The organism is Variovorax sp. 05T418 (genome assembly GCF_056396385.1).
Window position 1 is genome coordinate 55,138 of sequence record NZ_JBFTLJ010000001.1, and the last position, 52,031, is coordinate 107,168.

Annotated in this window: 61 protein-coding genes (2 of these 61 only partly in view); 25 read left to right on the top strand and 36 right to left on the bottom strand. The window is 69.1% G+C overall.

What is annotated here, in order from left to right; all coding sequences use genetic code 11:
* On the bottom strand, positions 1 to 152 hold the beginning of the coding sequence (locus AC1DMS_RS00265; RefSeq protein WP_015865831.1) for a glutathione S-transferase family protein. 502 nt of this gene lie to the left of the window's left edge; 152 of the gene's 654 nt are visible here — the first part of the coding sequence; its start codon is at positions 150 to 152; its stop codon lies off the left edge, out of view.
* 126 nt (positions 153 to 278) lie between these two features.
* Here AC1DMS_RS00265 and AC1DMS_RS00270 point away from each other — a divergent pair, with 126 nt between their 5' ends.
* Both AC1DMS_RS00270 and AC1DMS_RS00275 read left to right on the top strand, forming a co-directional pair.
* Positions 279 to 1,364, top strand: a complete 1,086-nt coding sequence (locus AC1DMS_RS00270) for an alpha/beta fold hydrolase (RefSeq protein ID WP_015865830.1) — start codon at positions 279 to 281, stop codon at positions 1,362 to 1,364.
* A gap of 101 nt (positions 1,365 to 1,465) precedes the next feature.
* Positions 1,466 to 2,278, top strand: a complete 813-nt coding sequence (locus tag AC1DMS_RS00275) for a class I SAM-dependent methyltransferase (protein WP_015865829.1) — start codon at positions 1,466 to 1,468, stop codon at positions 2,276 to 2,278.
* A 33-nt stretch (positions 2,279 to 2,311) separates the two neighbouring features.
* On the opposite strand, the gene AC1DMS_RS00280 is transcribed toward AC1DMS_RS00275, so the two are convergent.
* From AC1DMS_RS00280 to AC1DMS_RS00365, 18 genes are all read right to left on the bottom strand, one after another.
* Positions 2,312 to 3,142 (bottom strand): methyltransferase domain-containing protein, encoded by an 831-nt coding sequence (locus tag AC1DMS_RS00280; RefSeq protein WP_015865828.1) that lies wholly within the window; start codon positions 3,140 to 3,142, stop codon positions 2,312 to 2,314.
* A gap of 164 nt (positions 3,143 to 3,306) precedes the next feature.
* Positions 3,307 to 4,311, bottom strand: coding sequence for a Bug family tripartite tricarboxylate transporter substrate binding protein (locus tag AC1DMS_RS00285; protein WP_015865827.1), 1,005 nt, complete (start codon positions 4,309 to 4,311; stop codon positions 3,307 to 3,309).
* A 46-nt stretch (positions 4,312 to 4,357) separates the two neighbouring features.
* Entirely contained in the window at positions 4,358 to 5,539 is a 1,182-nt protein-coding gene (locus AC1DMS_RS00290; RefSeq protein ID WP_015865826.1) for a thiolase, read from the bottom strand.
* On the bottom strand, positions 5,536 to 5,925 hold the full coding sequence (locus AC1DMS_RS00295) for an OB-fold domain-containing protein (RefSeq protein ID WP_015865825.1): 390 nt from the start codon (positions 5,923 to 5,925) through the stop codon (positions 5,536 to 5,538). The genes AC1DMS_RS00290 and AC1DMS_RS00295 overlap by 4 nt, the downstream gene beginning before the upstream one ends.
* Complete coding sequence (locus AC1DMS_RS00300) at positions 5,922 to 6,725, bottom strand: enoyl-CoA hydratase/isomerase family protein (protein WP_015865824.1); 804 nt, start codon at positions 6,723 to 6,725, stop codon at positions 5,922 to 5,924. The genes AC1DMS_RS00295 and AC1DMS_RS00300 overlap by 4 nt, the downstream gene beginning before the upstream one ends.
* A complete protein-coding gene (locus tag AC1DMS_RS00305) occupies positions 6,722 to 8,413 on the bottom strand; it encodes a long-chain-fatty-acid--CoA ligase (protein ID WP_015865823.1) in 1,692 nt (563 codons plus the stop codon). The genes AC1DMS_RS00300 and AC1DMS_RS00305 overlap by 4 nt, the downstream gene beginning before the upstream one ends.
* A complete protein-coding gene (locus tag AC1DMS_RS00310; RefSeq protein WP_015865822.1) occupies positions 8,410 to 9,576 on the bottom strand; it encodes an acyl-CoA dehydrogenase family protein in 1,167 nt (388 codons plus the stop codon). Before AC1DMS_RS00310 ends, AC1DMS_RS00305 begins: the two co-directional genes overlap by 4 nt.
* Positions 9,573 to 10,412 carry an SDR family NAD(P)-dependent oxidoreductase gene (locus AC1DMS_RS00315; RefSeq protein WP_015865821.1) on the bottom strand — a complete coding sequence of 280 codons (840 nt, stop codon included), beginning with the start codon at positions 10,410 to 10,412 and terminating at the stop codon, positions 9,573 to 9,575. Before AC1DMS_RS00315 ends, AC1DMS_RS00310 begins: the two co-directional genes overlap by 4 nt.
* Positions 10,413 to 10,433: 21 nt before the next feature.
* Positions 10,434 to 10,862: a MaoC family dehydratase gene (locus AC1DMS_RS00320; RefSeq protein WP_041945786.1), complete on the bottom strand. Its 429-nt coding sequence runs from the start codon at positions 10,860 to 10,862 to the stop codon at positions 10,434 to 10,436.
* Between the two features lie 17 nt (positions 10,863 to 10,879).
* Positions 10,880 to 11,323, bottom strand: coding sequence for a MaoC family dehydratase N-terminal domain-containing protein (locus AC1DMS_RS00325; RefSeq protein WP_015865819.1), 444 nt, complete (start codon positions 11,321 to 11,323; stop codon positions 10,880 to 10,882).
* Positions 11,320 to 12,504: a lipid-transfer protein gene (locus AC1DMS_RS00330; protein ID WP_208856361.1), complete on the bottom strand. Its 1,185-nt coding sequence runs from the start codon at positions 12,502 to 12,504 to the stop codon at positions 11,320 to 11,322. Before AC1DMS_RS00330 ends, AC1DMS_RS00325 begins: the two co-directional genes overlap by 4 nt.
* Before the next feature lie 108 nt (positions 12,505 to 12,612).
* Positions 12,613 to 13,047, bottom strand: a complete 435-nt coding sequence (locus AC1DMS_RS00335; protein ID WP_015865817.1) for a PaaI family thioesterase — start codon at positions 13,045 to 13,047, stop codon at positions 12,613 to 12,615.
* Entirely contained in the window at positions 13,044 to 13,862 is an 819-nt protein-coding gene (locus tag AC1DMS_RS00340) for an SDR family oxidoreductase (RefSeq protein ID WP_041945785.1), read from the bottom strand. Before AC1DMS_RS00340 ends, AC1DMS_RS00335 begins: the two co-directional genes overlap by 4 nt.
* Before the next feature lie 17 nt (positions 13,863 to 13,879).
* Complete coding sequence (locus AC1DMS_RS00345; protein ID WP_015865815.1) at positions 13,880 to 14,860, bottom strand: tripartite tricarboxylate transporter substrate binding protein; 981 nt, start codon at positions 14,858 to 14,860, stop codon at positions 13,880 to 13,882.
* Between the two features lie 46 nt (positions 14,861 to 14,906).
* Positions 14,907 to 15,326, bottom strand: a complete 420-nt coding sequence (locus AC1DMS_RS00350) for a PaaI family thioesterase (protein WP_015865814.1) — start codon at positions 15,324 to 15,326, stop codon at positions 14,907 to 14,909.
* Positions 15,326 to 16,828, bottom strand: coding sequence for an AMP-binding protein (locus AC1DMS_RS00355; protein ID WP_015865813.1), 1,503 nt, complete (start codon positions 16,826 to 16,828; stop codon positions 15,326 to 15,328). The genes AC1DMS_RS00350 and AC1DMS_RS00355 overlap by 1 nt, the downstream gene beginning before the upstream one ends.
* 98 nt (positions 16,829 to 16,926) lie before the next feature.
* Positions 16,927 to 17,940 carry an AraC family transcriptional regulator gene (locus tag AC1DMS_RS00360; protein ID WP_015865812.1) on the bottom strand — a complete coding sequence of 338 codons (1,014 nt, stop codon included), beginning with the start codon at positions 17,938 to 17,940 and terminating at the stop codon, positions 16,927 to 16,929.
* 64 nt (positions 17,941 to 18,004) lie between these two features.
* A complete protein-coding gene (locus tag AC1DMS_RS00365) occupies positions 18,005 to 19,186 on the bottom strand; it encodes a CaiB/BaiF CoA transferase family protein (protein WP_015865811.1) in 1,182 nt (393 codons plus the stop codon).
* A gap of 141 nt (positions 19,187 to 19,327) precedes the next feature.
* Here AC1DMS_RS00365 and AC1DMS_RS00370 point away from each other — a divergent pair, with 141 nt between their 5' ends.
* The 3 genes from AC1DMS_RS00370 (at position 19,328) to AC1DMS_RS00380 (ending at position 22,189) form a co-directional block, all read left to right on the top strand.
* Positions 19,328 to 19,738 carry a hypothetical protein gene (locus AC1DMS_RS00370; protein WP_230537802.1) on the top strand — a complete coding sequence of 137 codons (411 nt, stop codon included), beginning with the start codon at positions 19,328 to 19,330 and terminating at the stop codon, positions 19,736 to 19,738.
* 139 nt (positions 19,739 to 19,877) lie between these two features.
* Entirely contained in the window at positions 19,878 to 21,251 is a 1,374-nt protein-coding gene (gene chrA, locus AC1DMS_RS00375) for a chromate efflux transporter (protein ID WP_015865809.1), read from the top strand.
* An 11-nt stretch (positions 21,252 to 21,262) separates the two neighbouring features.
* Positions 21,263 to 22,189, top strand: a complete 927-nt coding sequence (locus AC1DMS_RS00380) for a Fe-Mn family superoxide dismutase (RefSeq protein ID WP_015865808.1) — start codon at positions 21,263 to 21,265, stop codon at positions 22,187 to 22,189.
* 36 nt (positions 22,190 to 22,225) lie between these two features.
* On the opposite strand, the gene AC1DMS_RS00385 is transcribed toward AC1DMS_RS00380, so the two are convergent.
* Both AC1DMS_RS00385 and AC1DMS_RS00390 read right to left on the bottom strand, forming a co-directional pair.
* A complete protein-coding gene (locus AC1DMS_RS00385) occupies positions 22,226 to 23,281 on the bottom strand; it encodes a DMT family transporter (protein WP_015865807.1) in 1,056 nt (351 codons plus the stop codon).
* Complete coding sequence (locus AC1DMS_RS00390; protein ID WP_015865806.1) at positions 23,278 to 23,922, bottom strand: dihydrofolate reductase family protein; 645 nt, start codon at positions 23,920 to 23,922, stop codon at positions 23,278 to 23,280. Before AC1DMS_RS00390 ends, AC1DMS_RS00385 begins: the two co-directional genes overlap by 4 nt.
* A 191-nt stretch (positions 23,923 to 24,113) precedes the next feature.
* On the opposite strand from AC1DMS_RS00390, the gene AC1DMS_RS00395 reads away from it, so the two are divergent.
* Positions 24,114 to 24,368: a ParD-like family protein gene (locus AC1DMS_RS00395; protein WP_015865805.1), complete on the top strand. Its 255-nt coding sequence runs from the start codon at positions 24,114 to 24,116 to the stop codon at positions 24,366 to 24,368.
* Positions 24,368 to 25,180 (top strand): type I methionyl aminopeptidase, encoded by an 813-nt coding sequence (gene map, locus AC1DMS_RS00400; RefSeq protein ID WP_015865804.1) that lies wholly within the window; start codon positions 24,368 to 24,370, stop codon positions 25,178 to 25,180. The genes AC1DMS_RS00395 and map overlap by 1 nt, the downstream gene beginning before the upstream one ends.
* Here map and AC1DMS_RS00405 read toward each other — a convergent pair.
* The gene (locus AC1DMS_RS00405; RefSeq protein WP_015865803.1) at positions 25,144 to 26,298 is read right to left on the bottom strand and encodes a citrate/2-methylcitrate synthase; all 1,155 of its coding nucleotides are present in this window, start codon (positions 26,296 to 26,298) and stop codon (positions 25,144 to 25,146) included. The genes map and AC1DMS_RS00405 overlap by 37 nt on opposite strands.
* A 112-nt stretch (positions 26,299 to 26,410) precedes the next feature.
* On the opposite strand from AC1DMS_RS00405, the gene AC1DMS_RS00410 reads away from it, so the two are divergent.
* The 3 genes from AC1DMS_RS00410 (at position 26,411) to AC1DMS_RS00420 (ending at position 29,435) form a co-directional block, all read left to right on the top strand.
* Positions 26,411 to 27,364 (top strand): 2-hydroxyacid dehydrogenase, encoded by a 954-nt coding sequence (locus tag AC1DMS_RS00410; RefSeq protein ID WP_478081374.1) that lies wholly within the window; start codon positions 26,411 to 26,413, stop codon positions 27,362 to 27,364.
* A gap of 47 nt (positions 27,365 to 27,411) precedes the next feature.
* The gene (locus tag AC1DMS_RS00415) at positions 27,412 to 28,395 is read left to right on the top strand and encodes a Bug family tripartite tricarboxylate transporter substrate binding protein (RefSeq protein WP_478081373.1); all 984 of its coding nucleotides are present in this window, start codon (positions 27,412 to 27,414) and stop codon (positions 28,393 to 28,395) included.
* Positions 28,396 to 28,457: 62 nt separating this feature from the next.
* A complete protein-coding gene (locus AC1DMS_RS00420; protein ID WP_015865800.1) occupies positions 28,458 to 29,435 on the top strand; it encodes a tripartite tricarboxylate transporter substrate binding protein in 978 nt (325 codons plus the stop codon).
* 126 nt (positions 29,436 to 29,561) lie between these two features.
* On the opposite strand, the gene AC1DMS_RS00425 is transcribed toward AC1DMS_RS00420, so the two are convergent.
* The gene (locus AC1DMS_RS00425) at positions 29,562 to 30,227 is read right to left on the bottom strand and encodes a carboxymuconolactone decarboxylase family protein (protein WP_015865799.1); all 666 of its coding nucleotides are present in this window, start codon (positions 30,225 to 30,227) and stop codon (positions 29,562 to 29,564) included.
* 89 nt (positions 30,228 to 30,316) lie between these two features.
* Positions 30,317 to 30,808, bottom strand: coding sequence for a (R)-mandelonitrile lyase (locus tag AC1DMS_RS00430; RefSeq protein WP_015865798.1), 492 nt, complete (start codon positions 30,806 to 30,808; stop codon positions 30,317 to 30,319).
* A 135-nt stretch (positions 30,809 to 30,943) separates the two neighbouring features.
* On the opposite strand from AC1DMS_RS00430, the gene AC1DMS_RS00435 reads away from it, so the two are divergent.
* A complete protein-coding gene (locus AC1DMS_RS00435) occupies positions 30,944 to 31,858 on the top strand; it encodes a LysR family transcriptional regulator (RefSeq protein ID WP_015865797.1) in 915 nt (304 codons plus the stop codon).
* A 27-nt stretch (positions 31,859 to 31,885) separates the two neighbouring features.
* On the opposite strand, the gene AC1DMS_RS00440 is transcribed toward AC1DMS_RS00435, so the two are convergent.
* Complete coding sequence (locus AC1DMS_RS00440; RefSeq protein ID WP_478180602.1) at positions 31,886 to 32,872, bottom strand: serine hydrolase domain-containing protein; 987 nt, start codon at positions 32,870 to 32,872, stop codon at positions 31,886 to 31,888.
* A 388-nt stretch (positions 32,873 to 33,260) separates the two neighbouring features.
* On the opposite strand from AC1DMS_RS00440, the gene AC1DMS_RS00445 reads away from it, so the two are divergent.
* On the top strand, positions 33,261 to 34,115 hold the full coding sequence (locus tag AC1DMS_RS00445) for an NAD(P)-dependent oxidoreductase (protein ID WP_208856359.1): 855 nt from the start codon (positions 33,261 to 33,263) through the stop codon (positions 34,113 to 34,115).
* Between the two features lie 21 nt (positions 34,116 to 34,136).
* Here AC1DMS_RS00445 and AC1DMS_RS00450 read toward each other — a convergent pair whose 3' ends face one another.
* Positions 34,137 to 35,441, bottom strand: coding sequence for a LysR family transcriptional regulator (locus AC1DMS_RS00450; RefSeq protein WP_015865794.1), 1,305 nt, complete (start codon positions 35,439 to 35,441; stop codon positions 34,137 to 34,139).
* 163 nt (positions 35,442 to 35,604) lie between these two features.
* Between AC1DMS_RS00450 and AC1DMS_RS00455 the strand changes: the two genes are divergently transcribed.
* From AC1DMS_RS00455 to AC1DMS_RS00475, 5 genes are read left to right on the top strand one after another with little or no spacing between them, the layout of a single operon-like run.
* The gene (locus AC1DMS_RS00455) at positions 35,605 to 36,633 is read left to right on the top strand and encodes an amidohydrolase family protein (protein WP_478131834.1); all 1,029 of its coding nucleotides are present in this window, start codon (positions 35,605 to 35,607) and stop codon (positions 36,631 to 36,633) included.
* Between the two features lie 4 nt (positions 36,634 to 36,637).
* Positions 36,638 to 37,345, top strand: a complete 708-nt coding sequence (ligK, locus tag AC1DMS_RS00460; RefSeq protein WP_478131827.1) for a 4-carboxy-4-hydroxy-2-oxoadipate aldolase/oxaloacetate decarboxylase — start codon at positions 36,638 to 36,640, stop codon at positions 37,343 to 37,345.
* Positions 37,346 to 37,360: 15 nt separating this feature from the next.
* Positions 37,361 to 38,380: a Bug family tripartite tricarboxylate transporter substrate binding protein gene (locus tag AC1DMS_RS00465; RefSeq protein WP_478131828.1), complete on the top strand. Its 1,020-nt coding sequence runs from the start codon at positions 37,361 to 37,363 to the stop codon at positions 38,378 to 38,380.
* Between the two features lie 17 nt (positions 38,381 to 38,397).
* The gene (locus AC1DMS_RS00470) at positions 38,398 to 39,303 is read left to right on the top strand and encodes an NAD(P)-dependent oxidoreductase (protein ID WP_015865790.1); all 906 of its coding nucleotides are present in this window, start codon (positions 38,398 to 38,400) and stop codon (positions 39,301 to 39,303) included.
* Positions 39,300 to 39,992, top strand: a complete 693-nt coding sequence (locus AC1DMS_RS00475) for a substrate-binding domain-containing protein (protein WP_015865789.1) — start codon at positions 39,300 to 39,302, stop codon at positions 39,990 to 39,992. The genes AC1DMS_RS00470 and AC1DMS_RS00475 overlap by 4 nt, the downstream gene beginning before the upstream one ends.
* An 18-nt stretch (positions 39,993 to 40,010) precedes the next feature.
* Here the strand turns inward: AC1DMS_RS00475 and AC1DMS_RS00480 are convergent, their stop codons facing one another.
* A complete protein-coding gene (locus tag AC1DMS_RS00480; RefSeq protein WP_015865788.1) occupies positions 40,011 to 40,418 on the bottom strand; it encodes a VOC family protein in 408 nt (135 codons plus the stop codon).
* Positions 40,415 to 40,909, bottom strand: coding sequence for a helix-turn-helix domain-containing protein (locus tag AC1DMS_RS00485; protein WP_015865787.1), 495 nt, complete (start codon positions 40,907 to 40,909; stop codon positions 40,415 to 40,417). The genes AC1DMS_RS00480 and AC1DMS_RS00485 overlap by 4 nt, the downstream gene beginning before the upstream one ends.
* 97 nt (positions 40,910 to 41,006) lie before the next feature.
* Here AC1DMS_RS00485 and AC1DMS_RS00490 point away from each other — a divergent pair, with 97 nt between their 5' ends.
* A complete protein-coding gene (locus tag AC1DMS_RS00490; RefSeq protein WP_015865786.1) occupies positions 41,007 to 41,486 on the top strand; it encodes a VOC family protein in 480 nt (159 codons plus the stop codon).
* 40 nt (positions 41,487 to 41,526) lie between these two features.
* Positions 41,527 to 42,204, top strand: a complete 678-nt coding sequence (locus AC1DMS_RS00495) for a glutathione S-transferase family protein (protein WP_015865785.1) — start codon at positions 41,527 to 41,529, stop codon at positions 42,202 to 42,204.
* 23 nt (positions 42,205 to 42,227) lie between these two features.
* On the opposite strand, the gene AC1DMS_RS00500 is transcribed toward AC1DMS_RS00495, so the two are convergent.
* The 5 genes from AC1DMS_RS00500 to AC1DMS_RS00520 all read right to left on the bottom strand — a co-directional run bounded on the left by AC1DMS_RS00500 (position 42,228) and on the right by AC1DMS_RS00520 (position 45,022).
* Positions 42,228 to 42,659: a VOC family protein gene (locus AC1DMS_RS00500; protein WP_015865784.1), complete on the bottom strand. Its 432-nt coding sequence runs from the start codon at positions 42,657 to 42,659 to the stop codon at positions 42,228 to 42,230.
* A 29-nt stretch (positions 42,660 to 42,688) separates the two neighbouring features.
* Complete coding sequence (locus tag AC1DMS_RS00505) at positions 42,689 to 43,555, bottom strand: alpha/beta fold hydrolase (RefSeq protein ID WP_015865783.1); 867 nt, start codon at positions 43,553 to 43,555, stop codon at positions 42,689 to 42,691.
* 82 nt (positions 43,556 to 43,637) lie between these two features.
* Positions 43,638 to 44,150, bottom strand: coding sequence for a P-loop nucleotide/nucleoside kinase family protein (locus AC1DMS_RS00510; RefSeq protein WP_015865782.1), 513 nt, complete (start codon positions 44,148 to 44,150; stop codon positions 43,638 to 43,640).
* A gap of 29 nt (positions 44,151 to 44,179) precedes the next feature.
* Entirely contained in the window at positions 44,180 to 44,593 is a 414-nt protein-coding gene (locus AC1DMS_RS00515; protein ID WP_015865781.1) for a GNAT family N-acetyltransferase, read from the bottom strand.
* Positions 44,594 to 44,653: 60 nt separating this feature from the next.
* The gene (locus AC1DMS_RS00520) at positions 44,654 to 45,022 is read right to left on the bottom strand and encodes a hypothetical protein (RefSeq protein WP_015865780.1); all 369 of its coding nucleotides are present in this window, start codon (positions 45,020 to 45,022) and stop codon (positions 44,654 to 44,656) included.
* A 189-nt stretch (positions 45,023 to 45,211) separates the two neighbouring features.
* Between AC1DMS_RS00520 and AC1DMS_RS00525 the strand changes: the two genes are divergently transcribed.
* Complete coding sequence (locus AC1DMS_RS00525) at positions 45,212 to 45,961, top strand: TerC family protein (RefSeq protein ID WP_015865779.1); 750 nt, start codon at positions 45,212 to 45,214, stop codon at positions 45,959 to 45,961.
* Between the two features lie 13 nt (positions 45,962 to 45,974).
* Here AC1DMS_RS00525 and AC1DMS_RS00530 read toward each other — a convergent pair whose 3' ends face one another.
* Positions 45,975 to 46,424 carry an SRPBCC family protein gene (locus AC1DMS_RS00530; protein WP_015865778.1) on the bottom strand — a complete coding sequence of 150 codons (450 nt, stop codon included), beginning with the start codon at positions 46,422 to 46,424 and terminating at the stop codon, positions 45,975 to 45,977.
* A gap of 236 nt (positions 46,425 to 46,660) precedes the next feature.
* Here AC1DMS_RS00530 and AC1DMS_RS00535 point away from each other — a divergent pair, with 236 nt between their 5' ends.
* Both AC1DMS_RS00535 and AC1DMS_RS00540 read left to right on the top strand, forming a co-directional pair.
* Complete coding sequence (locus AC1DMS_RS00535) at positions 46,661 to 47,521, top strand: helix-turn-helix domain-containing protein (RefSeq protein ID WP_478131830.1); 861 nt, start codon at positions 46,661 to 46,663, stop codon at positions 47,519 to 47,521.
* Between the two features lie 39 nt (positions 47,522 to 47,560).
* Positions 47,561 to 48,265: a B3/B4 domain-containing protein gene (locus AC1DMS_RS00540; RefSeq protein WP_478131831.1), complete on the top strand. Its 705-nt coding sequence runs from the start codon at positions 47,561 to 47,563 to the stop codon at positions 48,263 to 48,265.
* 27 nt (positions 48,266 to 48,292) lie between these two features.
* On the opposite strand, the gene AC1DMS_RS00545 is transcribed toward AC1DMS_RS00540, so the two are convergent.
* Positions 48,293 to 49,075, bottom strand: a complete 783-nt coding sequence (locus AC1DMS_RS00545) for an IclR family transcriptional regulator (protein WP_015865774.1) — start codon at positions 49,073 to 49,075, stop codon at positions 48,293 to 48,295.
* A 121-nt stretch (positions 49,076 to 49,196) separates the two neighbouring features.
* Between AC1DMS_RS00545 and AC1DMS_RS00550 the strand changes: the two genes are divergently transcribed.
* Genes AC1DMS_RS00550 through AC1DMS_RS00560 form a run of 3 tightly spaced genes read left to right on the top strand, consistent with a single transcriptional unit; the run spans position 49,197 to position 51,718 of the window.
* Entirely contained in the window at positions 49,197 to 50,204 is a 1,008-nt protein-coding gene (locus AC1DMS_RS00550; RefSeq protein WP_015865773.1) for a TRAP transporter substrate-binding protein, read from the top strand.
* A 15-nt stretch (positions 50,205 to 50,219) separates the two neighbouring features.
* Entirely contained in the window at positions 50,220 to 50,669 is a 450-nt protein-coding gene (locus AC1DMS_RS00555; RefSeq protein ID WP_015865772.1) for a type II 3-dehydroquinate dehydratase, read from the top strand.
* A 35-nt stretch (positions 50,670 to 50,704) separates the two neighbouring features.
* The gene (locus AC1DMS_RS00560) at positions 50,705 to 51,718 is read left to right on the top strand and encodes a TRAP transporter substrate-binding protein (protein WP_478180603.1); all 1,014 of its coding nucleotides are present in this window, start codon (positions 50,705 to 50,707) and stop codon (positions 51,716 to 51,718) included.
* A gap of 16 nt (positions 51,719 to 51,734) precedes the next feature.
* On the opposite strand, the gene AC1DMS_RS00565 is transcribed toward AC1DMS_RS00560, so the two are convergent.
* A protein-coding gene (locus tag AC1DMS_RS00565) for an NADPH-dependent FMN reductase (RefSeq protein ID WP_015865770.1) crosses the window boundary here: on the bottom strand, positions 51,735 to 52,031 show its 3' portion. 297 nt of this gene lie beyond the right edge of the window; only the last 297 of its 594 coding nucleotides appear in the window; its start codon lies beyond the right edge, outside the window — the gene reads right to left on this strand; it ends in the stop codon at positions 51,735 to 51,737.

Here is a 52,031-nt window from a genome sequence, read left to right on the forward strand (position 1 = left end):
AGATGCGCGGCCTCCTTCATCGCGCGGAAGGACACCAGGCGCACCTGGTAGGGCAGGCCGGCTTCTTCCAGCGCCCAGCGCACGCGCGTGTCGCGCGCCAGGCCCTTGCCGCCATCGGGCGAGCGTTCGAAGGCGGTGATGGTGATGGTCATGGTGAGTGTCCTTTCGGCGTACGGCAGGAAGCGCCGGCGCCATTTTGAGCAAGGCCGGTCAGATAGTTCATGGCGCGGCAAACGTGGCTTTCACGGTAAATTGTGCTCAAAACCACAGGAGACCGCATGCCTGCCATTCCGCACTTCAACCGCTTCGCCTTGCGAGCCGCCTTGTACTCCTGCCTCGCGATGCTCGCCCTGTCGAGCCGGGCCGCCGACTACCCGGCGCCGAAGGAGGGCAGCTGGATCGCCAAGGACTTTCGCTTTCACACCGGCCAGGTCATGCCGGAACTGCGCCTGAACTACGTCACCATTGGCGCGCCCAGCGGCGAGCCGGTGCTGGTCCTGCATGGAACCGCCGGCTCGGCGGCAAGCATGCTGACGCCCGCATTTGCCGGCGAGCTGTTCGGCGTGGGCCAGCCGCTGGATGCCACCCGCTACTACATCATCATTCCCGATGGCCTGGGAACCGGCAAGTCGGCCCGCCCCTCGGATGGCCTGCGCGCCAACTTTCCCCGCTACAACTACGACGACATGGTGGATGCACAGTACCGGCTCGTCACCGAACACCTTGGCGTCAAGCACCTCCGGGCGATCATCGGCAATTCGATGGGGGGCATGCATGCCTGGATGTGGGGCGTGAAGCACCCTGACGCCATGGACGCGCTGGTGCCGATGGCGTGCCAGCCCACCGAGATGTCCAGCCGCAACTGGATGATGCGCCGGCTGCTGACCGAGTCCATCCGCAGGGATCCGGAGTGGAACAACGGCAACTACACCACCCAGCCTCGCAGCGCCCAGTTGGCCTCCGTGTTCTTCGCCACCGCCACCAGCGGCGGCAACCTGGCGATGTACAAGGCCGCGCCGACGCGTGCCCAGGCCGACAAGCTGCTGGAGACGCGCCTGGGTGCGCCCTTCACTGCGGATGCAAACGACATCCTCTACCAATGGGAGGCGTCCGCCGACTACAACCCGTCCCCCGGGCTGGAGCGCATCCAGGCGGCCGTGCTTGCCATCAACGCGGCCGATGATGAGCGCAACCCGCCTGAGACCGGCATCATGGAACGCGAAATGAAGCGCGTGAAGAATGGCCGCTACTACCTGATCCCGTCCAGCGACCGGACCACCGGCCACGGAACCACGGGCCAGGCAACATGGTGGAAGGCGCAGCTTGCGGAGCTGCTGCAAAAGGCGCCAAGGCAAGGGCTGTAGAAAACCGGCAGGCCCACCGGCGTTGACGCAGCCATCGGCCGAGGCATAGCATCGGCCTGCACGGCACTCTTGCATGCGCCCGGCCGTGCGGAGGGATTGCCATGAGCACCACGTCCTCGACCTTCGTCGCCACCGACGGCGATGGCTATGAACGGCTGATGGGCCGCTGGAGCCGCCTTCTTGCGCTGCCTTTCCTCGACTTTGTCGCCACCGCGGACGGCGACCGCATCCTCGACGTCGGATGCGGCACCGGCCACCTGACTTTCGCCGTGGCCCGCCGCACCGGCGCCGGCGAAATGCGGGGCGTGGACATCGCGCTGCCCTACATCGAGCATGCCAGGCGCCACAACGAGGATGCGCGCATCGTCTTCGAGGTGGGCGATGCCTGTTCGCTGCCGTATCCGGCGCAAAGCTTCGACCGCGTGCTCTCGCTGCTGGTGCTGCACTTCGTGCCGGAGCCGGGCAAGGCCATTGCCGAGATGCGCCGCGTCGCCCGGCCCGGCGCGGTGGTCGGTGCGGCGGTGTGGGACGCGCGCGGCGGCTGGGTCTCCAACCGCATGTTCTTCGACACCGCCGCCATGCTCGACCCCGAGGCCGGCGCCCGCCGCGCCCGCAACTACACGCGGCCCCTCACGCGGCCCGGTGAACTGGCCCGGGCCTGGCGCGACGCGGGGTTCAAGGGCGTGGAAGAAACGACGCTCGCCATCCGCATGGAGTTTGCCTCGTTCGCCGACTACTGGGCGCCCTTCGAGGGCAAGGACGGGCCCGGCGCGGAATACGTCGCGACGCTCGATGCGGATGCGCGCTCCAGGCTGCGCGAGGCGGTCGAGGCGGCCTACCTCGACGGCGAAGCCGATGGCGCGCGCTCCTATGCCGCGCTCGCGTGGGCCGTCAAGGGCACGGCGCCGGCGTAGCCGCAGCGGCCGCGCTCCATTGTTGGGCGCCGCCTATTTCCTTGCGACAACTTGTCCAAGAACTATCCGCCCTTCCTGGAGATTTCGCCCCTGATTTTGTGCCATCGCCTGAAAGTCGGCCCCGAGGAGCAGATGGAATCCAAGCGGCGGAAAGCCTTCCTTGCGGATCTTCTCGGCCAGGGACACAAACCACGTGCGCGCTGCCTCGGTCGTGTCCATCCAGTCGGAAATCGTGAATCCAGCGTTCTCGAGAAGCCTGCGCAACTCGTCCGGCTGCACGAGGAAGCTCGTATCCGGCGTGCGCGCCCACGGGACGGGAAACAGGACCGGTCCGGAAGGGCCGGCCAATACGTCGTAGATGGCGAGCGTGCCGCCCGGCTTCAGAACCCGGTGCATCTCCTTGTACAGCCGGAGTTTGTCTGGAATGTTCATGGCCACGTGCTCCGTCCAGACGACGTCGAACACGCCGTCATCAAACGGCAGGTGGGTGGCATCACCCTGGCGATAATCGACCAGGTCCGCCAGGCCGACCTTGGCAGAGAGCATTGCAGCGGCGCGGCAGTATTCGTCTGTGAGGTCAATGCCGGTGACGTGGCAACCGAACTCCCTTGCAAGGCAGCGCGAAGTTCCGCCAACACCGCTGCCGACATCGAGCACACGCTTGTTCGCATCGAGACCCGCGGCCCGGGCGAGCTCCAGCGTCGCAGCCCGGCCCCGGATATGAAACTCGTCGACAGGTGCCAAGTCTTCCGGCGTGAGGCGGTCCAGGTCTTTGCCCGCCTTTTCCAGGGCCGCCAGAATGACGCTTCCCACATCCGGGCGGCCGTAATGCGCCTGGATGGCTTGGTTGACTCGATTCGGCATAGAAAGCCTCCAGTACCTGTTGGCGTTGTCCAGCGAATGAAAGGGACCTTTGCGTCCCGAACCGCGTGGCGGCGAACGGCGACAAGGCTGCTGATCCCGAGCCTGCGTCGACGTTGCCATGCAGCATCTTGCGCCACCTCACGCCGCGCTGCAACGGCTCGCGCTCACTGCGCGAGGCGGATGTTCGCGTCCTTGATGATCTTCGCGTAGATGGCCGCATCGGCGCGCACCACCTTCTGGAACGCTTCGGGCTTGCCGCCGGCCACCTGCAGGCCCAGCGCCTCGATCTTGGCGCTCACGTCGGGCAGGTGCACGATGCGGTCGATCTCGTCGGACAGCTTCTGCACCACCGGCGCGGGCGTGGCGGCGGGCAGGAACACGCCGAACCAGCCGTAGGGGTCGAAGGAGTGAAAGCCCAGCTCGGCGAAGGTGGGCACGTCGGGCAGGCCGGGCATGCGCTGCGTGCCGGTCACGGCCAGCGGGCGCATCGACTTGAGGTGCGGCCGCGCGGTGGCGCTGTCGATGAAGGCCGAGGCGAGCTGGCCGCCCACCAGGTTGGTGACCAGTGGCGCGGCGCCCTGGAACGGCACGTGCACCAGGTCGATGCCGGCCTGCATGTTCAACAGCGCGCCCTGGATGTGCGACGAAGTGCCGGCGCCGTAGCTGCCGAAGTTGTACTTGCCGGGGCTCTGCTTCACCATCGCGATGAAGTCCTTGAGGTTCTTTGCGGGCGAATCGAGCGGCACGGCCAGCATGCTGGGGCTGCGCGCAATCATGGTGACGGGCGCGAAGTCCTTCAGTGGGTCGTAGGCGAGCTTGTCCATGAGCGGCGGCTGCTGGATCAGCGCGGTGATGGCGATGAGCAGCGTGTGGCCGTCGGCCGGCGCCTTGGCGACGAAGCCGTTGCCGATGGTGCCGCCGGCGCCGGGGCGGTTCTCCACCAGCACAGTCTGCCCCCAGGCTTCCTGCAGCTTCTGGCCGATGGTGCGCGCCAGCGCGTCGGTGGCGCCGCCGGCGGGGTAGGGCACGATCAGCTTGAGCGGCTGGCTCGGATAGGCGGAGTGCGCGGCCGTTTGCGTGGCTGTTTGTGCCAAGGCCGGCGCGCTGAGCAGAAGCGCCAGGCCTGCGGCCGCGCAGAGCCTTCGTACCAGCATCGATGTCGTCTTCATGGGCTTGTCTCCTCTTCGGGGGTGGAATAACTCGGCTCGATTCGGCTCAACGCAGCGCTTCGGCCGTGCCCAGGATCGCGGTGGCCTGGCTCGACAGCATGCCGCCGTTGCCATGCGCGAGCGCGGTCTGCGCGTTCTTCACCTGGCGCTCGCCGCATTCGCCGCGCAACTGCCGCACGGTCTCGATGAGCGCGAAGATGCCGTACATGCCGGGATGCACGCACGACAGCCCGCCGCCGTTGGTGTTCACGGGCAGCCGGCCGCCGGGGGCAATGGCGCCGTCGGCCACGAAGCGGCCGCCTTCGCCCTTGGGGCAGAAGCCCAGGTCTTCGAGGAACAGCAGCGTGTTGATGGTGAAGGCGTCGTACAGCTGCACCACGTCCATGTCCGCGGGTGCGAGCCCGGCCATCGCGAAGGCCTCGCGGCCCGATTGGCGGGCCGCCGTGACGGTGAGGTCCGCCATCGAGGAGATCTGCCGGTTCCACACCGCCGTGGCGTTGCCCAGCACATAGACCGGCTTTCTCGGCAGGTCCCTCGCGCGCTCGGCGCTCACCAGCACGCAGGCGCCGGCGCCATCGGTGACCAGGCAGCAGTCGCGCACGCCCAGCGGGTCCGACACCATGCGGGCGCCCAGCACGTCTGCGCGCGTGAGCGGCTCGCGCATGAAGGCTTCGGGGTTGAGCCCGGCCCAGGCGCGCGCGGCCACCGCCACGTCGGCCAGCTGCTCGCGCGTGGTGCCGAATTCGTGCATGTGGCGCGACGCCGCCAGCGCGTAGGCCGACACCGGCAGCATCGGCTCGTAAGGGTGCTCGTAGGGCTGCGGGTCGAGAAAGCGGCGCGCCGCCACGATCTCTCTCCGGCCGAAGGCGGCACTGCGCTGCGCGCTGCCGTAGCAGATGAGCACCGCGCTGCATTGGCCCGAACGGATGGCCTGCATCGCGGGCAGCAGGTGCGCGATGAAGCTGCTGCCGCCCAGCATGGTGCCGTCGATGTAGCGCGGATTGAGGCCCAGGTATTCGACCACCGGCAGCGTCCACATTGCGGCCGAGGCGCTGGCGGTGCAGAGGCCGTCGATGTCGCGCATCTGAAGGCCCGCATCCGCCACCGCCGCGCGCGCGGCGCGCGCCAGCAGTTCCATGTCGGTGAAGCCCGGCGCTTCGCCGCAGCCGAAGGTGGCGGCGCCGGCGATGGCCGCGCTGCCGCGCAAGGCCTTCAGTTCCGCGCTCATCGAGTGGCTCCTTCGACGGCATCGAACAGCACCAGGCCGCGGCCGTCCTTCACCTGCACCCGCGCGCGGACGCGCTGGCCGATGCGCACCGCTTCGGGCGCGAGGTTCTCGATGCGGCTCATGAGCCGCACGCCTTCGTCGAGATCGACCAGGCTCACGTTGAGGTCGCCGCCGTCGGCCGGCTTGCGCCGCACGGTCGTCACGGCATGCACGGTGCCCAGGCCGCCAGGCGCCTTCCATTCGAGCGCCGTGCCGCCGCAGTGCGGACAGCTTTCGCGCGGGTAGTAGACGTGGCGGCCGCAGTCGCCGCAGCGCTGCAGCAGGAAACGGCCGGCGTCCAGCTCGCGCTGGTGGAAGGCCTGCACGCCGAGGCGGTGGTCGTTCATCGGGCTTGCTCCTTGTGGACCGGCCACTGGAAGGGCAGCGGCTTCTTGTCGAGGAAATGGTTCACCGCCTCGCGGTGCTCGGCACTGCCGAAGGCCAGCGCCTGCGCGTTCGCCTCGGTGTCGAGCAGCGCGGCCAGCGCGCCGGCATCGCCGGTGGCGCGCTTCACCAGGCTCACGGCCAGGGGCGAGGCGCCGGCAAAGCTCTGGGCCAGCGCCAGCGCGCGCGGCAGCAGCTGCGCGGGTTCGTGCAGTTCCATCGCAATGCCGAGCTCGAGCGCCTCGGCCGCGCCGACCTCGCGCGCCGACAGCATCAGCTCGCGTGCGCGCTGCGCGCCCACCACGCGCGGCAAGGTGTAGAAGGCGCCGCAGTCCGGCACCAGGCCGAGCTTGAGAAACGACATGCAGAAGCGCGCGCGCGGGCTTGCGAGCACGAAGTCGGCCGCGAGCGCCAGGCTGAAGCCCGCGCCATAGGCCGCGCCATCGACCGCGGCGATCACGGGCTTGTCGAGCAGGATCAGCTCGCTGAACCAGCGCTGCGTGGCCTGCATGCGCTCGCGCCAGCCGGCGTTGTCGAGCTTTGCATCGGCAATGCCGCGCAGGTCGCCGCCTGAGCAGAACTGGCCGTTGGCGCCGGCCAGCACCAGCGCGCGCACCTCGGGGTCGCCGCGCACCTGCGCGATGGCCCGGGCGAGCTCGTCGCGCATGGCGGGGGCGAGCGCGTTGCGGTTGGCGGGCGTGTCCAGCGTCAGCAGCGCGGTGCTGCCGTGGCGCTCGCAGCGCAGTGCGGTGAAGCCGTTCATGGGTGTGCTTGCTCCTGGGCAGCGGCGCGCTGCGCTTCCTGCAGTTCGCGCCAGAGGATCTTTCCGGTGCCGGACTTCGGCAGGCTGTCGAGAAACTCGACCACGCGCGGCGCCTTGTAGACGGCCATGCGCTCGCGGCACCAGGCGACGATGTCCTCTTCGGCGACGTGGCCGCGCAGCGCGGGCTTGAGCACCACCAGCGCCTTGACCGATTCGCCGCGCCTGCCGTCGGGCACCGCGATCACGCAGGCCTCGTGGATGGCCGGATGCTCGTACATCGCGTTCTCCACTTCGGTGGGCCAGACCTTGTAGCCCGAGGCATTGATCATTCGCTTGAGCCGGTCGCGCAGGAAGAAGTAGCCGTCCTCGTCCATCGAGGCCAGGTCGCCGGTGCGGAAGAAGCGCTGGCCGCCGATCTCGATGAAGGCCTCGCGGTCAGCCTCCGGGTTGCGCCAGTAGCCCTTCATGAGCTGCGCGCCGCGCGTGACCAGCTCGCCCACCTCGCCAGGCGGCAGTTCCTCGAACGTGACCGGATCGACGATGCGCGAGTCCACGCCCTGCGTCGGCGTGCCCAGGCACTGGCGCTTGCCGCGTGCGGGCGGATTGGCGTGCAGGAAGGATGCGGTCTCGGTCAGGCCATAGCCTTCGTTGTACGAAAGGCCGCGGCGCTGCAGGAGCATGGCGGCCACCGCCTCGGGCATCGCGGCGCCGCCGCCCGACAGCAGCGCCAGGCTCGAGAGGTCGCGCCGCTCGGCTTCGGCGTGGGAGAACAGGTCGATCACCATCGCCGGCGGCGCCGACCAGGCCGTGACCGCATGGCGCTCGATCAGGCGCGCGGCCATCGCCGGGTCCCAGCGCGGCATCATCACCGCGGTGGCGCCCAGGAACATCGGCAGGTTCATGCCGTTCTGCAGGCCCAGCATGTGGAAGAGCGGCGCAACGGCCAGCGTGACCGTCTCCACATGCAGCTGCTTCCACACCGCCGAGGAAGCGAGCGAGGCCAGCAGCGTCGCATGGGTGTGCATGCAGCCCTTCGGGTGGCCTGTGGTGCCCGAGGTGTAGGGCAGCACGGCCAGGTCGTCGGGCAACAGGGGCAATGCCGCGGGCGCGAGGCCGAGCGCGATCGCCTGCTCGAAGCCATGCAGTCGCGCGTCGTCGAGTGGCGCGCGCGGCGCCGTGACCCAGCCGGGCAGCGCGTCGTCGCTCGCCGACGCATCAATCGCGTCGGCATAGGCATGGACGAGCGCGGCGCGCAGCTCGCCTTCGCCTTCGCCGAACGCGAGCACGGGCAGCAGCTCCTGCGCGACGAAGGCGATGCGCGCACCGCTGTCTGCCGCGTAGTGCCGCACCTCCGCGGCCTTGCTCATCGGGTTCACCGGCACCACCACGGCGCCCGCGCGCAGCACGGCGTAGAAGGCCGTCACGAACTGCGGGCAGTTCTGGCTCGCGAGCAGCACGCGGTCGCCGGGCGCGACGCCCAGGCGCTGCTGCAGGTAGCCGGCCAGCGCGTCGACGCGTTCGCGCAGCTGCGCATAGGAGGTGGCCGCGCCGCAGTAGACGATGGCGGGCTTGCCGGGATAGCGGCGCGCCGCGGTGTCCAGGTAGTCGGGCAGCGTGGCGCGCGGCACGCGCAGCTCGCGCGCCACGCCCTTGGGCCAGAAGCGGAAGTGCGGCGGCCTGGCGTTCATTGCTTTTCCATCGCCCGCGCGATGATTTCCTTCATCACCTCGTTGGCGCCGCCGTAGATGCGGCCCACGCGCACATCGGCATAGAGCCGCGCGACGGGGTATTCGTTCATGAAGCCGTAGCCGCCGTGCAGCTGCAGGCATTCGTCGACGATGCGGCAGCAGGCGTCGGTGGTCCACCACTTGGCCATGGCGGCCGTCGGCACGTCGAGCTCGCCCTGCATCAGGCGTGCGATGCAGTCGTCGACGAAGGCGCGCGCCACCTGCGCCTGCGTCTCGCATTCAGCCAGCTTGAAGCGGGTGTTCTGCATCTTCAAAAGCGGCTCACCGAACACCTGGCGGTCGCGCACGTAGCCGAGCGTGTCGCCGATGGCGCGCTGCATGGTCGCGACCGCGCCGACCGCGATCAGCAAGCGCTCGCGCGGCAGTTGCTGCATGAGCTGCGCGAAGCCGCGGCCCTCTTCGCCGCCCAGCAGGTGGTCGGCCGGCACGCGCACGTCGTCGAAGAACAGTTCGGTGGTGTCGAGCGTCTTCTGGCCCATCTTGTCGAGCAGCGGCCCGCGGCGGAAACCTGAAGTGCCCTCGGTCTCGACCATCAGCAGCGAGATGCCCTTGCCGCCGGCCGCCGCATCGGTCCTGGCCGCGACGCAGACCAGGCCCGCGTGCATGCCGTTGGTGATGAAGGTCTTGCTGCCGCTGATGCGCCAGTGGCCGCCGTCGCGCCGTGCCTGCGTCTTGATGCGCTGCAGGTCGGTGCCGGCGCCGGGCTCGGTCATGGCGATGGCCGCCACCAGCTCGCCGCTGGCCATGCGCGGCAGCCAGCGCTGCTTCTGCGCCTCGGTGCCGTAGGCCAGCAGGTAGTGGGCGACGATGCCGCTGTGCACGTTGTTGCTGAAACCCTGCGCCATGGCGCGCATCTGCTCCTCGCAGATCACCGCCTCGTGCAGGAAGCTGCCGCCGCCGCCGCCATATTCTTCGGGGATGCTGGCGCACAGCAGCCCGGCCGCACCGGCCTTGGTCCAGATCTCGCGGTCGGCATGGTGCTGCGCACGCCAGCGCGGCTCGTGGGGAACGCATTCGCGCTCGAAGAAGCGGCGCGCGCTGGTGCGCAGCATCTCGAGTTCTTCGTTCATCCACGGCCGCGTGGCGACGGCCCCGCCGGTCATGGCCGCCCGCCTCCGCAGACCAGCACCTGGCCGCTCACGTAGTTCGACTCCGGAATGCAGAACAGGTAGACCGCGCCCGCTGCTTCCTGCGGCGTGCCGCCGCGGCCGAGCGGGATCAGCGCCTCGGCGTTCTTGAGGATCTGCGGGTTGACGCCGACCTTGATCTGCCGGCCCTCGATGTCGATGCTCGCGCCCGCGCCGGCATCGGCTTCGGTCAGCCGCGTCTTGATCAGGCCGAAGGCCACGCTGTTGACCGTGACCTTGTAGCGGCCCCATTCCTTGGCCATGGCCTTGGTCAGGCCGTTGATGCCGGCCTTGGCGGCCGCGTAGTTGGCCTGGCCTGCGTTGCCGTACACGCCCGAGGTGGACGAGATGTTGACCACCTTGCGGAACACCTCGCGGCCTTCGTCGGCTTCGCGCCTGGCCGCATCGCGGATGAAGCTGGAGGCCGCGCGCAGGATGCGGAATGGCGCCGTGAGGTGCACGGCCAGCATCGCTTCCCACTGCTCGTCGCTCATCTTCTGCACCACGTTGTCCCAGGTGTAGCCGGCGTTGTTGACGACGATGTCCAGGCCGCCGTAGCTGTCGACCGCGGTGCGCACGAAGCGGTCGGCAAAGCCGGCGTCCGTCACGCTGCCAGGGCAGGCGATGGCGCTGCCGCCCGCTGCCACGATGTCATTGACGGTCTGCGCGGCGGGTCCGGCATCGAGGTCGTTGATGACCACGCGCGCGCCGTCGCCTGCGAGCTTGAGCGCGATCTCGCGCCCGATGCCGCGGCCGGAGCCGGAAACGATGGCGACCTTGCCTTCGAGTTTTCTGTGGGTGCTGCTGTTCATGGGTTGTCTCCTCGGGATGTGTCAGGGCCAGGCGACCAGTGCCTCGGCGCTCAGCCTGGCGGCGCCTTCGTGGTTGGCCGTCATGAGCTTCAGCCGCACGCTGCGCCGGCCCTCGTGCTCGAACTTCTCGGCCACCGTGCCGGTGCAGCGGATGCGCTCGCCCACCTGGGTGATGGCGGCAAAGCGCAGGTCGAGCGAGCGGATCGCCGGCTGCGGCACCCAATGGGTCAGCAGCCGCGCGAGCCAGGCCGCCGAGAGCATGCCGTGCGCGAACACGTCGGGCATGCCGGCGGATCTGGCGAAGTCGATGTCGACGTGGATCGGGTTGTGGTCGCCCGAGGCACCGCAGTACAGCGCCAGGTCGAGCCGGCGGATCGGCGGCAATTCGAGCGGGGGCAGGGCGTCGCCGGGCTGCAGTGCGTTCCAGTCGGGGAGGGTGGCGGTGGTCATCGCAAACTTCCGGTTCTTCATGAGTTGCGCACGACGGTCACGCAGCGCAGCTCGGCCACGAGCTCATCGCGCTGGTTGCTGACGGCGGTCTTGCGCACGACGAATTCGAGCGCGCCGTTCTTCTTGTCGTAGATGTCCTCGATGCGCTGGCGGAAGGTGAGCGTGTCGCCCGCATAGGCCATCGCGTGGTAGCTGAAGCCCTGCTCGCCGTGCAGCAGGCTGCGGTAGTCCATGCCCAGCAGCTCGCGGATGGCGGCCGGGTTGGGCGCCTCCATCTCCAGGCAGAAGAGAAAGGTGGGCGGCACCGGCAGGCCCGGATGCCCCGCATCGTGCGCGGCGGCCTCGTCGATGTAGACGGGATCGGCCTGGCCCGTGGCCTTGGCGAAGAAGCGCAGGCGGCCTTTTTCCACTTCCACCTGGAAGGGCGGGAGCTGGTGGCCGATGTGGCGGCGGTCGATCATCTGGATTGATAGAGCGTGACCACGCAGGCGCCGCCCAGGCCCAGGTTGTGCTGCAGCGCGAGCCGTGCGCCTTCGACCTGGCGCTGCTCGGCCCGGCCGCGCAATTGCCACACCAGCTCCGCGCACTGCGCAAGGCCCGTGGCGCCGAGCGGATGGCCCTTGGACAGCAGGCCGCCCGAAGGATTGGTTACCACGCGCCCGCCGTAGGTGTTGTCGCCCTCGACGATGAAGCGCTCGGCCGTGCCCTCGGGCGTGAGGCCCAGCGCCTCGTAGGTGATGAGCTCGTTGGCGGTGAAGCAGTCGTGCAGCTCCACCACGTCGAGTTCCTCGGGGCCGATGCCGGCGTCTTCGTACACCTGGCGGGCGGCGGCGGCGGTCATGTCGTAGCCGACCAGCTTGCGCATGTCCTTGCTCTCGAAGGTGGAAGGCGTATCGGTGGTCATGGCCTGCGCGGCGATCACCACGCGCATGTCGAGGCCGTGCTTCTCTGCGAACTCGGCCGAGCAGACGATGGCCGCGGCCGCGCCGCAGGTGGGCGGGCAGCACTGGAAGCGCGTGAGCGGATCGAACACCAGCGGCGAGGCCATCACCTCGTCGAGCGTCAGCGTCTGGCGGAACACCGCGAGCGGGTTGCGCGCCGCATGCTGGCGCGCCTTCACCGAGATGCGGCCGAAGGTATCGCGCCGGATGCCGTGCTGCGCCATGTAGTCGCGGCCGGCGCCGCCGAAGAACTGCGCGGCGCGCGGCGCTTCGGGCACGTAGCCCTGCTTTTCGGCCATGGTCTCGGCGAAGCGCGCCATCGGCGAGGGGCGGTCGTCGTAGGCGCCCTTGAGCGCGCCGGGCTGCATCTGCTCAAAGCCGAGCGCGATCGCGCATTCGACCATGCCGCTCTCGACCGCCTGGCGCGCGAGGAACAGCGCGCTGGAGCCGGTGGAGCAGTTGTTGTTGAGGTTGAACACCGGAATGCCGCTCAGGCCGACGCCGTAGATGGCGGCCTGCCCCGCGGTGGAGTCGCCGTAGACATAGCCGACATAGGCCTGCTGCACCAGTGAATAGTCGACGCCGGCGTCGTCGAGCGCAAGCCTGGCGGCGCGCGCACCCATCACGGTGTAGGGGTCGCTGGCGCCGGGCTTGGTGAAGGGGATCATGCCCACGCCGACCACATGGACGGGGCGCTGCATACGTGTCATGGAAACTCCTGGATGAGACGCGGTGACGATGGATGAAGTCTCCGCCGCTGCGCGGGCTTCAACAATCGCGGATCGGCCCAAAACGATTGGCCGAAACGCTCAAGCCGGGTCGCGGTAGCGGAAGGTACCCATCGCACGCGCCGCCACCTCGCCGCTGGCATCGGTGACGGTGGCCTCGCAAAAGCACACCGAACGCCCGCCGCCCGTGGCGCGCCCCTGCGCCTGCAGCAGCCCGCCCGCGGGCCGCATGAAGGCGATGTGCATGTCGACCGTGACGACCTCGCGTGCATAGCCCACGCGCGAGAGCGCGGCATGCGCCATCGCGCTGTCGAGCAGGGTCATCAGCACGCCGCCGTGGCCGCTCGCGTGGTTGTTCAGCAGTTCGGGGCGCAGCACCACCGACACCAGCGATTCGCCGCCCTCCGCATGCTCGAGCCTGAGCCCGAGGTGCTCGGAAAAGGGCACGTGGCGCTGCGGTCCGCTGCGCGGCCGGCCGTCGCCTTCCTGCGGCGCGCTCGCAAGGTGCAGGCTCATGGCGCGGACCCCCGCTTCGACGCGGCCGCTGCCGCCGTGAAATCGCGCGGCCCGGTCAGCGCCAGGCCGCCGTCCACGGGAATGACGGCGCCCGTGATGTAGGAGCCCCAGTCGCTCGCGAGCATCATCGCCATGCGGCTGATGTCCTCGATGCGGCCCAGGCGCTTGAGCGGCACGCGATCGGCCATCGCGGCCATGGTGCCTTCGGTGGGCGCGAGCCGCTTCAGGCCCTCGGTGTCGGCGATCGGCCCGGGCACGATGGAGTTGATGCGGATGCCCTGCGGGCCCCACTCGAGCGCGAGCACCTGCGTCAGCATGTCGACACCCGCCTTGGCCGCGCACACATGGGCCTGGAAGGGCGTGGGCGTGAAGGCCTGGCCGGCCGAGATCTGGATCACGCAGGCGCCGGGCCGGCGCAGGTGCGCATGCGCGAGCCGCGCGACGTTGAAGCTGCCCAGCAGGTCGATGTCGACCACCGTCTTGAAGGCATTGGGCGACATGTCGAGCGCGCTCGCAAGAAAGTTGCCCGCGGCGCCCGAGACCAGCACGTCGATGGGGCCGAAGCGCTCGGCGCCCTGCGCGAAGGCGCGTTCCAGCGCCTCGGGCTGGCGCACGTCGGCCGCAATGCCCAGGGCCTGCGTGCCGAGCGCCTCGAGCTGCTGCGCCGCCGCGGCCACCTTGTCGGCCGAGCGGCTGAGCACCGTGAGGCGCGCACCGGCGCGCGCAAAAGCCTGCGCGATGCCGAAGTTGATGCCGCTGGAGCCGCCGGCCACGGCCACGTGGCGGCCCGAGAAATCGAAGGCGGAAAAATCCATGGGGTTCATCGCTGTGTTCACTCCGGCTTGAAGCCGATCTCGGCCAGCATCTTGCGTTCGCGCTCGAACTGCGCACGGGCGTAGCCGGCATAGCCCTCGCCGGTCATCAGCTTGGGCTGCATGTCGAACAGATCCAGCTGCTGGAGGTAGGCCGGGTCCGCCGCGGCCTTGCTGAAGGCCGTGTGCAGCCTGGCGGCAATCTTCGGATCAAGGTTCTTCGGCGCGACCAGGCCCACCGGCGACTCGATCACCATGTCGTGGCCCAGCTCCTTGACGGTCGGCGCGTCGTAGCGCTTCAGGCGCTCGGCGGTGAAGGTGGCGAGCAGGCGCACCTTGCCGCCCTGCACCTGGGGCCCGAAGCCGGGATCGCCGTAGACGTCGAGGTGGCGGCCGATCACCGCCTGGAAGGCCTCGCTGCCGCCCTTGTAGGGCACCAGGTTGAAGGAGGTGCCCGCCTGCCTGGCGAGCCGCTCGGCGTAGATGCGGTTGATGCTGATCGCGCCGACGTTGCCCCAGCTGACGGCGCCGGGGCGCTTCCTGGCGTCGGCCAGCAGCTCGGGCAGCGTCTTCCAAGGCGCATCGGCGGCCACCACGATGCCGGTGGCGAGGCCGGCCAGCCCGATCAGGTAGCTGAAGTCCTTGAGCGGATCCCAGCTCACCTTCTGCACCAGCGGTGCGCGGATCACCGAGTTGTGCATGACCGCGATGGTGTAGCCGTCGGCTTCGTTCATGGTCGCCAGCGATGCGGTGCCGGTGACGCCGCCGGCGCCCGGCTTGTGCATCAGCACGATGGGCTGGCCCAGGTCCCTGGAGGCGGCCTCGGCCAGCGTGCGGAAGATCGGGTCGAAGGAGCCGCCCGGCGGAAATGGCAGCACGAGCAGGATCGGCTTGCTCGGATACGGCTCGGCGGCCAAGGCCGGGGCGGCCGCGCCGGCGCCGAGGGCGATCAGTGCGCCCAGCGCGGCGCGCCGGCTGAGCGGGCGGAAGCTGCGGTTCATGGTGTCGTGTCTCCTGTCGTTTGAAATTGGCGGCGGCGCATGCGGCTCAGGCGGCCTGCGGCAGCGGCAGGTAGCGGAAGGACCCTTGCGCTTGCGCGACCAGGCGGCCGGCCTCGTCGCTGACCGTGGCGCGGCACCAGGCCACGCTGGCGTCGTGCTGCACCACTTCGCCGTCGGCCGTGAGACGGCCGCGGCCCGGCGCGTGGAAGCTGGTGTTGAGGTTGAGCGTGACGGCGGTGCGCGCAAAGCCGAACAGCGACACCGCCGCGCTCGCCATCGCCACGTCGAGCAACGTGACCAGCACACCGCCGTGCACGGCGCCGATGACGTTGCCGAGCTCGGGCCGCGCATCGATGACGAGGCGCGCGCGGCCGCCTTCGGAGAACTCGCGGCGCGCCTCCAGCAGCCGCATGAACGGCACCTGGCCGAACAGGTGGCGGTGGTCCGCACCGGTGACGGGTTGCATCACGCCTGCAGCCGCTCGCGCAGCACGTTCTTCAGCACCTTGCCCGCGGCCGACAGCGGCAGCTCGCGCAGGAAGCTGATGCCCCGCGGGCACTTGTAGCCGGCCAGGCGCTCGCGGCACCAGGCGCGCAGTTCATCGGCATCGGCGCGCGCATCGTCGGCCAGCACGACCGCCGCATGCACCGCCTCGCCCCAGCGCGCATCGGGCACGCCGATGACCGCCGCCTGCCGCACCTGCGGATGGCTGCGCAGTGCGGCCTCCACCTCGGCGCAGTAGACGTTCTCGCCGCCGCTGATGATCATGTCCTTCAGGCGGTCGACGATGAACAGGTGGCCGTCGGGCAGCATGCGGCCCGCATCGCCGGTGCGCAGCCAGCCGTCTCGCAGCGCGGCGGCCGTGGCCTCGGGGTTGCGCCAGTAGCCCTGCATCACCATCGGCCCGCGCGCCAGCACTTCGCCGACTTCACCGCGCGGCAGTTCGCGGCCGCTCTCGTCCGCGATGATGATCTCGGCGCCCAGGCCGGCGCGGCCGACCGAGTTCAGCCGGCCGAGCGCGCGCGCTTCCGCCCGGTGGTTCGACGGCAGGTTGATGCACACGGCGCCCGCGGTTTCGGTGAGGCCGTAGGCCTGGAAGAACTCGGCATGCGGCCAGGCTTCCAGCGCGCGGTCGAGCAGGTCGGGCGGCATCGGCGCCGCACCGAAGGCGATGCGCGTGAGGCTGCGCACGCGCCCGGGCGTGAACGCCGCGTCGTCGAGCAGCGATTGCAGCATGCTCGGCACCACGACGATGTCGCCGATGCGATGCTCCTCGATGGCGTCGATGACCGCAGCGGGGCGGAACTGCGCCATCGTCACGCAGCCGCCGCCGACGATCAGCTGGCCCACCAGGCGGCCGAGCCCGGCGACGTGGAACAGCGGCGCCACCAGCAGCGAGACGGAATCGGGCGCATTGTTGAGTTCGGCGCCGCGCGTCATCGATGCGGTCCAGAAATTGGCGTGGCTCAGCATCACGCCCTTGGAGCGGCCGGTGGTGCCGCCGGTGTAGAGGATGGCGGCGAGCGCGTCGCCGCCGGTGCGCGAGTCGGGCAAGGGTTCCAGCGCCGCGCCTTCTTCTTCGAGCGCATCCAGCTGTGCAAGTGCGGGTGCATCGGCCGGCGTCAGCGCCCGCAGGCTTTCGTGCACGAGCAGCAAGGAGGCTTGGCTGTCCTGCAGCGCATGTGCGAGCTCCGGCGTGCTCCAGCGGATGTTCAAGGGACAGGCGACGGCGCCGAGCCACCAGCACGCGAGGATGGCCCGCACCAGCTGGTCGCTGTTGGGCGCGAGCAGCGCCACGCGGTCGCCGCGCGCAATGCCGCGCCGGGCCAGCGCGGCCGCCTGCCGCGCGATGCCGTCCGCCATCTGCGCATGCGTCTGGCGGCGCACGCCGGCGTCGCCCACGTGGGTGAGCGCCGCCATGCCGGGGTTGCGTTGGAGCGCGCGATGCAGGCCTTGGGTCAGGTACACGATGGAGCCACCGACGGGTAACGAAGATGCGGCACAGCTTAGGCCGCACCGCGCACCGCACCCATGGCGGGAAGCGCCAAAGGGCTTGGCGAAACCGCTCAGCGTTCCGGGCCGTGCGTCAGCCGGTATTCGCCGGGCGCCACGCCGGTCCACTGCTTGAAGGCGCGGTGGAAGGTGCTGGCTTCCGAGAAGCCCACGCGGTTGGCGATGTCCAGCAGCGGCAGCGGCGTGTGCAGCAGGTAGTCGATGGCGGCGTCGCGCCGCAGCTCGTCCTTGATCTGCTGGAAGCCGCGGCCTTCGTCGCGCAGGCGACGGCGCAGCGTCTGCGGCGTCACCGCGAGCGCCTCGCCCACTTCCTCCAGCGACGGCAGCTCGCTGCCCAGGCCCTTGCGCAGCAACCGGCGGATGCGCTCTGTGAGGCTGCTGGTGTCGCGGTACTTCACGATCAGGTTGGCCGGCGAACCCGCGAGGAATTCGCGCAGGCTCTGCGGCGACTGCACCACCGGCAGGTCGAGCCAGCGCGCCTCGAACGACATGCCCACATGCGCCTGGCCGTAACGGATCGGCACCTGGTAGACGCGCGAGGTCTCGGTGTTGGTCTGCTCGGCCGTGTAGTCGACCTCGAGCAGCGGAATGCGGCGCGCCACCAGCCAGGAGGAGGCGTTGAAGGCGAACAGCATGAAGGCCTTCACCGCATAGTCGAGCCGCGCATCGGAAGCGCGCCGCAGCACGAACTGCACATGCGCGCTGCTGCCCTGCACCGCAAGGCGCGGCACGAAGTCGTGCAGCAGCAGGTGGTACGAAGCGAAGCCTTCGCGCAGGGCCTCGCCGAGCGTGGCGCAGCGCACCAGCTGGCGCATGCACTGGCCGAAGCTGCCGGGCGGCAGCGGGCCGCTCAAGAGGCCCCAGATCTCGTCGCGCAGCTCGCGACGCAGCGCGCGGATCAGCAGCGCGTACTGGCGCTGCGAGATGCGCGCGAGCGGCGATTCCAGCAGCGACGGCGCGATGCCCGCGCGGACCAGCACGCGCGCCGCATCGACGCCGCGGTGGCGCGCGCCCATCAGGATGCTGTGCACTTGCTGGATGGCAACGGTGTGGTGGGTGAGCGTCATCGGTGGCGGCCGTTGCTGCAACTCGGCCGGTGGGATTGTAGGCAGCGCCCCGGGAGGCAGTGCCTCAATCGATGGCGCCGGCGGCCCGCAGCGCGGCCACGGCCGATGCATCGAGCCCGGCCTGCCGCAGGATCTCGTCGGTGTGCTCGCCGGCGCGCGGGGCGGCGCGGGGAACAGACGGCTCGAAGCCGGTCATCTTGATCGGGCAGCCGAGCTGCGGCGGCGCGGCGTCATCGGTCGCAACGCGCATGCCGCGCGCGCGGAAATGCGGATGCGCCAGCGTCTCGTCGATGCGCAGCACCGGCGTCACGCAGCCCGTGCCGTCGTGGAACAGGCCGCGCCAGTGCGCGAGCGGCCGCGCGCCGAAGATCGCGGCCAGCTCCGCGCGCAGGCGCTCCTCGGTGGCGGCATCGCCGCTGCGGTGCAGCGGTGCGAGGTCGGGGCGCTCGAGCAGGCGGCACAGGTCGTGCCAGAACTTGGGCTCCAGCGCACCCACCGCCAGCTGCCGGCCGTCGGCCGTGCGGTAGTAGCCGTAGCAGGCGAGCGCGCCCGTCAGCGCGCTGTGGCCGATGCGCGGCACGCTGCCGTGCTGGTGCAGGCCGGCCAGCGGCAGCACCGCATGGGCCAGCACGCCGTCGGCCATCGCGATGTCGACATGCCGCCCGCGTCCGCTGCGCGCGGCATCGAACAGCGCGGCCAGGATCCCGGCCACCGCGGTCATGGTGCCACCCAGCAGATCGGCCACGGGCAGGTTCGACAGGGCCGGTCCCGCGGCATTGCCGACCTGGTCGGCCACGCCGGCAAGCGCCGCGTAGTTCAGGTCGTGCCCGGGCGTGTCGCTGAGCGGCCCGGTCTGGCCGAAGCCGCTGATGCTGCAGTAGACGATGCGCGGGTTCGCGGCCGCCACCGCTTCATAGCCGACGCCCAGCCGCTGCATCACGCCGGGCCGGAAGCCCTCCACCAGCACGTCGGCCTCGCGGCACAGGCGCAGCAGCGTGGCCACGCCCTGCGCGTGCTTCAGGTCGATGCGGATCGCGCGCTTGTTGCGGTTGACGAGCGCACGCACGCTGGGGCTCGCGTAATCGCCGGCGCCGGTGTCTTCGATCTTGATCACGTCGGCGCCGAGGTCGGCCAGGTGCATGGCACCGAGCGGACCGGGCAGCAGGCGGGTCAGGTCGAGCACGCGCACGCCGGCGAGCGGCGCGCCTTTGGCTGCGCCGGCGATGGGTTCGGGGGAAGAGGTCATGTGGGCTGCAATCTAGGCGGCGCGGGGCGGCGCGGCAATGGCGGCACCGCTCCGGGCGATTGGCGAAAAGCGTCAGGGGGCGCCATGGCGCGGCTTGTTGCCGGCGTATGCTTCGGGATGCGGAGGTTTCAGATGCTCCCCATGGTCATTGCGCTCATAGCGACCGTCGTCCTGCTCGTCTGGATGGGATTCTTCATGATGGGCTCGCTGCCACTGCTGGTGCTCAAGCACGACACACCGCTGGACTCGCGCTTCATCCGGGGCCTTTTCAACGTCTACTACGTTGCCGTGATGCTGACGGCGAGCGCGGCAGCACTCAGCTACACGTGGGCCGGCAAACCCGCTTTCGCCCTGGGCATGGCTCTCATCGCAGCCTGGGCATTCGCGCTGCGCCGCTGGATCATCATCCCGCGCATGGACATGCTGCGGCACACGATACCGGCCGCTGACACTTCGATCTTCCGGTTCCGCCGGCTGCACGTCGCCGGGATGATGCTCAACGTGGCGCAATTGGCCACGGTGGCCTGGGCCCTGACGCGGTTGGGTCTTTGAACCGGCCGCGCCAACCTGCGCGCAGGAGCTGCAGCGCAGCGGCTGGTGTTACGATGCCGGCATCGGGAAAACAGCCTCCCGTTCTGCAAAGTCAGACGGTGTCCCGTCCAAGCGCTGGTGACTCACAACGGAGCCTTCCGTGGACACCGCCTTGCCTGACGCACCTCCTGCGCTTCCTGCGCCCTCCCAGCCTGTTTCCTTCGCCGAAGCGCTTCGCTTCTGGCTCAAGCTCGGCTTCATCAGCTTCGGCGGGCCCGCCGGACAGATCGCGATCATGCATGCCGAGCTGGTCGAGCGCCGGCGCTGGATCAGCGAAAAGCGCTTCCTGCATGCGCTGAACTTCTGCATGCTGCTGCCCGGGCCCGAGGCGCAGCAGCTGGCCACCTACATCGGCTGGCTCATGCACCGCACCCGCGGCGGCATCGTGGCGGGCGCACTGTTCGTGCTGCCTTCGCTGTTCATCCTGATCGCGCTGTCGTGGATCTACCTGCGCTTCGGCAACGTGCCGGTGGTGGCCGGCATCTTCTACGGCATCAAGCCGGCGGTCACCGCACTGGTGCTGCACGCGGCGCATCGCATCGGCAGCCGCGCATTGAAGAACCGGTGGATGTGGGGCATTGCCGCGGCCGCCTTCGTGGCCATCTTCGCTTTCGACACGCCATTCCCCGCGATCGTGCTGGCCGCCGGGCTGGTCGGCCACTTCGGCGCGCGATGGGCGCCCGGCGTGTTTGCGCCGGGCGGCGGCCACGGCAGCGCCGCGCAGAGCTACGGCCCGGCACTCATCGACGACGACACGCCCACGCCGCCGCATGCGCGCTTCTCGCGCTCGCGCCTGGCCGGGATCCTTGCGGCCGGGCTCGGCCTGTGGCTGCTGGCGATGGGCATGCTTGTCGCCACGCAGGGGCTGCACGGCACGCTCACGCAGATGGGCTGGTTCTTCACCAAGGCGGCGCTCCTGACCTTCGGCGGCGCCTATGCCGTGCTTCCCTACGTCTACCAGGGTGCGGTCGAGCAATACCACTGGCTCTCCGGCGCGCAGATGATCGACGGGCTGGCGCTGGGTGAGACGACGCCGGGCCCGCTGATCATGGTGGTGGCTTTCGTCGGCTTCGTCGGCGGATGGCTGAAGCAGGTGCTCGGGCCCGACTCGCTGCTGCTTGCGGGCGCGCTCGCCGCGACGGTCGTCACCTTCTTCACCTTCCTGCCGTCGTTCATCTTCATCCTGGCCGGCGGACCCGCCATCGAGGCGACGCACGGCAAGCTGGGCTTCACGGCGCCGCTGTCGGCCATCACGGCGGCCGTGGTGGGCGTGATCCTGAACCTGGCGCTCTTCTTTGCGTACCACGTGCTGTGGCCGCAGGGCTTCGGCGGCCGCCTCGATGCGGTCTCCGCGGCGATCGCGCTGGCGGCGGCCGCCGCGCTGTTCCGCTTCAAGGTCGGCGTGATGCCGCTGCTCGGTGCCTGCGCGGGCATCGGGTTGGCGGTGACCTTGCTGTTTCCCCAACTGCGCTGAAGGAGCCACTCATGGACGCCCGGATTCAACCCCTGCCCTTCGACCCCGCCATGCTGCGCGGCCTGTCGGAAAAACTGCTCGCGAGCCATCACCAGAACAACTACGGCGGGGCGGTGAAGCGCCTCAACGCCATCCGCGCGCAGCTCGCCGCGACGCCGTTTGCATCCACGCCGGGCTTTCAGCTCAACGGCCTCAAGCGGGAGGAACTGATCGCGAGCAACTCGATGCTGCTGCACGAGCTGTACTTCGCGTCGCTCGGCGGCGACGGCCAATCGATGGAACCCGCCATGGCGCTGGCACTGGCGGCCAGCTTCGGCAGCGCCGAGCGATGGCGCGAGGAATTCGCGGCCCTGGGCAAGGCGCTCGGCGGCGGCTCGGGCTGGGTGCTGCTCGCGTTCCAGCCGCGCGAGGGCACGCTGGTCAACCAATGGGCCGCCGACCACACCCATGCGCTGGCAGGCGCCACGCCCATCCTTGCGCTGGACATGTACGAGCACGCCTACCACCTCGACCATGGCGCCGCGGCGGGCGCGTACGTCGATGCCTTCATGGACAACATCCATTGGGGGCAGGTCTACGCGCGCTACCAGCAGGCCGTGCATGCGGCCAGCGAGCCTTTCGGCGCCACGCAGGACGAGATCGCCGGATCGGTGCTGCTCGACGTGCGCCGCGCCGGGGTGTTCGAGCGGGCCGCCGCGATGCTTCCAGGGGCGCGCTGGCGCGATCCGGCCGCGGTCGACAGCTGGGCCTCCGAACTGCCGGCCGGCAGCGACGTGGTGGTGTATTGCGTCTATGGCCACGAGGTGGGGCGCAGCACCGCCATGCGGCTGCGCGCGGCAGGCCTGAATGCACGCTACCTGCGCGGCGGCATCGACGGCTGGCAGGCGGCGGGCGGGCCGCTCGAAGCCAGGGCCGGCGTGCAAGGCGCGGCGCCCTGAATGGGTCCGCCCGGACGCGCACGCCCGGGCACCGGCTCAGTGGATGTGCTGGTGATGGGCGTCAGGCACGTGGGCGTGCGCGTGGCGAGCGGGCTCGTGCACATGCGGATGGCTGTGCGAGCCCACGGGGAGCACATCGTGGGTGTGGTCATGGTGGCCGTCGTCGTGGCGGTGCGCATGCTCGTGCTCCATGCGCTCATGCGTGTGCTCGTGGCCATGCGACTCCGCCAGGTGCAGCGCCACGCCCAGCATCATCAGAAGCCCGCCCGCCGCCATCACCCAAGTCCCGCTCCGGTCGCCCAGCGCAATGGCAAAGGCGGCGCCGATGAACGGCGCAAAGGCAAAGACGGAGCCGGTCCGCGCCGCCCCGAAGGCGCGCTGCGCGAGCAGGTAGAAGCGAAGGCTCAGGCCATAGCCGCTGGCGCCGACCGCGAGCAGGACCAGCGCGGCGCTCGACGCAGGCATCGGCTCGCCGAACAGCCACGCCAGCAAGGCCGTCGCCGTGGCGCCGATGGCGGCCTTGCCCAGCACCACCTGCCCCGGATCGCGCTCGGCCAGCGCGCGCGAGAGCGTGTTGTCCATGCCCCAGGCCGCGGTCGCGACGAGCACGGCCAGCATTCCCCAGAGCTGCGTGCTGCCGCTGCGTCCCTGGTCGAGGACCAGCGCGATGCCTCCGGCAAGCAGGAGCAGCATGGCACCCCATACGCGCCGGTCCATCGTCTCCTGGTAGAGCAGGCGCGCCAGCAGGGCGGTGAACAGCGCTTCCAGCGTCAGCATCAGCGATGCGCTGGTCCCGCTCGTGTGCTGCAGTCCCCAGGCCAGAGCGACGGGGCCGAGCACCGCGCCGAAAGCCGCCATGGACAGGAGCCGCGGAAGATCGCCGCGCACCATCCGGGCCTCGCGTTCTACCCGCTGGCGGGACGCGAAGCCGACGGCCGCCGCGCCCGCATACAGCAGTGCGGCGGTGGTGAAGGCACCCAGTCCCTTGCCGAAATGCTGGACCAGCGGCGTGCTGACGCCAAAGAGAACGGCGGCAAGCAGTGCGAGCAGGCCGCCTTTTACGGCGGGCAGGGAAAGATGCCGAGCAGTCATGGCCGCCTTTTGAATTTCATGTGAATCGCATCCGGCGCTGTGACCGTTTTCGCCAGCGCGAGGGCGCCCAGCGCCTCGGCATTGTCGAACAGGCGCTCGCCACCGCCGAGCAGGATCGGCGCCAGGTGGAGCTGCATTTCATCGACCAGGCCGGCCTTCAGGTATTGCTGCGCAGCGCGTGCGCCGCCCGCGAGCGCCACGTCCTTGCCGCCTGCCGCGCGGCGGGCCTGGTCCAGCGCGCTCTCGATGCCGTCGGTCACGAAGCTGAAGCGCGTGCCGCCTTCCATGACCAACGGGTCGCGCGCGTGATGCGTCAGCACGAACACCGGGTGATGGAACGGCGGATTGCGGCCCCACCAGCCGTCCCAGGGGGCGGTCGTGCTCCACGGTCCCGGGCCGCCGCCGAACATGTTGCGGCCCATGATGGTCGCGCCGATGCCGGCAAGCTCTTCCTCCACCACCGGCGTGCTCTCGTTCACCACGCCGCCCTCCAGGCCATGTGGACGCCGCCAGGCTTCGAGCGGGAACACCCACTCGTGCAACTGCTCGCCGCCGATGCCCAGCGGCTCCCGCAAGCTCTGGTTCGGCCCGGCGACGAAACCGTCCAGCGACATCGAGATCCTGAATCGAAGCTTTGACATGCTGCGTCTCCTGCAGGCGTGGCCGAAGAGGGCGAGTCTAGGAATTGCAAGGCCGCGCGGCAATGCCAATGAAGCCGCGGTTTCTGCCAGCGGCGCGCCGCCCGCGGGTGTTGCCGGGGCTCATCCGCCGGATCATTGCGGGACCATCCAAAACATATACAATCCACGCACATTTCATATAAAGGCAAGCGATGGGCATCGTGAAGATTTCGGACCTGATGCATGAGAACCTGCGGGTGGCGGGAAACGCCCTGAGCAGGTCCATCAATGCACAGGCAGAGCACTGGATGCGGGTCGGCATGCTGACCGAGATGCATCCGGAACTGGACTACCGGGAAGTCTGCCAGCTGCTGATACAGGCTGAACTCGCGGGCGGCCTGGACATTGCCGCGGCCGTCACCAGCCAGCCCGGCAAGCCCCGCGGATCCGCGACGGGGAAGCACTAGTGGCGCACGGCGTTCCCATCAAGTCCGCCGAGGAACTCGCGATGGCGCGGCGCGCCGGCAGGCTTGCCGCGGAGGTGCTGCAGATGGTCGAGCCCTACGTGGTGCCGGGGGTGAGCACGGAAACGCTCGACCGGATCTGCCACGACCACATCGTGAACGTGCAGGGCGCCATTCCCGCCAACGTGGGCTACCAGGGCTATCCCAAAACCATCCTCACCTCCGTCAACCAGGTGGTTTGCCATGGCATTCCGTCGCCGGCCAAGATCCTGAAGAAGGGCGACATCGTCAACATCGATGTCGCCGTCATCAAGGATGGCTGGTTCGGCGACACCAGCCGCATGTACTTCGTCGGCGCGCCCAGCGTGCTGGCTCGGCGCCTGGTGGAGACGACGTACGAGGCCATGCTGGCCGGCATCCGGCAGGTCAGGCCCGGAGCGACCCTGGGCGATATCGGCCATGCGATCCAGTCGGTCGCTCACCGCGAGCAATTCAGCGTGGTGCGCGAATACTGCGGACACGGCATCGGCCGGATCTACCACGACGAACCGCAAGTGCTGCACTACGGGCAGCGCGGGGAAGGCCTCGAGCTGGAGCCGGGGATGGTCTTCACCATCGAGCCGATGCTCAACGCAGGCAGGCGCGAGACCAGGCAATTGCCCGACGGGTGGACCGTCGTGACCAGGGACCGGTCGCTGTCTGCCCAGTGGGAGCACATGGTGGCCGTCACGCCCGACGGGTATGAAGTGCTGACGGCCTGGCCGGAAAGTACGGGCAGCTACGCGCCAAGCGCCTCGGGCACCGGCCCCACATAGCGCCCGCGCGGCCGGATCACCTGCGCCGTGCCCAGCTGCTCCAGGCTGTGCGCCAGGAGCCCGACGCTGCGCGCAGTGGCGAACAGGCCGAAGGCCGCATCGGCAGGCAGCCGATGGTGCGCGGCCATGGCGGCCAGCGCAACGTCGATGTTGGGCTGCAGGCCGGTCAGCTTGGTCACCTTTGCGATGAAGCGCGCAATCACCTTGGGAGGCTCGAACAAGGCCAGCAGCGCGGCCGCGCGCGGGTCGCCGTCGGGGTAGAGGTGATGGCCGAATCCGGCGAGCGACAGGCCGTTCGAGAGGTGGTGGGCGAGCACCTGGTCTTCGCCCAGCCGTTCCACCTCGCTGAACAGCGCGCGCACGCGTCCCGAGGCATCGCCGTGCAAGGGGCCGGAGAGCGTGGTCAATCCCGCAAGCAGGCATGCGGGCAGCGAGGCGCCCGTCGAAGCGGCAATGCGCGCGGCAAAGGCCGAGCTGGTCAGTTCGTGATCGGCCAGCAGCACCAGGGCCGTTCGCAGCAGATCGGCCACCTTGGCGGGCTGCTTCCATCCTTTCGCAAAGCGAAGATGCAGCGGCTCATGGCCCGGTGATGCGCCGAACGCATTGGCCAGCCGGCCCACCAGGTCCTGGCTTTCGGCATGCAGCACCCGGGTCAGGCGGCCCCCGGTGGAATGGCCGGCGGCCGCCAGGCTGGCCAAGGCCGCGAAGGCCGCGCCTCGCCCGGGCTTGCCGGAACGCAGGGACGCCATGCAGGTGAAGTCGACGGCATGTTCGGCGCCCCACAACAGTTGCGCCGCATCTTCGAGCGTGGCGGTCCGGGCCATGCGCACGGCATCGCGGCCGCGGTAGTACGGCCGCCCGCGCGAGAACGCGCTGAGGGCCGTGGGAATGCTGGGCTCCGAGCCGAACAGCGTGTTGGCGGCCAGCGTCTCGTGCTTGCGGCCGGCCTGCTTGCGCCTGGCCAGGCCGGCCACGTCCTCGGTGCGGTAGAGCCTGCGCCGCGTGTCGGCCGGGTCGGGCATGACCTCGAGCTTGCCGCGGCTCACGTACGCGTAGATCGTCTGGGGCTGCACGCCCAGGAGCTTGCACGCCTCGGTCATCGAAATCCAGGAAGCCATGGGCGGGTCGTGAGAGTCAATTTCTATTGATTATATGTATCAAGATTGACCAGTATGTCAATCTATTCATAGCATAGGCCCGGCTCCGTGAAGAGCGTTCCCGAACAGCGATATGAAACCCCAAGTCCTTCAACTCAATCCGATCCTGATCCCCGCAGTCAACGACAAGCTCGCCTCGCTCTACGCCGTGCACAAGCACTTCGAGCTGCCCGATCCTGAGGGCTGGCTGCGCCAGCACGGTGCATCGATCGACGCCGTGATCACCGGTGGGCACACCGGCATTTCGCGCGCCATGCTGGAGCAGCTGCCCAGCCTCAAGGTGGTGGCCGTCAATGGCGTGGGCACCGACGCCGTGGACCTGGCGTACTGCCGGGAGCGCGGCCTGCCCGTCACCGCAACGCTGGGCGCGCTCACCGAAGACGTGGCCGACCTCGCCATCGGCTTGCTGATCGCGGCCTGCCGCAACCTGTGCGCGGGCGACCGCTTCGTGCGGGACGGCCAATGGGAGCGCCACCCCCAGCCCGGCGCCATTCCGCTTGCCCGCCGCTTCAGCGGCATGCGCATCGGCATCGTCGGAATGGGGCGGGTGGGCCGCGCCGTGGCGGTGCGGGCGGCTGCCTTCGGTTGCCCCATCCGCTACACCGACCTGCGCCCGATGGACGACGTTGCCTGCAGCTTCATGCCGAGCCTGGTGGACCTGGCGCGCGAATCGGATGCGCTGGTGCTGTGCGCCGCCGCGGACCGGGCCGAAGGCATCGTCGACGCGGCCGTGCTCGACGCGCTGGGCCCGCGCGGATTCCTGGTCAACGTCGCGCGCGGCCGGCTCGTGAACGAAGCCGACCTCACGCAGGCGCTGGTCGACGGCCGCATTGCGGGTGCGGGGCTGGATGTGTTCGTCGACGAGCCGCGCGTGCCGCTGGCGCTGCGCCAGTCCGAGCGCACGACGCTGCAGGCCCACCGCGCCAGCGCCACCTGGGAGACCCGCACCGCCATGGCCGAGATGGTGCTGGCCAGCGTTGCCCAGGCCCTGGCCGGCGAGCGCCCGGCCATGAGCCTGACCACCTGAGCATCCATCCGCCTTCGCGGCGCAGCGGCCGCGCATCAAACCTATAAATGGAGACATCCTTGTTCATTCGACGCCTTGCCATTCCCCTGGCCCTTGCCCTCTGCGCCATCCAGGCGCCGGGCTTCGCGCAGACTTTTCCTTCGCGCCCCGTCACGCTGGTGGTGCCGTTCCCGCCGGGCGGCGGGACGGACACCGGCGGCCGCGTCATCGCCGAGCAGCTGGGCCGGCGCTGGGGCCAGCCTGTGATCGTGGAGAACAAGGGTGGTGCCGCCGGGCAGATCGGCGCCGACTTCGTCGCCAAGTCCAGGCCGGACGGCTACACGCTGCTGCTGGGCAACATCGGGACGCAGGCGATCAATCCGCTGCTGTATCCCAAGCTGCCCTACGACGCCGACAAGGCCTTTGCGCCCGTCTCGTTGGTGGCCGAACTGCCGCTGGCGATGATGGTGAATCCAGCGGTTCCGGCGAAGACGGCGGCCGAATTCGTGGCGCTGGCCAAGGCCAGGCCGGGCCAGATGAGCTACAGCAGCTCGGGCGCCGGCGGCGCACCGCACCTGGCGGCCGAGATGTTCAAGGACCAGACCGGTGCCTTCATCCTGCATGTGCCCTACCGCGGCGGCGGGCCGGCCATCGCCGACCTGCTCGCGGGCCATGTGCAGCTGTCGTTCATGACCGTGCTCGAGGCCTCCGGCCACATCAAGGCGGGCAAGCTGCGTGCGCTGGCCGTGACCGGCGACAAGCGCGTGCCGGCGTTTCCCGAAGTGCCCACGCTCGCCGAAAGCGTGGCGCCCGGCTTCAACGCGATCTCCTGGATCGGCCTGCTCGCACCGGCGGGCACGCCGCCCGAGGTGGTGGAGAAGATCGCCGCCGACCTGCGCGCCGTGCTGGCCGACGAATCGGTCAAGGCGCGCTTCGTGGGGCTGGGCGGCGTGCCGCGCGCCACATCGCCGCAGGAGTTCGCGCGGCTGATCGACGGCGACAAGCGCCGCTACGCCCAGATCATCCGCAGCCGCAAGATCACGATCGAGTGAGCGCGGCGAGCCGGGCTTTCCTTTCGAAAGAGACACAGACCCACCCCCAAGAGGAGACATCCATGCAGCTCACATCCCTGGTCAAGATCCTTGCCGTCTCGGCGTCGCTCGCGGCAATGCCGATCGCCGCATCGGCCGATGCGGCCTACCCGGCGCGCGCCATCAAGATCGTCGTGCCCGCGCCGCCGGGCGGTGCGATCGACACCATTGCCCGCGTCGTCGGCGACAAGCTCGCGGTGTCGATGGGCCAGCCGGTGATCGTCGACAACCGGCCCGGCGCTTCCAACAACCTGGGCACCGACGTGCTCGCCAAGTCGGCGCCCGACGGCTACACCATCGGCATCGTCGGCGGCAGCCACAACATCAACAAGTTCCTGTTCAGGAACCTCGGCTGGGATCCGGAAAAAAGCTTCGAGCCCATCGTCTACAGCCATGAGGTTCCACTGGTGTTTGCCATCTACCCGCAGCTTCCGGCCAGGACGCTGCCGGAGCTGGTGGCGTGGATGAAGGCCCATCCGGACGAGGCCAAGGTTGCCACCTCCGGCCGCGGCAGCGCGCAGGAAATGGCGGCCGAGATGTTCCGCATGGCCAGCGGCGCACCGATGCTGCTGGTGCCCTACAAGGGTTCTTCCGCCGCGCACCCGGACCTGCTGGCCGGGCGCACCGCGCTCTTCATCGACACCATCAGTGCCATCCAGCCGCAGGTGAAGGCCGGCAATGTGCGCGCCGTGGCAGTCTCGACGCGCAAGCGGACAAGCTCGCTGCCCGACGTGCCGACTGCGGACGAGCAGGGATTGAAGGGCTACGACGCCAACACGAACGGCGGCTTCCTGGCGCCGGCCGGCACGCCCAAGGCTGTCGTCGCCAAGCTGAATGCCGAGATCAACGCGGCGCTTAAGCTGACCGACGTGCGGACCAAGCTGGAGGCCGCCGGCATCGAGGTACAGGGCGGCACGCCACAGGAATACGCGGCACTGATCAAGTCCGATCTTGCCAAGTGGGGCAGGGTGGTGAAGGAGGCGGGGATCCAGGCGGAGTAAGGGCCGCGGGAGCTCGATGGCCGGAATTCGATCGGACCAATCTCGGCATCCAAGCCGCCCGCCGGCTGCGGCGCCGCCGCGGTGACGCCTGATGCAGGCAATGGTGCGGTCGCATCGAGTCCCGCTTCAGCTGCCAGCGCGCGTGGCCAGCTGGCGCGCCAGCGCCTCGCGAGCCCTGCGGCCCATCTCCGCATCCACGCGCTCTGCAAGCACCTGCGCCAGCTGGTCGAGCTGGGCGGCACTGATGCCCACGTTCATGCTGATGCGCATGTGCGACTGAAGCTGGGATTCGGCGCCCGCAAGCGCCGACAGCATGCCGACCGTCGCCAGCTCGCGGCTCGGCCAGTCGAGGTTGTCGCGCTCGAACACATCGCCGAAGAGGTGCGTCTTCAGGTATTCGTCGATGGCCGGCGCGAAATCGAACAATGCGCCCTTGACCGGCGCTCCGGCGAGCTTCGTCTGGTTGGCCGTGCCGGCCGCCAGCAGTGCGTCGCCCTTCGGAATGGGGCGCGAGGGCAGTTGGCCCTGCTTGTCCTGGGCACCGCGCTGCTTGCGGGCTTCCACGACCTTCATCAGTTCGCCCAGCGCATTGAGGCTGCGCGGGAATCCGGCATAGGCATACACCTGCACCAGGATCTCCTTTGCCTCGTTGATGGCCAGGCCGGCATCGAGCCCCTGTTCGAGCGCCGTGTTCAGGCGGGCGATGTCGCCCGCCGCTGCGAACGCCGCAATCGGGATGATGGATTGCTGGCGCAGCGAAAGCGTTTCGGATGCGGTGCGTGTGGTGTTCATGTTCGTGGACTCCTGGGGCGTGCTACCGGCATGGCACGGAGCGACGGCAAGGCACAGCGCCAAGGCCAGCGCCCGCCTTGCTGCCATGCCTAGCGCTGGTTGTATTGCTCATCGCTGACCTTCTCCATCCATTCGACGTTCTTGCCGTCCACGGTGCCGGTGACGGCCAGGTGGACCAGTGCCGTGAACGGAGCGGCGCCGTGCCAGTGCTTGACGCCCGGAGGGCACCAGACGACGTCGCCGGGGCGGATCTCCTGCACGGGTTGGCCCCACTCCTGGGTCAGGCCGAGGCCCGACTGCACCACCAGGCGCTGCCCGGCCGGGTGGGTGTGCCAGGCGGAGCGCGCGCCGGGCTCGAAGGTCACGAGGCCACCCGAGGCGTTGAGGGTTTCGGTGGCGGGCCAGAGCGGGTCGACGCGGACGCGGCCGGTGAAGTATTCGGCAGGGCCGGCTGCCGAAGGTTGGCTGCCGGCCCTCGCGATCTGCTGGGCCGCCCCCGGTGCCGGGGCGGGTTCGGCGCCTGCGCCGATGGAGTTCAGGGCCGCAAGGTAGAGCGCGGCCTTCAAGGGTCGGGTGCACATGGTGGGTCAATTCCTGGTCGTCGATGGCAAGAGTGCGCCGCCTATGAGCGCGACGCGAACGCCTTAACTCTATGGACACCACGCGCGGTTGAGAAGGAAGCAAAATCGGGATGCTTATGTGAATGCAGCTCACCAATGGCAAAAGAAAACCTGAACGATCTCCAGGCCTTCGTGGTGGTTGCCCGCGAACGCAGCTTCACCCGTGCCGCCGCCCAGATGGGCGTGTCGCGCTCGGCGCTCAGCCATTCGATGCTGGCGCTGGAGGCGCGCCTGGGCGTGCGCCTCCTGACCCGCACCACGCGCAGCGTCTCCGTGACCGACGCAGGCGCCCGGCTCCTCCATACGCTGGCCCCACGGTTGCAGGACATCGAGCGGGAGCTCGAATCCCTTTGCGCAATGCGCGACAAGCCGGCCGGCACGGTCCGCATCACCACGCATGACCATGCGGTTGCCACGGTGCTGTGGCCCAGGCTCCTGCCGCTGCTCAAGCAGCATCCGGACATCCAGGTGGAGTTCAGCGTCGACTACGGCTTCACCGATATCGCCGCCGAAAGGTTCGATGCCGGCGTGCGGGTGGGAAACCGCGTCGACAAGGACATGGTGGCGGTCCCGATCGCACCGGCGCTGAGGATGGCGGTGGCGGCTTCTCCGGACTACCTCGCGGGCAAGCCTGTGCCGGTGAAACCCGCGGACCTCACGGCGCACCGCTGCGTGAACCTGCGGCTGCCGACGCACGGCGGCCTGTACGCCTGGGATTTCGAGAAGGGAAGGAAGCAGGTCAGCGTGCGGGTGCAAGGCCAGACGGTGTTCAACAACACCTTCCTGATGCTGCGCGCGGCACTGGACGACATGGGCTTTGCCTATGTGCCCTTCGACATCATGGAACAGCACATCGAAGAGGGGCGGCTCGTTCCGGTCCTGCAGGACTGGTGGCCGGCCTTCCCGGGCTACCACCTCTACTACGCCCATCGCCGCCAGCTTTCCCCGGCGCTCGCCCTGGTCATCGAAGCCTTGAGGTACCGGGCGCCGCCGCCCAGGCGAACGGGGTGACCGCCCCGCCGGGGCTTGCTGTGTTCTTCAGCGCAGCGACGCGTGGATCAGCTTCTGCACCGCGAAGAGCGGCTTGAGCTGGTCTTCGCGGTAATAGTTGCCCATGAAAATGACATACACCAGCTCGAGCGCAGGAATGACGACCAGCCGCTGGCCTCCGAGTCCGATCGCCATGTAGGCGGGCGAGCCATCCTGGCGCTGGATCACATACCAGTGGTAGCCATACCGGAGGCCGTCGAAAGCGTCGGCGCGCGGCGTCAGCGACTCGGAGATCCAATCCTTCGGAACCAGCGCCCGGCCGTTCCACTCGCCGCGCTGGAGCAGCAGCTGGCCAACGCGAGCCAGATCCGGCGCGCGCATGCGCAGGCCCGATGCCGCGGCGGCCTCTCCATTGAAACCATGGGCCCACTCGACCTTCTCGATGCCCATGGGCGAGAACAGCTTGTCGCGTGCGTAGTCCAGCAGCGGCACGCCCGCGCCCTTGGCGATGAGATGGCCCAGCACGGCCGTTGCGCCGCCCGAGTAGCGCCACCGTTCACCCGGGTTGGCGACGATGGGGCGTTCCAGCACATAGCGGTAGCGATCCTTGCTGCGCTCCATCGAAATTTCGCTGTTGCGCGGATCGCTGTAGGGCAGGTCCTCGTTCCACTCCAGGCCCATTGTCATCGCGAGGGCATGGGAGATGCGGATCGCACGCCTGCGCTCGTCGCGGGCCAGGTCAGCGTAGGCGGGAAAGGCGTCCAGCAGCGGCGCATCGAGCGCGGGAACCTTGCCTTCGGCGAGTGCGATGCCGTAGAGCAAGCCCACGATGCTCTTGCTGACGGAACGAAGGTCATGCAAGGTATCGGCGTTGAATGCAACCGTGCCCAGCGGCGTACCCCAGCGTTCGTCCGGGCCTTCGAAGTAGCGCTCCATCTCGACCCGGCCCTTGCGCGCAATGAAGACGGCATGCAGATTCGAGAACTCGCCGCTTTGCACGCCCTGGTCCAGGCGCGCCGCAAGATCCGGCGCCATTGCGCTGGACTCCGGACTGCCTCGTGTCCATTGGAATGGGGTTGCCGCGAATCCCCGTCCCGTGCAGGCGAGTGCAGCTGCGGCGCCGGCCGTCACGAGCACGCTGCGACGCCGCGGGGCATGGGACTGCTGGTGGCTTGTCATGCGGGGCTCCATGGTCTTTGTCGGTAATTCATGGGCATCGCTCACCGCGGCGAAGTACTCGGCCGAGTTTGGTACGCTGCGCCTGCCTGCAGGCCAATCCCAATCCGAGCCATTTCGTCGCACGACCGGTGCTTGCCGACGCAAGCCTAACCCAAGGCGGAACGCAGTCCTCGATCCGGACGGCTGCCCCTGCATCCCCTACATATCGCAAACCCAGGAGACTCCCTTGAAAAAGAATATCGGCATGATCGGCATCGGCATGATGGGCCACGGCATTGCCAGCAACATCGCCAGGCATGGCTACCCGCTGGCGGTGCTCGAGCACCCCGGCAACCAGCCGCTGGACGCGCTCAAGGCCGCCGGCGCGCGCAGCTTCACGCGCGCGGCCGAGCTGGCCGCGCAGTCCGACATCGTCATCCTCGTGCTCACGGGCTCGCCCCAGGTCGAGGCCGTGCTCACGGGTGAGGGCGGCGTGCTGCAGGGCCTGCGCCCGGGCAGCATCGTGATCGACTGCTCCACCGCGATTCCCGCTTCCACGCTGCGCATGGCCCAGGCCGTGCAGGCCGCGGGCAGCCGCTTCCTGGACACGCCGATGACGCGCACGCCGAAGGAAGCGGCCGAAGGCCGGCTCAACCTGCTGGTGGGCGGCGATGCGGCCCTGCTCGAGGAATGCCGCCCGCTGCTGTCGTGCTTTGCCGAGAACATCCTGCACGCGGGCCCGGTGGGCGCAGGCCATGGCATGAAGCTGCTGCACAACTTCGTCTCGCTGGGCACGGTGGCGCTGATCGCCGAGGCGGCGGCCTGCGCCGGCCAGCACGGCGTGGCGCCCGAGATGTTCGTGGAGATCCTGGCGAAGGGCGGCGGCGGCGGCGTGGCGCTGGAGCGGCTGCGGCCCTACCTCACGGCCAAGGACACGTCGAGCCTGCGCTTCTCGATCGCCAATGCGAGCAAGGACCTCGGCTACTACAACACCATGGCGGGCGATGCCGGTGCGCACCGCGACATTGCGGCGGCGGTGCTGCAGACGCTGCAGCATGCGCAGGGCCTGGCGCCCGAAGCCCTGGTGCCCGAGCTGGCGGACCTGCTGGCCCGGCGCTGAGCGCCGGCGGCCGCCCGCACTTCACCGGCGGCGGTTCGCGGGCTTGGCCCGGAAGTCGGGCGAGCGGGCGACCACCGCGCGGATCTCCTGCATCAGCGCGCGCGCACCGGGCGAGGGGAACGCGCCGAGGCGCTGGGTGAGGCCGATCTCGCGCCGCGTCTCGTCGAGCGGAAAGTCCAGCACCACCAGGCTGGCATTGCGGATCTCGTGGCGCAGCTGGTGGGCGGAGATCGCGGTCAGCATATCGCTTGCGAGCAGCAGGCCGCGCAGCACGGCAAGGTCGCCGGTCTCCACCGCGGGAACCGGCGGCGCTTCGCGCGCGGCCGAGAAAAAGCGCTCGAGCAGCTCGCGCGAAGGCGTGCCCTGCCGCGAGAGTGCCCAGCTCGCCTGACGCAGCGCATCGAAGTCGACACGCACGCCGCGCGCCAGCGGATGGCCGGCGCGCGCGATCACCGAGATGCGGTCTTCGAACAGCGCCTCCTGTTGCAGGTCGCGCGCGTCGGCGCTGCTGCGCAGTGCGCCGAGGATGAAGTCGATGTCGCCGCTGCGCAGCGACGCCGCCAGCGCGTCGTAAGGGCTTTCGACCGTGGCGACGTGCAGCCCCGGATGGCGCGCCAGCAGCGAGGCGATCGCTTGCGGCAGTATCTGCGTGCGGCCGAGCGGCAGCGCCCCCACGTTCACGCTGCCCTGCAGCATGCCTTCGCTGGCCGCGATGTCGGGGCCGATGTGGCGCAGCTCCGCGAGCACGCGCTTGAAATGGAAGGCCACCATCTCGCCGGCCGGCGTGGGCACCAGGCCTCGCGTCCGGCGCTCGAGCAGCGCCACGCCGAGCCCGCCTTCGAGGTCCTTCAGCGCGCTGCTGATCGCCGGCTGCGTGATGCCGAACTCGCGCGCGACCGCCGGCATGTTGCGCTTCTCCACCAGGCTCGCGATCACCGCGAGGCGCCGGCCGTTGAGGATCGATGCAAAGAGCGAGTGCACGTCGGCCGATGCGCCGATGCCGCCGCGCGCGACGAGCTGGGCGCGCGCCTCCTCGAACTCGCGCTCGATGCGGCGCGCGCGCAGCAGCACCAGGTCGCCGTAGGAGTTCAGCGCCATGCCGCGCGGGCCGCGGTCGAACAGCGGCCGGCCGAGCGCGCCTTCGAGCTCGGAAATGGAGCGCGTCACGCCCGAGGCGACGCGGAACAGCTGCTCGTCCGCGGCCCTGGCGATGCTGCCGGCCGCCGCCACGGCCGTGAACGCGCGCAGGTGCCGCAGGTTGAGGCCCAGCGCATGGGTGTGCGTGCGGTCGATCACTTTGTCTTGCAGCTGGCGTCGGCCCGTCATTCCAGGGGTGCCTGGGCAGGAGCCCTGGCCGATAAGAAAGTCTGATGGTAGGGCAAGCCGAACTCACGCCACGCGGCGGCCGGTGGAACCACACTTGACGCAAGGGCCGGCGCACTACCTGCGCGAGCCGGCAAAGCACCACCCAGCCATCCACGGAACCGCAATGATCATCGACTGCCACGGCCACTACACCACGGCGCCCAAGGCGCTGGAGAACTGGCGCAGCCAGCAGATCGCGGGCCTCAAAGACCCCGCGCTGAAGCCCCGCGCCGCCGACCTGAAGATCAGCGACGACGAGCTGCGCGAATCGATCGAGGGCAACCAGCTGCGCCTCATGAAGGAGCGCGGCAGCGACCTGACGATCTTCAGCCCGCGCGCGAGCTTCATGGCCCACCACATCGGCGACTTCGAGACCTCGTCGACCTGGGCCGCCATCTGCAACGAGCTGTGCTTTCGCGTGAGCGAGCTGTTCCCCGACCACTTCGTCGGCGCGGCCATGCTGCCGCAGTCGCCGGGCGTGGACCCGCGCAGCTGCATTCCGGAACTCGAGCGCTGCGTGCGCGAGTACGGCTTCGTCGCCATCAACCTCAATCCCGATCCCTCGGGCGGGCACTGGACTTCGCCGCCGCTGCCGGACCGCCACTGGTACCCGCTCTACGAGAAGATGGTCGAGCACGACATCCCGGCGATGGTGCATGTGAGCACGAGCTGCAACGCCTGCTTCCACACCACCGGCGCGCATTACCTGAATGCCGACACCACGGCCTTCATGCAGTGCCTCACCTCGGACCTGTTCAGCGATTTTCCGACCTTGCGCTTCGTGATCCCGCACGGCGGCGGCGCGGTGCCCTACCACTGGGGGCGCTTTCGCGGGCTGGCGCAGGAGATGAAGAAGCCGCTGCTCAAGGACCACCTGCTCAACAACATCTTCTTCGACACCTGCGTGTACCACCAGCCGGGCATCGACCTGCTGACGCGCGTGATCCCGGTCGACAACATCCTGTTCGCGAGCGAGATGATCGGCGCGGTGCGCGGCATCGACCCCGAGACCGGCTTCTTCTACGACGACACGCGCCGCTACATCGACGCCACGCCCCTGCTCGACGCTGGGGCGCGCCACAAGGTGTTCGAAGCCAACGCACGCCGCGCGTACCCGCGCCTGGACCGCGCACTCATCGCCAAGGGGCTCTGATCTCATGTCTTCTTTTTCTTCCAACACCCTCCAGCAGATCGGCGTGGTCCATCGCAAGGTGGCGCGCGCGGATGCCGCCGCGGTCGACAAGCTGTCGCGCTTCGGCGTCTCGACCGTGCACGAGGCGCTCGGCCGGCTCGGGCTGATGCAGCCGCGCATCCGCCCGATCCATCCCGATGCGCGCTTCTGCGGCCCGGCCGTCACGGTGCTGCTGCAGCCCGGTGACAACTGGATGCTGCATGTGGCGGCCGAGCAGATCCAGCCCGGCGACGTGGTGGTCGCGGCCTGCACCAGCGACAGCACCGACGGCTTCTTCGGCGACCTGCTTGCCACTTCGTTCAAGGCGCGCGGCTGCAAGGGCCTGGTGATCGACGGTGGCGTGCGCGACGTGCGCGACCTCAACGCGATGGGCTTTCCCGTGTTCAGCCGCGCCATCCATTCGAAGGGCACGATCAAGGCCACGCTCGGCTCGGTCAACGTGCCGGTGGTGTGCGCCGGCGCGCTGGTGCATCCGGGCGACGTGGTGGTGGCCGACATCGACGGCGTGGTGGTGGTGCCGGCCGCGCGTGCGCAGCAGGTGGCCGATGCGGCCGAAGCGCGCGAGGCCAACGAGACGGCCAAACGCGCGCGCTTCGCGGCCGGCGAACTCGGCCTGGACATGTACGCCATGCGCGAGCCGCTGGCCAAGGCTGGCCTGCGCTACATCGACTGACGGCGGCAGGACGACATGGCTCGCATCATCGGCACCGCGACCACCGGCATCACCCGCCGCCAGGCCTGCATCTTTTCCGCAGGCGGCGCGTTCTGGCTGGCGAGCCGCGGCGCCGCGGCTGCCGAGGGCTATCCGGACCATCCGCCGCACCTGGTCGTGCCGTTCACGCCCGGCGGCTCCACCGACGTGCTGGCGCGCAGCATTGGGCAGGAGCTCGGCCGCGCATGGAACCAGGCCGTGGTGATCGACAACGTGCCCGGCGCGGGCGGCTCCGTCGGCGCGGAGAAGGCCGCGAAGGCGCCCGCCGACGGCTACACGCTGCTGATGGGGCACATCGGCACGCTGGCCATCAACCCGTCTCTCTACCCCAAGCTCGGCTACCACCCGCTGCGCAGCTTCGCGCCCGTGGCATGGGTCGCGCGCGTGCCGAACGTGCTCGTGGTCCATGCCTCGGTGCCGGCGCGCACGCTGGCCGAGCTGATTGCGCTGGCCAAGGCCAGGCCCGGCCAGCTGGCCTACGGCTCGGGCGGCAACGGCAGCGCGGCGCACATCGCGATGGAATACCTCAAGCTGCAGACCGGCGCCTCGCTGCTGCACATTCCCTACCGCGGCACCGCGCCGGCCGTGAACGACCTGCTGGCGGGCCAGCTGCAGGCACTCTTCACCGGCACGCCCGCGCTGCTGCCGCACATCAAGGCCGGCAAGCTGCGTGCGCTCGCGGTGTCGAGCCCGCGCCGCATCGCGTCGCTGCCCGACGTGCCCACGGTGGCCGAGAGCGGCGTGCCCGGCACCCAGGATTTCGAGGCCGACCAGTGGTACGGCGTGGTCGCGCCGGCCGGCACGCCCGCGCCGATCGTCGCGATGATCAACCAGCAGATCAACCGCTCGCTCGCCTCGGCGGAGGTCAGGGCGCGACTCGCGGCCGAGGGCGCCGGGGCCACGCCCGCCACGCCGCAGGCCTTCGGCCAGCTGATCGCGAGCGAGATGGTGCGCTGGGAGCGCGTGATCAAGGCGGTCCGCATCACCGTCGATTGAACAGCTAGGAGACACACATGGGTATCACACTGGGCATCATCGGTTGCGGCGAAGTGGGCGGCATCTTCGGCCGCGGCCTGCTGCACAAGGAAGGCGTCGAGGCGGTCTGGGTCTGGGACCTGAAATTCGCCGACTCCGACGGCGGCGCGGCAGCACGCGCCGCCGCCGAAGCCGGCGGCCTGCGCGTCGCCTCGGGCATGCAGGCGCTGTGCGCCGCGTCCGATCTGCTGATCTCGGCCGTGACCGCATCCAGCACCTTCGCGGTGGCCGAGGAAGCGGCGCGGCATGCGCGGGCGGGCATGCGCTTTCTCGATCTCAACTCGGCCTCGCCCGGCACCAAGCAGCGGGCCGGCGCCGTGCTCGAAGCCGCCGGCGCCGGCTATGTGGAAGCCGGCGTGATGACCTCGGTGCCGCCCTACGGCATCCGCGTGCCCATGCTGCTGGGCGGCGCCCAGGCCGAGACACTCGCGGCCACGCTGTGCGCATGGGGCATGGACGCGCGCGCCGTGAGCGAGCGGCTCGGCGTGGCCTCGGCCATCAAGATGAGCCGCAGCATCATGATCAAGGGGCTGGAGGCGCTGGTGATCGAAAGCTACACCACGGCGCGGCGCTACGGCGTGGAGGCGCATGTGCTGCCCACGCTCGCCGAGACCTTTCCGCAGATCGACTGGGAGCGCCAGGGCGCCTACTTCTTCAGCCGCGTCGTGCAGCATGGCAAGCGGCGCGCCGAGGAAATGCGCGAAGCGGCGCAGACTGTTCGCGAGACCGGCTTCGAGCCTTTCATGGCGGCGGCCATTGCAGGCAAGCAGGACTGGGTGGCACAGCAGGCGCGCACCGGCCTCTTCGACGGACTGGACGCCAAGAGCCCGTGGCAGGACTACGCCGACCGCCTGATCGGCAGAGGGCAGGGCGGCGAGAAATGACGGCGCCCGCGATCCGTGGCCTCTGCTCGATGGCGACCCGGGGCTTGCTGCAGGAGCTTGCGGCCGCCCATTCGCAGCGCAGCGGCGTGCCCGTCTCCTTCCTGGCGATCGGCGGGGTCGAGGCGGCGCGGCGCGTGTCCGCGGGCGAGCCCTTCGACGTGGTGGTGCTGGCCTCGGATGCGATCGATGCGCTTGTCGCGCAGGGCAAGCTCGATGGCGGCGGCAAGGTCGACCTGGTTCGTTCGGGCGTGGCCGTGGCGGTGCCTGCAGGCGCGGCGCATCCCGATATTTCCACCGAGGACGCGCTGCGCAGCGCAGTGCGCACCGCCTCCGGCATCGCGTATTCGACCGGGCCGAGCGGCGTTGCCTTGATGGCGTTGTTCGAGCGCTGGGGCATCGCCGGCGAGATCCGCGCCCGCCTGGTGCAGGCGCCGCCCGGCGTGCCGGTCGGCGCACTGCTTGCACGCGGCGATGCCGCGCTCGGGTTCCAGCAATGGAGCGAGCTGATCGGCGTCGAAGGCGTCGACCTGGTCGGCCCCTTGCCGCCGGAGGTCCAGATCACCACGGTCTTTTCCGCGGCGCCGGTGGGCGGCTGCGCGCAGCCGGCCGCGGTGCGCGCACTGCTCGAATCCATGCGTTCGGCAGACAGCGCCGAGGCCAAGCGCCGCCATGGCATGGCGCCGGCCTGAGGCAGGTTCGGCGCTGGTTCAGCCGCGCGCCTGGATCAGCTTCCAGCCATTGCCCGACGGATCGCGAAAGCCCGCGTCCACGGTGCCGTAGCGCTCCACCGGCTCCTGCGTGAATTCCACGCCCAGGCCGCGCATCCGCTCATAGGCGGCGCGGCAGTCGTCCACCCGCAGCACCAGCGGCGGCATCGCGCCCTTGGCGACGATGGCGCGCACCGCCTGCGCCGTGGCTGCATCGAGCACCGGCGGCCCGGGCCTGAACAGGCCAAGCTGGAACGACGGCTGCTCGGGGTGCTGCACCGTGAGCCAGCGGTAGTCGCCGTTTCCCACGTCCGTGTGGACGCGGAAGCCGAGCTTCTCGACATAGAACGCCAGCGCCTCGTCCTGATCGTGCACATACAGACCGGCGACTTCAATGCCCTGATTCATGGAATCTCCTGTGGTTGTTCAGGCTCGTTTGTACCGTCCGCCGCGAGGCGCCGCTTCTCCGAAACTGCGGTCGTGAGATGGGGCCGGTGCGCGGCATTGACGATGCACACGGGCACCCGGCCGAGCTCTTGCGGCGTGGCCTTGGCGCGCGCGCGGATCGCGCTCGGGCTGCTGCCGGTGATGTCGCGGAAGGTGCGCCCGAAGGTGCCCAGGCTGGCCCAGCCCGTCTCGAAGGCGATGTCGGTGATCGGCCGGTCGCTCTCGCGCAGCAGCGCCATCGCGCGCTCGATGCGGCGCGTGAGCAGGTACCGGTGCGGCGGCGTGCCGAAGGCCTGCTTGAACGATCGCGCGAAGTGGGCCTCCGACACGCCGCTCACCTGCGCCAGCCGTTCGACCGGCCACTCCTCGTGCGACGCGGCGTCCATCCGGTCCTTGGCGCGCAGCAGCCGCCGCAGCAGTGCGGGGTCCTGGATGATCGGGTCGATGGCCATCGCAAAATTATCGCGGACGCGCGTGCGGCGGCTGGAGGCGCTATCCTGCCGTGGATCGCAACTGGCGTTCGTATCTGCCCCATTCAGGAGACCCAAGATGATCAGCAAGAACACGATTTGTCTCTGGTACGACGGCACCGCCCTGGATGCCGCCAAGTTCTACGCAGAGACTTTCCCCGACAGCGCCGTGGGCGCCGTCCATCGCGCGCCCGGCGACTATCCCTCGGGCAAGGAGGGCGACGTGCTGACGGTCGAGTTCACGGTGATGGGCATCCCCTGCCTGGGCCTGAACGGAGGCCCGGCGTTCAAGCACAGCGAGGCCTTTTCGTTCCAGGTCGCGACCGACGACCAGGCCGAAACGGACCGCTTGTGGAATGCGATCATCGGCAACGGCGGCCAGGCCAGCGCATGCGGCTGGTGCAAGGACAAGTGGGGATTGTCGTGGCAGATCACGCCGCGCGCCCTGACGGCCGCCATCACCGATCCCGACCCGGCGGCAGCCAAGCGAGCGTTCGAAGCCATGATGGAGATGACAAAGATCGACATCGCCGCGATCGAAGCGGCTCGGCGCGGCTGACGCGCAATTCAACACAGTGGCGGCCACAAGCCGCCGAACCATGATCACCCTGCACCACTGCGTCAGCGCACGCTCGTTCCGCCCTCTCTGGATGCTCGAAGAGATCGGGCTTTCCTACGAACTCAGGATGCTGCCCTTTCCGCCGCGCGTGCTGTCGCGGCCGTACCTCGAGGTCAACCCGCTCGGCACGGTGCCGATGCTGGCCGACGGCGCCATGCGAATGACCGAATCGGCCGCGATCTGCCAGTACCTGGCCGCACGCTTCTCGGCGGGCCAGCTCGATGTGGGCCGCGACGAGCCGGACTTCGGGCCGTACCTCAACTACCTTCACTTCGGCGAGGCAACCTTGACCTTTCCGCAGACGCTCGTGTTGCGGTACGCGCACTTCGAGCCGGCGGAGCGAAAGCAGCCGCAGGTGGCCGACGACTATGCCAAGTGGTTCCTCGCGCGCCTGCGAACGCTGGAGCCGCTGCTCGCCGAGCGCGAGCATCTCTGCGCGGGCCGCTTCACCGCGGCGGACGTGTCGGTCGGCTATGCACTGCTGCTGGCCGAGCACCTGGGTCTGGCCGAGCGCTTCACACCGGCGGTGGCGGGCTACTGGGAGCGCTTGCAGGCGCGACCGGGCTTCAAGGCCGCCATGGCCGCGCAATCGAGAGCGGCCGAGGTGCAGGGGGTCTCCTTGACCCCTGCACCCGACATCAGGCCCGACAGGCCCTGACGGGCGGCCGCGGCCCCAAGCGCCTACGCAGCTTCAGCCCCTGGCAGCAGTTGCGGGTTGTAGATCGCCTCCCACAGGTGCCCGTCCGGGTCCATGAAGTAGCCGGCATAGCCGCCGTAGAAAGTGTCCGCCGCGGTTTTCACCACCGTGGCACCGGCCTTCGCGGCTTGCTGCATCACGGCGTCCACTTCGGCCTTCGACATGACGTTGTGCCCGAGGGTGAATTCGAGGGACCCGCCCGCGCGCAGCGGAAGGCCGGCATCGGCCGCGATGCTCGAGCGCGGCCACACGGCCAGCTTGAGACCGTCCTGCAGGTCGAAGAAGGCGACGGCGCCGTTCTCGAACTCCCTGCCCACGATGCCGTTGGTGGGCAGGCCGAGCCCGTCTCGATAGAAGGCGACAGCTCTCTCCAGGTCCTCGACGCCGAGGGTGATGACGGTGATTCTTGGTTGCATGCAGATCTCCAAAAACGATGTGGCGCGCGTCAGGCCGCATGCCCGAGTTCAGCGCGAAATGCGCGCAGCGCCTCGCAGCTTGCAGCGGGCGCCTCGATGGGAAGGAATTCGCCGCTGCCGCTGATGAGCCGCGATCGAAGATTCGCGGCGCCGGCCTTGCGCAGGCCTGCTACATAGTCATCGATGTCGCGGCCGCCGGCGTCGCCGCGCAAATACAGGATGGGCGTGTCGATGCGAACAGGGCCCGCGTTGCGTTGCGCGGCGCTCTCGAGCGCCCGGTACCAGTCGAAGCCGGCCTTCAAGGCTTCGGGCCGCTGGTAGGCGCGCGTCCAGTCGTTCCGGATCTCGTTCGTCAGCGCATGCTTGTCGCCCGCGAGCAGGTCGTAGAAGTAATCGAAATAGGCGCGTTCGCGTCCGCTCACCAGCCGTTCGGGCAGCTGCGGTATCGCATGGAACGCGAAGTGCCAGATGCGGGGCTCGGCGACGAGCCTCGACCACGGTGCAATGCCGGGGATGACGGTGTTCATGACCACCGCACCGGCGATGCGTGCGCCGTGCTCCCGCGCCGCTGCAAATGCGAGCATGCCGCCGATGTCCACGCCCGCGAACACGATCGAATGCGCGCCCAGCGATTCGGCCGCGCGCAGCAGGAGGCCGGCGAGTGCATGCAGCTCGCAGGGCGATGGGCCCGGCGGCAGGCCGAGCGATCCGCCGATGCCGGGCAGGTCGAAGGCGATGGCATGGGCGTCCCTTCCCAGTTCATCGAGCACCGGGTCGTAGATCGACTTCGATTGCGGCCAGCCGTGCAGCAGGATGAGCCACGGCGATCCCGCGTCGCCGGCGCAGCGGTAGGAAAGGGTCACGCCGTCGATCGAAAGCGTGGATTCGCGGGCCATGGGTGCTTGCTCCTTCGAGAAGCACCGTATCCCTCGCGAAGCCCGTGCTGATCAGCCTCGCCCGCAGCCGGATGTAGGCCGTTTACTCGCCTGCGGCTTGGCTGCGCGGCCGGTCCAGGATCAGCGTGGCCGCCTCGCTTGCGCTGACGACCGCCGAATCGATGACGAGGCGGCTGGTGGTCCAGGCCTCGTATTCATGGCGCGCGACTGCCTCCCAGGTCGGCGGAACGTGGCCCGAAATGTCAGCCTTCCGGCTCTCCACGCGCCTGCGGTGCTCGACGGGGTCGGAGCACACGATCTCGAGCTCGAGCAGGCCCGAGGATGTGCTGGCTGCCACTGCACGCCATGCCTCGCGGGTGACCGGGAGCGGATTGACGCAATCGGCGATCACCGACATGCCGAGCGCGAGATTGGACCGGGCAAGCTCGCAGGCCACGGCGTAGCCGGCGGGGCCCACTTCCTCGAGAGCCGCCGATCGGATGAGCGCTTGCTCGATGGTGTCGATGCGCAGATAGGCGCAGGGGAAGCGGGCAGCGAGTTCGCGCGCGATGGTGGTCTTGCCGGTGCCCGGCAATCCACCGAGAACCATCAGCATCGGCTTCGCCGTGCGCGTGATTCCCCCGATCAAGGCGCCACCCGCAGGCGTTGCTCCCTCGGCCGCTCCATCGCGGCCGACGAGGGGCTGAAGCCCAGCCTGGCAAAGAACTCGGCGGCACCCGGCCGGCCGGCCCGCAGCACCCATGTCATGCCCGTCTCCGAACCCAGGATGTGCCGGACCAGCGCTTGCCCGATGCCCTGACGGCGCAGCGGCTCGGCGACCACGACCATGGACAGGTATCCGTTGGAGATGCCATCGCCGATGGCGCGCGCAAAGCCGACGATCTCGCCGTCCGCCGACAGCGCAACCACCGCCTGCTGCGACGCCGAGATCAGCCGGCCGAGATGTGCGGCATCGGCGATCCGGTGCGCCCATCCGTTGGCGCAAAGAAGGCGATGGATCGTGTCGGCATCGGAAGCCGCGGCGCTGCGAATCTGCATATCCGCTCCTCGAGAATTCAATGGCATCGAGGGCGACTGTAGCCGCTCGCGCGGCTGCGATCAGTCGCGGTCTTCGCGATAGTGGCGGTAGTGCTCGCGCCGCTCCCATTCGCGGCGGCGCCATTCATGGCGCGCTGCGCGGCGTTCTTCCCAGCTCGGTCCCGGCTCGTAGTAGACGGGTGCCGGTGCAACGTAGGCGGGCGCCTGATAGCGCACCGGCGGCGCCGGCTCGTAGTAGACAGGGGCCGGCCGCGAATACACAGGCGCGGGCTCGTAGTAGACCGGTGCCGGCTCGCTCACCACCACGCCGGGCACCGACACGCCGATGGACCAGCTGGTGCCCGCGGTTGCGGCGGCCACGCCGAAAAGAGCGCCTGCGGCAATCGTGCCCGAGAGAGCCAGCTTGAGAACGGTTCGAGTAAAGGTCATCTCATCTCCAGAGATATGGGATTGCTCCCGATGCCTCTACCAACGTTCGGCCGAGCAAGATCGCACACATCGCTTCGGTGAAGAACATTTCAAGATGTCACGCGAAAACCCCGGAAAGCCGCATGGCAGACTCCGTTCCTGCTTCCCATCCTTCTTTTTTGCCGGCATTGCCGTGCCGAAAGACCTTCCATGCTTGAACTGCTGACGGATCCCCAGGTCTGGATCGCCTTTGCGACCCTGACCGCGCTCGAGCTCGTGCTGGGCATCGACAACATCATCTTCATCTCGATCCTGGTCGACAAGCTCCCGCCAGCCAAGCGCGAGTTCGCACGGCGCGTCGGCCTCTTCATGGCCATGTTCATGCGCATCGGCCTGCTGCTGGTGCTCGCGTGGATCGTGGGGCTGGTCGCGCCGCTTTTCTCGGTGCTCGGCAAGGACATTTCGGGGCGCGACCTGATCCTGATCCTGGGCGGGCTGTTCCTGATCTGGAAGAGCACGAGCGAGGTCCACCAGTCGCTGGAGGGCGGCCATGAGCAGAAGTCCAGCGCGGTCAAGGCCACCTTCGCGGGCGTCATCCTCCAGATCATGGTCATCGACCTGGTGTTCTCGCTCGATTCGATCATCACCGCAGTCGGCATGGTGGACGACGTGCGGGTGATGATCGCCGCGGTGATCGTGTCGGTGTTCCTGATGATGCTGTTTGCCGGCCCGATCGGCCGCTTCGTCTCGAACCATCCCACCATCAAGATGCTGGCGCTGGCCTTCCTGGTGGTGGTGGGCGTGGTTCTTGTCGCGGAGGGCTTCGGGCACCACGTGCCCAAGGGCTACGTGTACTTTGCGATGGCCTTCTCGCTGGCCGTGGAGATGCTCAACATCCGGCTGCGCAAGAAGGCGGCCAAGGCCGTGGAGCTGCATCCGCCCCATATTCCGGGCGACTGAAGCCCCTCGGCGCTCAGCCCGGAATGTTCGGCTCGACCAGCTGGGCGAGCGCGACAAGCGACTCCTGCCAGCCCAGGTAGCACATCTCCACGGGAATCAGGTCGGGGATGCCTTCCTGCACGACGGACATGTCGGTGCCGCAGGACACGGCCGTGAGCGTCACGGTGGTCTTCATGGTGCCCGGCAGGTTGGGATCGTCGAAGCTCGCGTCGTAGGCAATGCGCTGGCCGGGAACGAGCTCCAGGTACTTCCCGCCGAACGAGTGGCTGTGGCCACTGCCAAAGGCGGTGAAGGACATGCGCCAGGCGCCGCCGACCACGGGGTCCATGCTGTGGACCTTGCCGGTGAATCCGAAGGGCGGCAGCCAGCGCTCGAAGGCGCTGGGCTCGATGAAGGCGCGGTAGAGCCGCTCGGGCGGAGCGCGCAGTACGCGGTGCAGGCGGACGGTGTTGGTAGTAGCCATGGCTGTGTTCTCCTGAAGTGCAGAGGATGACCCTCCACTGGCACGACGAACGAGGCTGCGGAAAATCGACAGCGAACTGTAGCGCCGTACGATAAAAATTATTTGTAGCCGAAAGTTTGCAGTTTTTTTGGCCTGCGCGCCGCCGGGGTTGCGGGCACCCACAGGCCCTCGTCGCAGTGCTCGTCGTCTTCCAGGCGAATCCTGCAGATTCGCATGCCGCATGCATACTCCGCGCGATGATGAAGAACCCGCACCACGACTGCTGCGTCTTCGGCTCGCCCTGGGAGGGCGTGCATGGCACCCGCATCTCGAGCCAACGGCGCTACGGCAGGCATTGGCATGCCACCTTCGGCATCGGCGTCATCGACGAAGGCGCCCAGCGCTCGGCCAGCGGGTGCGGCGAGGTCGAGGCCCATGCCGGCCATCTCATTGCGACGAATCCGGGCGAAGTGCATGACGGGCGGCCGTTCGGCGCGCCGTTCCGGCGCTGGCGCATGCTGTATCTCGAACCCGCTGCGATCCGATGGGCCGTGGATGCGGCTGCAACGGGCGCGGCGAACGAGGACATGGCCCTGGTCCGCCCCGTCATCAAGGACGAGGGGTTGCGGCGCATGCTCGGCGAGCTCCTGCGGCTGCTGGAGGCGCGCACTGCCGCGCCGCAGCGGGCAGAAGTGGATGCACTGCGCTGCGAGGAGCTGCTCGTGCAGACCTGCACCATGCTCGCCTCGCGCCACGGTGCGCAAAGGCTGCCCACGTGCGCCGCATCGGCCGACGTCTCGCAAGCGCGCGACATGCTCGCGGACTGCCTTGCGCAGCCGCCCAGCCTGGCGCAGCTCGCTGCGTCTTCGGGGCTGAGCAAATACCAGCTGCTGCGGCGCTTCAAGGCGGTCCATGGCGTTACGCCGTTCGCGTGGCTGCTGCAGCAGCGCGCGGAAGTGGCGCGCGGCCTCATCCGGCGCGGCGCCGCACTGGCGGATGCGGCCGTGGCGACGGGCTTTGCCGACCAGAGCCACATGACGCGCGCGTTCGCACTGCACTTCGGCTTCACGCCTGGTGCATGGCAGCGCGCCTGGGCGGCGCCCGCACGGCTGCAATAGCGTTCAAGACACGCCGCCGCGCCCGCGACACACTGGGCCATGCACTCTTTCTTCTTCTCTCATTCGCCGGAAATCTGGCAGCGCCATCCCGAACTGGTGCCTGGCGTCCTGCTGGCCCAGGGCATCCACCGAAACACCTGCGTGCAGGCGCAGGTGGCGCACTACCACGGCGTGGCGCGCGCACGGCTCGAAGCCGTCGGCTCGGAAGCCGATCTTCCGGAGATCCAGGCCTGGCGCAGCAGCTTCGCGCGCATGGGCCTCAAGCCCACGCAGTACCGGTGCGCCTCCGAGTCGCTGCTGCGCCGGTTCAGGAAGGAAGGCGCGCTGCCGCCGATCCATCCGCTGGTCGATTTGTGCAACGCGCTGTCGCTGGCCTTCGCGATTCCGATCGCGGTGTTCGACCTGTCGAAGGTGGCCGAGGGGCTGCAAGTGCGGTGCGCCGACGGCAGCGAAAGCTACCTCGCGTTCTCGGGCGAAACGGAAACGCCCGAACGCGGCGAAGTCGTCTTTGCGGATGCCGCAGGCTGCGCGCATGCGCGGCGCTGGACCCATCGCCAGAGCGCGCTTTCGGCCGTGCGCGATGAAACCTCCCGCGTCCTCATCGTGGCCGAGGCCCTGCATGCGGATGCCGCCAACGATGTCCGGCAGCTGCTGGATGCACTGTCCCGGGCATTGGCCGAGACCTGGGCGCCGCCGGCCGCGAGCGCGCTGTTGCGGCAAGACGCGCCCCGCCTGGTGTTCTGAAAAGCGGCCGTCCCCCGAGGCGCCCGGTCAGGCGCGCCGCTTGAAGAGCGCGGACGCGCCGCTCGCGTGCGCCACATCCTCGGCCGTGGCCAGCAGGGCCGGGCCCAGCGCGAGCATGCGTTCTTCCGTCAGCCGCACCAGCGGACCGGCGATGGTGATGACGCCGATCACCGCGCCGTTGCCGCTGCGCACCGGGGCGGCCATGGCCGTCATGGCGGGCGCGAACACCTCGTTGATCATCGCGAAGCCGCGCTTGCGGGCCGCGCGCAGGTACACCAGCAGTGCCTTGACGGTGGTCGGCGCCTTCGGGCCGTAGTCCTCGGGCTTGCCGAAGCCTTGCCTGGCGACCAGCTGGAGCGCCTGTTCGTCCGTCATGGTCGACAGCCACGCGTGGCCCGCGGAACTGCACGAGAGGTTGACCGAGAGGCCCATGTCGGGGTCGTAGCGCAGGCCGCGCACGGCGCCTTGCGCCTTGGCGACGAAGGTCAGCTCGTCGCCGTCGACCACCGCCAGCCGCACCAGCTCGCCCGATTCGGCCGCGAGCCGGTCGAGCAGCGGCTGTGCCACGTCGACGATGCCGCTGTTGCTCAGGAAGCTCAGGCCGAGCGACACCAGCTTGATCGTGAGCATGTAGTCGCCATGGCTCTGGTCCTGCCGCACATAGCCGCAGCGGATCAGCTCGCCCAGCAGGCGGTGGGTGGCGCTCAGCGGCATCTCCAGCTCGGCGGAGAGCGCGGAAAGCGCGCGGCCTTCGGGGTGGCCGGCCAGGTGTTCAAGGACCTTGAAGCTGCGTTCGAGGATGGCGCTCATGTCGTTGGAAAGAAGGGGAAGCAGGCGCCACTCTAGCTCTTTTGCCAAGTGTTTTCACTAGTGGAAAAGATTTCCACTTCAGTCCTAAGATCGCGCCGCATCACCTTGCTGGAGAACCATCTTGAGAAAGCTTCATCGCTCGCTGGCAGCCGCCGGCCTGGCCCTCGCATTGGCCGTTCCGGCGCTTGCGCAGGAGGCGCAGGAACGCGTCATCCGCTTCGGCCACCTCAACAACGCCGACCACCCGGTGAGCTTTGGCGTGAAGCGTTTTGCCGAGCTGCTGGCGGCCAAGAGCGGCGGCAAGATGAAGGTGCAGGAATACCCGGCCTCGCAGCTGGGCAACGAGATGCAGCAGCAGTCGGCGCTGCAGGGCGGCGTGCAGCAGATGTCGGCGCCGGCCACCACTTCGCTCGCGGGCATCGTGAAGGAGTTCGGCCTCGTCGACTTTCCGTTCGCGGTCGGCAACTTCGCGCAGGCCGATGCGCTGCTCGACGGCCCGCTCGGGCAGGCGCTGGTTGCGAAGCTGCCGGAGAAGGGCCTGGTCGCGCTGGGCTACTGGGACCTGGGCTTTCGCAACGTCACCAACAGCAAACGCCCGATCACCCGGCCCGAAGACCTGGAGGGCCTGAAGATCCGCGTCATTCCCAACCCGGTGTTCCTGGAGACCTTCAAGTCCTTCAAGGCCAACCCGGTGCCGATGCCCTTCGCGGAGCTCTACGGCGCGCTCGAGTCGAAGGCGGTCGACGGCCAGGAGAACCCGTACTCGGTGATTCTTTCGAACAAGTTCTTCGAGGTGCAGAAGTTCGTGAGCGCCACCAACCACGTGTACGCGGCCAACATCGTCCTGGTCAGCAAGAAGTTCTGGGACACGCTCAATCCCGCCGAGCAGAAGATGATGCGCGAGGCCGCAGACGAGGCCCGGGGCTACCAGCGCCAGGTGAGCCGCGCCGCCGCGCAGCGCGCCGTGGGCGAGCTCCAGGCCAAGGGCGCGAAGTTCAACGAGGTGGCGCCGGCCGAGCAGGCCCGCATGCGGCAGATTGCGAGGCCCGTCATCGAGCGCTTCGCCGCGAGCTACGACCCCGCCGTCGTCAAGCTCTACAACGACGAACTTGCGCGCATCCGCAAATAGGAAAGAAGCCACGGAATGAAGATCCTCGTCCTGCACGGCCCCAACCTCAACCTGTTCGGCCGCCGCGAACCCCACATCTACGGCACCACCACGCTGGCCGAGATCGACGCCATGCTGCACAAGCTCGCGGGCGAACTCGGCGCCACGCTGGAGACCATCCAGTCGAACCACGAAGGCGTGCTGGTGGACTTCCTGCACACGCACATCGATGATGCGCAGGGCGCGCTGGTCAATCCGGCAGGCCTCACGCAGCACGGCGTTCCGCTGCACGACGCGATCAAGGCCATGCCGTTTCCGACCATCGAGGTGCACATGTCGAACATTGCGGCGCGCGAGGCCTGGCGCGCGCACTCGATCATCTCGCCGGCCGTCAAGGGCACGGTCCAGGGCCTGGGGCCGCAGTCGTACCTGGCCGCGCTGCGCGCGCTGGTCGAGATGCAGCAAAGGCAACCGGCCGGCGCTTGAAGGGAGCCCCGGCGGAACACACGAAGGAGACTCCCATGAAAGGCTCGAAGCAGAAATGGCTGGCGCTGGCCATCGCGGCCTTCGCCGCATTGGCGGCGGCCGGTGCCGGCGCGCAGGTCAAGGAACGCACGCTCAAGTTCGCGTTCCAGAACCAGACCAGCCATCCGCAGGCGCAGGGCGCGCAGAAGTTCGCCGACATCGTCGCGGCCAAGTCCGGCGGCAAGATCACGGTCAAGCTGTTTCCGGGCGGCACGCTCGGCGGCGACCTGCAGACCGTGTCCGCGCTGCAGGGCGGAACGGTCGAGCTCACGGTGCTCAACGCCGGCATCCTTTCGGCGCAGGTCAGGGAGTTCGCAGTCTTCGACTTTCCGTTCCTCTTCAACAGCGGCAAGGAGGCCGATGCGGTCACCGACGGGCCCTTCGGCCAGAAGCTGATGGCCAGGCTCGACGACAAGGGCCTGCACGGCCTTGGCTACTGGGACCTGGGCTTTCGCAATCTCACCAACAGCAAGCGGCCGATCGCGGCGGCCGACGACATCGCGGGGCTCAAGATCCGCGTCATTCAATCGCCGATCTACATCGACCTGTTCAGCGCGCTGGGCGCCAACCCCGCGCCGCTGCCGTTCCCCGAGCTCTATCCGGCGCTCGACCAGAAGGCGGTCGACGGGCAGGAGAACCCGAACACCACCATCCTTGCCTCCAAGTTTGCCGAGGTGCAGAAGTACATCACCCAGACGCGGCACGTCTACAACCCGCAGGCGCTCCTGGTGAGCAAGAAGACCTGGGACGGCATGAGCGCCGACGAGCGGCAGATCCTCACCGAGGCCGCGAAGGATTCGACCGTGTTCCAGCGTGCGGCCTCGCGCAGCGCCGCCGACAGCGCGCTCGAGGCGCTCAGGAAGGCGGGCATGACCGTCTCGGAACTGCCGCCGGAAGAAATGGAGAAGCTGCGCGCCAAGGTGAAGCCGGTGATCGACAAGTATTCCGCATCGGTGGGCGAGGCCACGGTCAAGGAACTGATGTCGGAGATCGCCAAGGTGCGCAAGTAGCTCCGAGGCAGTCCGTCTAGAGGGACTGGAGGGACGCGGCGCCGTCCAGCAATTCGATCTCCCGGAGCAGATCGGCGAGCGCCGCCCGCAGGAAGTCGAGCGTCGGTTCGTCATGGAGCCGGCCGTCGCGGATGCGCGTGGCAACGTTCGCAATGGCGACGTGCTGCCGCACCACGGGCCGCGCGAGCGTGGCGGCCAGGGCATCGCGGATCTGCGCCTGCGCGCGCACGCCGCCCGCGGTGCCGGGCGAGGCGGTCGCGATCAGGACCGGCTTGCCCTTGAGCGGCGAGGCGAAGCTGGGCCGCGATGCCCA

Excerpts from the sequence above, each read along its gene's own strand:
- AC1DMS_RS00295 (WP_015865825.1), bottom strand. The coding sequence starts at position 5,925 with ATGAACGACCACCGCCTCGGCGTGCAGGCCTTCCACCAGCGCGAGCTG.
- AC1DMS_RS00420 (WP_015865800.1), top strand. The coding sequence starts at position 28,458 with ATGCAGCTCACATCCCTGGTCAAGATCCTTGCCGTCTCGGCGTCGCTC.
- AC1DMS_RS00530 (WP_015865778.1), bottom strand. The coding sequence starts at position 46,424 with ATGGCTACTACCAACACCGTCCGCCTGCACCGCGTACTGCGCGCTCCG.
- AC1DMS_RS00465 (WP_478131828.1), top strand. The coding sequence starts at position 37,361 with ATGGCTCGCATCATCGGCACCGCGACCACCGGCATCACCCGCCGCCAG.
- AC1DMS_RS00320 (WP_041945786.1), bottom strand. The coding sequence starts at position 10,862 with ATGACCACCGCCACCCTCCCCGACTGGAACGCACTGCAGCCCGGCGAC.
- AC1DMS_RS00515 (WP_015865781.1), bottom strand. The coding sequence starts at position 44,593 with ATGCAGATTCGCAGCGCCGCGGCTTCCGATGCCGACACGATCCATCGC.
- AC1DMS_RS00305 (WP_015865823.1), bottom strand. The coding sequence starts at position 8,413 with ATGAACGCCAGGCCGCCGCACTTCCGCTTCTGGCCCAAGGGCGTGGCG.
- AC1DMS_RS00330 (WP_208856361.1), bottom strand. The coding sequence starts at position 12,504 with ATGCAGCGCCCCGTCCATGTGGTCGGCGTGGGCATGATCCCCTTCACC.
- AC1DMS_RS00445 (WP_208856359.1), top strand. The coding sequence starts at position 33,261 with ATGATCGGCATCGGCATGATGGGCCACGGCATTGCCAGCAACATCGCC.
- AC1DMS_RS00505 (WP_015865783.1), bottom strand. The coding sequence starts at position 43,555 with ATGGCCCGCGAATCCACGCTTTCGATCGACGGCGTGACCCTTTCCTAC.
- AC1DMS_RS00535 (WP_478131830.1), top strand. The coding sequence starts at position 46,661 with ATGATGAAGAACCCGCACCACGACTGCTGCGTCTTCGGCTCGCCCTGG.
- AC1DMS_RS00425 (WP_015865799.1), bottom strand. The coding sequence starts at position 30,227 with ATGAACACCACACGCACCGCATCCGAAACGCTTTCGCTGCGCCAGCAA.
- AC1DMS_RS00510 (WP_015865782.1), bottom strand. The coding sequence starts at position 44,150 with ATGCTGATGGTTCTCGGTGGATTGCCGGGCACCGGCAAGACCACCATC.
- AC1DMS_RS00380 (WP_015865808.1), top strand. The coding sequence starts at position 21,263 with ATGGACGCCCGGATTCAACCCCTGCCCTTCGACCCCGCCATGCTGCGC.
- AC1DMS_RS00385 (WP_015865807.1), bottom strand. The coding sequence starts at position 23,281 with ATGACTGCTCGGCATCTTTCCCTGCCCGCCGTAAAAGGCGGCCTGCTC.
- AC1DMS_RS00545 (WP_015865774.1), bottom strand. The coding sequence starts at position 49,075 with ATGAGCGCCATCCTCGAACGCAGCTTCAAGGTCCTTGAACACCTGGCC.
- AC1DMS_RS00410 (WP_478081374.1), top strand. The coding sequence starts at position 26,411 with ATGAAACCCCAAGTCCTTCAACTCAATCCGATCCTGATCCCCGCAGTC.
- AC1DMS_RS00495 (WP_015865785.1), top strand. The coding sequence starts at position 41,527 with ATGATCACCCTGCACCACTGCGTCAGCGCACGCTCGTTCCGCCCTCTC.
- AC1DMS_RS00540 (WP_478131831.1), top strand. The coding sequence starts at position 47,561 with ATGCACTCTTTCTTCTTCTCTCATTCGCCGGAAATCTGGCAGCGCCAT.
- AC1DMS_RS00430 (WP_015865798.1), bottom strand. The coding sequence starts at position 30,808 with ATGTGCACCCGACCCTTGAAGGCCGCGCTCTACCTTGCGGCCCTGAAC.
- ligK (WP_478131827.1), top strand. The coding sequence starts at position 36,638 with ATGTCTTCTTTTTCTTCCAACACCCTCCAGCAGATCGGCGTGGTCCAT.
- AC1DMS_RS00440 (WP_478180602.1), bottom strand. The coding sequence starts at position 32,872 with ATGGCGCCGGATCTTGCGGCGCGCCTGGACCAGGGCGTGCAAAGCGGC.
- AC1DMS_RS00475 (WP_015865789.1), top strand. The coding sequence starts at position 39,300 with ATGACGGCGCCCGCGATCCGTGGCCTCTGCTCGATGGCGACCCGGGGC.
- AC1DMS_RS00315 (WP_015865821.1), bottom strand. The coding sequence starts at position 10,412 with ATGAACAGCAGCACCCACAGAAAACTCGAAGGCAAGGTCGCCATCGTT.
- AC1DMS_RS00270 (WP_015865830.1), top strand. The coding sequence starts at position 279 with ATGCCTGCCATTCCGCACTTCAACCGCTTCGCCTTGCGAGCCGCCTTG.
- AC1DMS_RS00365 (WP_015865811.1), bottom strand. The coding sequence starts at position 19,186 with ATGACCTCTTCCCCCGAACCCATCGCCGGCGCAGCCAAAGGCGCGCCG.
- AC1DMS_RS00310 (WP_015865822.1), bottom strand. The coding sequence starts at position 9,576 with ATGACCGGCGGGGCCGTCGCCACGCGGCCGTGGATGAACGAAGAACTC.
- AC1DMS_RS00435 (WP_015865797.1), top strand. The coding sequence starts at position 30,944 with ATGGCAAAAGAAAACCTGAACGATCTCCAGGCCTTCGTGGTGGTTGCC.
- AC1DMS_RS00455 (WP_478131834.1), top strand. The coding sequence starts at position 35,605 with ATGATCATCGACTGCCACGGCCACTACACCACGGCGCCCAAGGCGCTG.
- AC1DMS_RS00450 (WP_015865794.1), bottom strand. The coding sequence starts at position 35,441 with ATGACGGGCCGACGCCAGCTGCAAGACAAAGTGATCGACCGCACGCAC.
- AC1DMS_RS00520 (WP_015865780.1), bottom strand. The coding sequence starts at position 45,022 with ATGACCTTTACTCGAACCGTTCTCAAGCTGGCTCTCTCGGGCACGATT.
- AC1DMS_RS00555 (WP_015865772.1), top strand. The coding sequence starts at position 50,220 with ATGAAGATCCTCGTCCTGCACGGCCCCAACCTCAACCTGTTCGGCCGC.
- AC1DMS_RS00360 (WP_015865812.1), bottom strand. The coding sequence starts at position 17,940 with ATGACGCTCACCCACCACACCGTTGCCATCCAGCAAGTGCACAGCATC.
- AC1DMS_RS00350 (WP_015865814.1), bottom strand. The coding sequence starts at position 15,326 with ATGCAACCCGTCACCGGTGCGGACCACCGCCACCTGTTCGGCCAGGTG.
- AC1DMS_RS00415 (WP_478081373.1), top strand. The coding sequence starts at position 27,412 with ATGGAGACATCCTTGTTCATTCGACGCCTTGCCATTCCCCTGGCCCTT.
- AC1DMS_RS00325 (WP_015865819.1), bottom strand. The coding sequence starts at position 11,323 with ATGATCGACCGCCGCCACATCGGCCACCAGCTCCCGCCCTTCCAGGTG.
- AC1DMS_RS00345 (WP_015865815.1), bottom strand. The coding sequence starts at position 14,860 with ATGAACCGCAGCTTCCGCCCGCTCAGCCGGCGCGCCGCGCTGGGCGCA.
- AC1DMS_RS00290 (WP_015865826.1), bottom strand. The coding sequence starts at position 5,539 with ATGAGCGCGGAACTGAAGGCCTTGCGCGGCAGCGCGGCCATCGCCGGC.
- AC1DMS_RS00500 (WP_015865784.1), bottom strand. The coding sequence starts at position 42,659 with ATGCAACCAAGAATCACCGTCATCACCCTCGGCGTCGAGGACCTGGAG.
- AC1DMS_RS00405 (WP_015865803.1), bottom strand. The coding sequence starts at position 26,298 with ATGGCTTCCTGGATTTCGATGACCGAGGCGTGCAAGCTCCTGGGCGTG.
- AC1DMS_RS00525 (WP_015865779.1), top strand. The coding sequence starts at position 45,212 with ATGCTTGAACTGCTGACGGATCCCCAGGTCTGGATCGCCTTTGCGACC.
- AC1DMS_RS00275 (WP_015865829.1), top strand. The coding sequence starts at position 1,466 with ATGAGCACCACGTCCTCGACCTTCGTCGCCACCGACGGCGATGGCTAT.
- AC1DMS_RS00280 (WP_015865828.1), bottom strand. The coding sequence starts at position 3,142 with ATGCCGAATCGAGTCAACCAAGCCATCCAGGCGCATTACGGCCGCCCG.
- AC1DMS_RS00340 (WP_041945785.1), bottom strand. The coding sequence starts at position 13,862 with ATGGATTTTTCCGCCTTCGATTTCTCGGGCCGCCACGTGGCCGTGGCC.
- AC1DMS_RS00485 (WP_015865787.1), bottom strand. The coding sequence starts at position 40,909 with ATGGCCATCGACCCGATCATCCAGGACCCCGCACTGCTGCGGCGGCTG.
- AC1DMS_RS00490 (WP_015865786.1), top strand. The coding sequence starts at position 41,007 with ATGATCAGCAAGAACACGATTTGTCTCTGGTACGACGGCACCGCCCTG.
- AC1DMS_RS00390 (WP_015865806.1), bottom strand. The coding sequence starts at position 23,922 with ATGTCAAAGCTTCGATTCAGGATCTCGATGTCGCTGGACGGTTTCGTC.
- AC1DMS_RS00470 (WP_015865790.1), top strand. The coding sequence starts at position 38,398 with ATGGGTATCACACTGGGCATCATCGGTTGCGGCGAAGTGGGCGGCATC.
- AC1DMS_RS00370 (WP_230537802.1), top strand. The coding sequence starts at position 19,328 with ATGGTCATTGCGCTCATAGCGACCGTCGTCCTGCTCGTCTGGATGGGA.
- AC1DMS_RS00480 (WP_015865788.1), bottom strand. The coding sequence starts at position 40,418 with ATGAATCAGGGCATTGAAGTCGCCGGTCTGTATGTGCACGATCAGGAC.
- AC1DMS_RS00285 (WP_015865827.1), bottom strand. The coding sequence starts at position 4,311 with ATGAAGACGACATCGATGCTGGTACGAAGGCTCTGCGCGGCCGCAGGC.
- AC1DMS_RS00300 (WP_015865824.1), bottom strand. The coding sequence starts at position 6,725 with ATGAACGGCTTCACCGCACTGCGCTGCGAGCGCCACGGCAGCACCGCG.
- AC1DMS_RS00560 (WP_478180603.1), top strand. The coding sequence starts at position 50,705 with ATGAAAGGCTCGAAGCAGAAATGGCTGGCGCTGGCCATCGCGGCCTTC.
- AC1DMS_RS00335 (WP_015865817.1), bottom strand. The coding sequence starts at position 13,047 with ATGAGCCTGCACCTTGCGAGCGCGCCGCAGGAAGGCGACGGCCGGCCG.
- AC1DMS_RS00395 (WP_015865805.1), top strand. The coding sequence starts at position 24,114 with ATGGGCATCGTGAAGATTTCGGACCTGATGCATGAGAACCTGCGGGTG.